Origin of the sequence: Aliivibrio sp. S2TY2 (assembly GCF_028765525.1) — a bacterium.
Lineage (GTDB): Bacteria > Pseudomonadota > Gammaproteobacteria > Enterobacterales > Vibrionaceae > Aliivibrio > Aliivibrio finisterrensis_A.
Genome location: NZ_JARACS010000002.1, coordinates 346,029 through 403,699 on the forward strand (window position 1 = coordinate 346,029; position 57,671 = coordinate 403,699).

The following is a 57,671-nucleotide window of genomic DNA, read 5'->3' on the forward strand; positions in this document are numbered from 1 at the left end:
CTTGCTCAAATCGCACAAGGTCAAGATGTAAAAGCGGTACTAGATGCAGCCGTTGATACTATCGAAATTGATATCGAAGACATGTAATCCCCTCTCCTTCGATTTCAATCTATCTGCACGATGTCGAGAATATTCGGCATCGTGTAATACAAAGACATGACATATCTACACAACACGAATAAATAAGTAGGTTATTTACATGAGTCAACAGTTTGTATTCTGGCTCTCTATGCTGATTCCTGGTAGTGGACATCTTGCACTACATCGAATGCGAGAGGCTTTATTTGGATTCTCTATATTGGCTTTAGAGATATTGGTTTTTATTCAATTCACCCTTCCTAATTTCCGTCTATTAGCCGTCGAACAACCGAATGGAAAAATCACTATTGGTGCAGAGCGCTTTGTGGATGATTCTTTTCTTATCATGGTGGGTTCAACCGTTGGCGCAATGATGATCTTAGTTTTTTTCGCATTGCACTACGCCTTTGCTCGCGATGCAAAAGACGTAAAACGACAAATAGATGAATCTGGTTTTGCGATTACTTTTACAGAAAAAGTACGCGGATTATCACACGAAATCGTACCGAATCTAATTACCGCACCTAAGTTTATATTGCTGTTTGTTTTTGCTTTATTACCAGCGATTGTTTCTATCGTTGTTGCTTTTACTAACTTCAAACGCCCTGTTTTACCACCTGCATTTCTTATTGAATGGAAAGGCTTTACCAACTTTGAACGTTTGTTTACTAATGAGCGTACTGCTGCTGCATTCCAAGAAACGTTGTCATGGACACTAACTTGGACCTTCTGTGCTTCCGCCCTGACTATTGTTCTAGGTACCGTTCTTGCGGTTGTAGCAAACAATAAACACATCAGAGGGAAGAAGTTCTTCCGAACTGTGTACATCTTACCTTGGGCTGTTCCTGCTTTCTTAACCATTCTTGTTTTCCAACTGTTCTTCTCAAAAGTTGGTGGCATGAACACCATGGTTATCCCATTCTTCACTGGTAACGAATACGACGTAAGTACAGCCATTGGCTTCTTCCTAAATGCAGATTACGCCAAGATCACCATCATCTTAATTCAAGCGTGGTTAGGCTTCCCTTACGTATTTATCTTAGTTACGGGTGTATTACAAACCATTCCTGATGACTTATATGAAGCCAGTGCAATTGATGGTGGCAACGCATGGACCAACTTCTTCGACATCACTTTACCCCTGATATTGATAAGTGTTGCTCCGGTATTTATTACCCAATTTACCTTCAACTTTAACAACGTCACCATCGTATACATGTTGGGTGAAGCGACGGTTCAAACGGTAGGGTCTATCTACAAACCGCTCGATACTATTTCATCTCTAGGCTTCCGATTAATGATGGATGCTAAATACAACGAAGCGGCGGTATACACCTTAATCACCAGTACTGTTGTCGGTGCCGTGGTCTTGTATTCATGGCTAAAAGCGGGTGCCTTTAAAAATGAGGAAGTTATGTAATGGACAGAGCAATTCCTTTAGAACGCCAAATTAAAAAGAAACGTTTAAATCGTCACGTTATCACTAAAAACATGGGTGTCATCTTTAGTTACGCGTTTCTAATTTCAATGTCAGTGATCATTCTATACCCGATATTAGTGACATTAATGAGTGCGTTTAACGTCAGTAACTCACTGTACTCTACGTCGTTCTTCCCTGAAAATTTCAGTTTAACGGAGAACTTTGTTCAACTTTTTAATGATACGCCTTATTTAAGCTGGTACCGAAATACCTTCTTAGTGTCGATAATCACTATGATCCTTTCTACGTTTATCGTAACAATTTCGGGGTTTGTTTACTCTCGTTATCGTTACCAATCTCGTAAGAGTGCATTAATGTCATTATTGATCATTCAAATCATCCCATCAGGCAGTGGCTTAATTGCTCTGTATGCGATTGCGAACTCTATCGGTATTTACAGCTCTGCCAACGCCACACTTTATACGTATATCTTTATGATCCTCATCTACACCACAGGTGGCATCACAATGAATACGATTTTAATGAAAGGCTATTACGATTCGATTCCTCGTGCATTAGATGAATCAGCAAAAATTGATGGTGCAACTCAAATGCAGATCTTCAAAGAAATACTGCTGCCATTAGTTAAGCCGATGATCATGGTTATCGCTATCTTCTGTTTCTTAGGTCCAATTGGCGACATCATCATGCCTAAGTTTCTAATTGCAAGTATGGATTCAGAAGCAAAAACGCTGGCAGTTGGCCTTATGGGTCTTATCAATAACATCAAAGAATCAAGCTACAACGTATTCGCAGCAGGCGCGGTCTTAGCAGCAATTCCGCCTATTATCGTTTTCTATAAATTTCAAGATTATATCGTGGGCGGCTTAACGTCTGGTGGAGTAAAAGGCTAATGAGCAAAATTTCATTAAGAAACATCAATAAAAAATACCCTAATTCTGATACCTGCTCGGTACGTGATTTCAATCTCGATATTGAAGAAGGAGAATTCATTGTTCTTGTCGGCCCATCGGGCTGTGGTAAATCCACCACGCTACGCATGATTGCAGGCTTAGAAGATATTACTGATGGCGAATTCATCATCGATGGTGAAGTGGTAAACGATGTTAGCTCAAAAGATCGTGATATTGCGATGGTATTCCAAAGCTACGCGCTGTACCCACACATGTCGGTACGTGACAACATTGGTTACGGATTAAAATTACGTAATTACCCAAGTGATGACATCAAAAACTCGGTTGATAATATTTCTGACGATTTATTTTTAAAAGAGTACCTAGAGCGTAAACCAAAAGAGTTGTCAGGCGGACAGCGTCAACGTGTGGCTTTAGGCCGTGCCATGGTTCGTACACCTAAATTGTATCTAATGGATGAGCCGTTAAGTAACTTGGATGCGAAATTACGTACCACAACCCGTACTGAAATTTCTCGCATGCACAGAGCTAAGGGCGCAATCACCATTTACGTAACCCATGACCAAGTAGAAGCAATGACCATGGCTGATCGAATCGTACTAATGTCGATGGGTGAAGTTCAGCAAATTGGTTCACCAAAAGAATTATTTACCAACCCTAAAAACTGTTTTGTAGCGACTTTCATGGGCATGCCATCAATGAACCTTATTGAAGGAACCTACGAAGGTGGCCAGTTCATGTGTCACTCTTTCACGATTACCTTGAATGAAAGTGACCAACAGATCCTAAACGATGCAGGCTACAACGGAAAATCAGTGACGTTAGGCGCGCGCTCTAGTGCCATTCGTTCTGGAAAAAAATACCGCGATGCATTCCCTGATTGTTGCTTTGAAGTCACCGCACTTAACAGCGAATACTTAGGCGATGCAATTAACGTGTTCTTTAATGCCGCACCAATGAACATGTTTGTAGGTACATTGGGCACCGGCGAACCAGACGTTGATATCGACGAGAAAATCACTTTAGTTATCGATAACACCAAGCTGCATTTCTTTGACACTGAGACGGAAGAGTCCATCAAGTACTCAATCAAATCGGCTGAATTTAAGAAGTAGAACACAGCCATCTTTATTGCCCTCACCTCATTGAGGGCAATAAACCATGCCTTATAGAGCCTATTTACACCGTAGAGAAAGGAGTCACATTTTGAATTTTCGCGGCCAACTTCAACGCATTCACGACTATATGCTTCATATTGCTGTCGCTGTCGTTATTTTCATTACCGGCTTTATCATTGCTTACAGCAGTCTTCCTAAACCATCGTTTGACTACTCAACCTTTACTGAGCAGCAGCAAAATTTTAAACAATGTGTGAATAATGATGAGCTATTTTCTTCTGCACAACAGTTTGAAAATGACTATTTAAGCCTGTCGCTAGAAACCATTAATACCCAATACAAAGCACTGCGTGATCAGATCCCAAGTGATTGTGGCTCGTTTCATGTAGAAAGCAGTTACGAACAACTGCAAGAAATGGCACTGCCTGTATTAGCGGAAGCGCAACGCTTTTATGGCACAAAAAACGTCAAAGCCGTGAATGCCGTATATACCACGCCTTCTCAATACAACGCGCTGCTTACACAGCCTCAGCCTTATCTGTTTTTCATTTCTGATAATGAGCAAGAACGCATTGCAGCATTCAAAGTAACACCGACGAAAGATGACGTCCAAATTACGTCGCTGTGGGGATACGAAAAGAGCCAAGATCTCGCGTACACCCAAGGCGAAGTGCAAAAACTGTTACTCGTTTATAACGAAATTAAAAGCTAACTATAAACTCCCTCGTTAATTTAACACCTATAGTGTGAATAAAATAAACACGGGATAACATTTGATATTTAATTGTAAGGTTCACATGAAAATCTCTCTTTCTAAAGCAAATTTTCGCGATATGGATCGCCTTGAAGAATCGAACTACCTGCTAACGAATGGATTAGGTGGTTATTCTTCTCTTACCCTTGCAGGCTCTTGCAGTCGAAGTGATCATGCGTTGTTTATGGCAAGCCTTGTTGCACCAAACAATCGCTTTAATTTTGTTCGTCATTTGGATGACCGCATTACATTACCAAGTGGCGAACCTTATCCACTTTCTTCACAAGCCAATGTCAATCCGTATGACACCGTAGACTCAACCCTACTGTTTGATAATTTTACCCAAACTCATCTTCCAGAGTTTACGTATCGTATCCGTGGTATTGAAATCACCAAAACCATTGTGATGGCTCAAGGGGTAAACCGTCTTGCGGTTAACTATCAAATATTCAACCCATTGAAGCAAGCATTCACACTGAATGTAACACCAAAATATCACTTCTGTGCAAAAGGACAGAACCTATCAAGACAACAAGAATTTACGCATCAAGAAGGCAAAATAACCAGTAACGGTCAAACACTTACTTATCGTCACAATGGGGCTGATTCAGCATTGGATACCCCTCGTTATGAGTCAGGTCTGTACTTTTCTTATGATGCACGCGATGGCCGTCCTGCAACAGATGCTCAAATAGCGCTTCATACCATTGCTTTTGTTGGGACTGAAACGCACGAGCAGTTCTCGATAGTGTTTGAAGCACAAGAAGATCGCGCCATTTCTCTAGAAGCACAGACTGCCGATGAAATGATTAACACAGAAATTAAGCGCCAACAAGAGTACATCAAGCACGCTAATCTAAAGAGCTTATTTGGAAAACAACTGGTCCGTGCCAGTGAGCAGTTTGTGGTAGATCGCGACTCAACAGAATCCAAATCAATCATTGCAGGCTACCCATTCTTTGCCGATTGGGGCCGTGACACCATGATTGCCTTATGGGGTTGTAATTTATCAACCAATCAATTTGAAGATGCAAGACAGATCTTCCGTACCTTTATCCGTTATGAGCGCCGTGGTGTACTGCCAAACCTTTTCCCTGAAGCTGGGGTTGAGCCAATGTATAACACCATTGATGCATCGCTACTCTTCATTGTTAGTTTATATGAATATTACCAAGCGAGTGGCGATCTAGAGTTTATCCGTGATGAAGCATACGAGTGCATGACTAACATTTATCAGCATTACCGTAACGGTACTGACTTTGAGATTAAGATGCTTGATAACGGTTTGATCAGCGGCGGCAGCGGTTTTGATCAACTTACTTGGATGGATATTCGTTACGGCGATATCGTACCAACCCCAAGACACGGTTGTGCAGTAGAAATTAACGCCCTTTGGTTTAATGCGCTCTCTATTCTTGATTTCTTTAATCAAAAACTGAATAAGCCGATGCCGGAATTGCCAGCCCTTGTAGAGCAAGTAAAAACCACCTTTAACGATGAGTTTTACAATGATGCAGGGTACTTAAATGATTGGATTAAAGGAGGGGAAGTAAACCAACAAATTCGCCCAAATCAAGCTTATGCCGTTGGCCTTCCTTTCCCAATATTAAGTCAAGAAAGAGCACGTTCGGTCATTCTTACCATTTATAAAGAGTTGTATTCACCCTTGGGTTTACGCTCACTAGCAATGAGTGATCCTGAATTTAAAGCAGTATGTACAGGCTCGCATTTTGATCGTGACATGGCCTACCACCAGGGCACAGTTTGGGGCTTTATGATTGGTCAATTCTTAATGGGGATCTTACGTCAGTTCCCACAGGATAAAGACTTACTTCGTATTGTTGAACAGTTTATTGAGCATAACCAAGATGGCCTATATGAAGGTTGTATTGGTCAATTGGCTGAAATCTATGATGGTTACGCACCAAGTCAATCTCGTGGTTGTTTTGCTCAAGCGTGGAGCGTCAGTGAAGTATTACGCGTCGTGAAATATTACGAACAAACGCACCAAAAATAGAATTTCATAATTATACCAACCTGGGTGACTATTACGTCAGATAGTTATTCGGGTTGGTACTTTCATTAAACGGTATTAATCATGATTACAAAAGCAGCGATCTATCATAGATCCCACTCAAGTTATTCTTATACTTATAATAAAGAAACGCTTCATTTACGCATTCGCACAGCAAAAGGCGAAGTCGATAACGCCACGCTAAGAATTGGGGATCCATACGATTGGACATCGGGTGGCGGTGGCGGCAACCTAAATGCAGAAGATGCGATGGGTTGGAGTGGCGGCGAGAACTTTGTCATGGAAAAAGAGTGTGAAACAGAATTGTTTGATTACTGGTTCTGCGAAGCACAGCCACGATTTTTCCGTGCTCGTTATGCTTTTATTCTTGAAGGTAAAGAAGATGAAACACTGCTCGTAACTGAAAAACAAATTTTTACCATCACCGATGATGCAGACCCTGTATTAAGCCAATTACTCAATTTTTATTGCTTCCCATACATGAACCCTATTGATGTATTTAGCCCGCCACAGTGGGTAAAAGAGACGGTTTGGTATCAAATATTTCCTGAGCGTTTTGCCAATGGTGATCCCTCAATCTCACCAAGCAATGTACTTCCTTGGGGCTCTGAAGATCCAAAAACCAACAGCTTCTTTGGTGGTGATTTACAAGGCGTCATTGACCATCTGGATTACTTGCAAGATCTTGGTATTACTGGTTTATATTTCACCCCAATTACTGAAGGCAAAACGAATCATAAATACGACACCATTGATTATCTAAACGTTGACCCTGCTTTTGGTGACGAGGACACGGTAAGAACGCTAATTACAGAAGCTCATAAACGTGGCATGAAAGTCATGTTAGATGCCGTATTCAATCATATTGGAGCCGATTCTCTTCAATGGCAAGATGTCATCAAACACGGCAAAGACTCAAAATACATTGATTGGTTCTATGTTGAGCAATTCCCACTGATAGACGAGTCTAAAAAAGATCAGCATAGCAAAGAGTATCTCAACTATCGCGCCTTTGCCTTTGCGCAAAACATGCCAAAGTTAAATACCGAAAACCCTGAAGTGATGGAATACTTACTTGACGTTGGTCGCTACTGGGTGCGTAATTTCAATATCGATGCGTGGCGTTTAGATGTCGCCAACGAAGTTGATCAACGCTTCTGGCGACGCTTCCGTGATGAATTAAAAGCAATCAAGCCTGAGATCTATATTTTGGGTGAAGCGTGGCATGACTCGATGAACTGGCTTGCTGGAGATCAATTTGATGCCGTAATGAATTACCCATTATCCGATGCAATGATAGGATTTTTTGCTCACGGCAACCTCAATGCAAATCAGTTCAAATATGCGGTAAATGATGTCAATACAAGCTACCCGATTGCGGTTAATGAAGTGGCGTTTTCCTTGTTAGATAGCCATGATACGGCTCGTATCCTTCACCGTTGTGATGGCAATAAAGAGAAAGTGAAACTGGCCTATTTATTCCAATTTACCCACAGTGGTACACCGTGTATTTATTATGGTAGTGAAATTGGTTTAGATGGCGGTGCCGATCCATTAAATCGTAAGTGCATGATTTGGGATGAGAGCAAACATGATATGGACATGAAACATCATATTATGCAGATCATCAAATTACGTAAGCAGCACCCGGCACTGCGTGCTCATCGCATTAATTGGTTAATGAGTGATGATGAAAAACAATGTCTTATCTACCAAAAAGTCTTAAAAAATGAGTGCATTACCGTGGTTATGAATAACAGCGCCAACACGGTTGATATTAGACTTCCTGATGCATTGTCTAATCATAATGTCACTGATATTTATAACGATACTGCTTGCAAATTAGAAGAAACGTTAACATTGGCACCCTTTAGCTTCGCCATGTATCAAAACGAGAAGTAATCGCTAGATATCAAATAGTAAGCCACATAAAATAGCTCTTTCTTATTCAAGCAAAGAGCTATTATGTTTAAATTAATGATTCAATTCATTCAAGTAGCTAAAACTCAAAACGTCACCCAAGCCGCTAATAACCTCTGTTTAAGTCAACCGACATTGAGCCACAATATGCAGAAGTTAGAAGAGAAGCTGGGCAGCAAATTGTTTAATCGTAACTCAAAAGGGATCACCCTAACCTCCAGTGGTGAGTTACTTTACGAACAAGCAAAAATGATGCAAAACCTCTATGAAAACACCCTCAATAAATTAGAGAAGAATAAACTCAGACATCAAACCGAACTCAAAATTGGTTGTGGTGATGCGTGGTGGCAGCTGTTTATTCGAGATTGCGTACAAGATTTTAGAGAAACTTACCCTCACAGTAATATCTCTGTTGATGTAGGGAATCACCTGCAATTAATGAACTTATTGCTCAGTGATGAAATCAGTATTTTTGTCGGCCATGAGATATTAGGCTTAGCGCAATATGAAGACATACTGTTTCATCCTCTTTTTCAATGCAGTGAAGAAGTCTATGTAAGAAAAGGCCATCCTTTACTAGAAATCACCTGTAGCAATGAAGATATTGCTCGCTTTCCATCGGTTGATTTAGGAGCGGCAAAAAAACGATTTACGCATTTAGTTCAGCAGCAAAATGAAGAGTTAACGACCTTTCAAAAACGCCACTATTTGCAAGAAAAGGTTATCTACAATACCAATTCTCTGTTAACTGCGATTGATTTATTACAAAACAGTGATGCGATTTTGCCTTACCCAATGACGATGAGAGATTACTTTGGTGGTTTTGATATTGTGCCTTTACAGATGAAAGAGTGTTTCAGTAAAGCAACGATTGGGGCTTACTTACATAAAGATGGTCAGCAAAATAAACAAAGTACTGCGCTGTTAGAAAAGTTTAAAGAACTGATTAATAATAACCCTAAAATTATACCAAGTTAATATGCTTACCAGTCATTCTTAATGGTATAAAAAAAGGAGATCATATGATCTCCTTTTTAGTACAAACTAGCTCAACTCATTAGCTCGTCAATTATACTTTAAAGCGTGATAAAGACGATTGAAGCGTCGTAGCTAATTGCGCTAGCTCAACACTTGATTGTGCTGTTTGCTCTGCACCTAATGCCACTTCACTTGCTGATAAACTCATGCTTTGAATGTTACGACCAAGCTCTTCTGTTACTGAATCTTGCTGGCTACACGCACTCGCAATTTGAATACTTGTATCCGTCACCTTCATCATAGTCTCTTCAATCATTTGGATTGATTGACCCGTTTGAACGCTTTGCTCTACACAAACACGGATTTTAGAACAACTTTGATCTGTTGCTGCTTTTGCATGTGTTGCACTTGCTTGCAGTTTCTCAATAATTTCAACAATCTCAGTAGTAGATGATTGAGTACGACCCGCAAGAGAGCGAACTTCATCAGCAACTACCGCAAAACCACGACCTTGCTCACCAGCACGCGCCGCTTCAATTGCCGCGTTTAATGCAAGTAAGTTGGTTTGGTCAGCAATACCGCGAATAACTTCAACCACAACACTGATGTTGTTTGACTCACGTTCTAACTCTTCAACTAGTTCACCCGCTTGCTCAATATCGCGAGATACCGTTTGGATTTGGTCAATATTCGATTGAACGTCACGGTTACCTTGTTTTGCTTCTTCAGATGCTTCTAAAGCAGACGTAGACGCAGTTTCAGTATTATTTGCTACTTCTGCTACCGTTGCTTTCATTTCTTCCATTGCAGCGGCTACCGTTGTAATGTCAGATTGTTGCTGTTGCATGCCACGAGCAGATTGCTCAGAAATCGCGCTCATCTCTTCTACCGCAGCAGATAATTGAGTTACCGCTGAAATCGTATCTTCGATCAATGTGCGTAGCTGATCTTGCATTTCGATATTAGTATCGGCTAATTCACCTAGCTCATCATTACCAATTTCGTTACGTGCAAGATTGAACGTTAGATCACCCGCAGCAATCGCTTTAGACTGTTCTACAACTAAATTTAATGGGCGACAAATTTGGCGAGCTAAAAAGAAAGTAATAAAAATCATAAAGCCAATAAGCGCAGTAAACGACACTTGAGTCGCTGTTGTTACATTATCAACACTACCCATAATTCTAATGCGGTTATTAGCAACAAAACCTAAGTTAATATCAACCAATGCATCCATTGCTGAACCAACAGTATTAAAAGCATCTAATGATCCTGATAAAACTTGTTGAGCTTTACGTAAATCTCGATCTTTTACTGATTGATTAAAACCAGAAAGGATATTTGAATAGTTCTTCCAAGAGTTCAATACGTTATCGAACACTCGACGCTCATCACCGCTGCCTACTGTCGCATCATAACGATCAAGCATTACTTGAATTTCTTGTTTCGTCTTTTCTTGGCGACCAAATAGTGCTTTTAAACTTTCATCATATTCAGGATACGTTAACGATGCGTATTGGCTACGACGCAATACAGACATCTCAAAATATAAGTTCTCAACAGAAATTACACTTGGAACCGTTGAATCAGTAAAGTTAATTACTTCTGACTCTACTTTATTTAATTCTTGTAATAGAAAAATAGCAAACGCTATCATCACTAAACCAATCGCCGAAAACACAACGGCAATTTTATTTCTCACTGCTAGATTTTTATAATTCATGATCTTTATAATCCTGGCATACTGTAATGGTTCATCCATGAATAAATCTTGTTATTAAACTAAATAACTACACGCCCTTGTTAACGGCGGAATGACGGAAAAATAAAGTAAAAAATTATAAATGTCACTAATTTTCATTACCGCCCAAAAGGTTAACAAATATAACTATTTGTAATAAAACTAAAATAGCAAACCATTGCACCTCTGCAAATGTAAAAAAAGTGAATCATACGCTGCAATTACACACAACATACAACTCACCAATATTAATATAATGTAAAATTACTTCTTAAAAGGCTCAATAGTCAAAATAATACCGTCAACAGAGACGACATGAACCAGTGTTCCCTTTGGAATATCTTGAAAACTTTTTGCCGACCATGTTGTGTCTCCGATAATAATACGACAAGGACCGGCAATAACATCCTCGTCTAAACGAGAAGTTTGACCGATTAATTGCTTCTCCTTTTGATTTAGCTGCCGATTAGAGTCTGAACTTTCATCTTTTTTATGTTGATAACGCCACCAAAGCCACGTCGTAAAAAGAGAAAATACAGCAAAGCTTAGCCACTGCATTTGCCAACTCATTGGTATTACTGCATACAACACACCAACAACAACAGCTGATAACCCAATCCAAAGAAAGTACCCTGCAGTACCAAGTAACTCACCTGCTAGCAATAGCAAACCAAGCGTTAGCCAATGCCAATGATTCATCTGTTCAAAAAATTCCATTATGAACTCCTATTTAGAACCCTCTTTATCTACTTTAAACATCTCAGCGATGCCAGCAACCGATCCCATTAGGCCTGTAGCTTCTAACGGCAACATAATAATCTTACCGTTTTCAGCTTGGCCAATAGACTTAATTGCCTCAGTATAACCCTGCGCAATAAAGTAATTAACCGCTTGCATATCACCTTGAGCGATTGCATTTGATACCATTTCAGTCGCTTTTGCTTCTGCCTCTGCCGCGCGCTCACGAGCTTCAGCTTGAAGAATTGCAGCTTGCTTATCACCCTCTGCTTTTAGGATCTCCGCTTGCTTGTGACCTTCAGCTTTCAGGATCTCGGCTTGACGAACCCCTTCAGCTTCTAAAACATCGGCACGCTTATTACGTTCGGCTTTCATTTGAGCATTCATCGCAGCGGTTAGATCTGCTGGTGGCTGAACGTCTTTAATCTCAATACGAGTGACTTTAACTCCCCACGGATTGGTTGCTGAATCAACGATAGCTAATAATTTCACGTTAATCATATCTCGCTGGCTTAGCATTTCATCTAATTCCATCGAGCCTAACACCGTACGCATATTCGTTAGTGTTAAATTACGAATCGCATGTTGAAGATCACTCACTTCATAAGCGGCTTTTGCTGCATCAACAACTTGCACAAAACAGACGGCATCTATGGTTACATTCGCGTTATCTTTCGAAATGACTTCTTGAGCGGGGATATCTAATACTTGTTCCATCATATTGATTTTTTGACCAATACTATCAATAAATGGAATGATTAAGTTTAATCCGGGTTTTAATGTGTGTGTGTAACGGCCAAATCGCTCTACCGTCCAATTGAAACCTTGGGGAACCGTCTTAACACCTAGTGCTATTAATACTAGTACTAAGAAAACCAGAACACCAATTGTTATTAATGTATCGTATGCCATTATTTGTCATCCTTTTCTAATTGATAATTATCTAAATATATCTATGCCTTACAAACAAACGTTCATTTTTTAATCATACCTAAATTTATCATAAATGTATGGACACATTCGGCAGTATTTATGAAAAATAAGACTACCTCTTACGAAATAGTCTTATTTTATTGCTGTAAAAAATGCAGAAGTAACTAAATATTAATATTTAACTTGGTAATTAAGTGTATAAGTCCGTCCGCGACCTTTATAATCATAAGCTGCTGCATCATAGTGGCTAGAATATAAGATTTGAGCACGTTGACCCCATGCGGTTGTGTAATCTTTATTAAATAAATTCTGAATACCAAAACCTAAACTACCTACAGGCAACTCATAACTACCGACTAAGTCAAAGACGGTGTAACCAGATAACTCATTATCATCCGCATCTTTATAGTCAAACATCGTTTGGCTCTGAACTTTAACCGCAAGATCCGACTCGTACCATCCTATCCACGAGCTTGCTTTTGATGTACTTGCCTCACCCGCACTTAAATCATCCCACTTACCGTCAGTTTGAAGCTCTGAAATGACGTAATGGCCTGAAGCACCCAGCTGAATATTATCCATAACCCAATAAGAAACTAACGCTTCAGCACCATAAACACGTTTTTCATTATCAACGTCTTCAATTAACAATGTCTGCTTATTGTATTTAACTGATTTATCCGATTGTGAGAAATACGCCGCGGCCTGAAAACTTAATGCATCTTGTTCAGTTCTAAAGCCAATTTCATAACTGTTAGTTTTAATCCCTGACATTTTAGAATCAGAAACATTAATACTGTCTTGCAGAGCATAATGTCCATTAGCATCAACCGCTGAATAACTTCCTTGCCCATAATATTTCGCAGGATCAGCAAGATCGAAACCTTGCGAGAAACTAGCCCATACTTGTGAATCAGACGTAAGTTTATAAATAGTCCCTAAATTAAATAAACCGACAGAATAATTAGTTTCGCCTCCAGGAACCGCATCAGCAGAAGAGCCATTCCCTGCAGCAATTTTCTTTTGAATTTTATAATCAACAAAATCATCGATCTTATTGTTCATATATTGATAGCGGTAGCCCCCTTGAACTGACCAATCATCCGTAATGTCCATATCCGCTTGAATAAACCCAGCAACCGAACCAACTTCAACCCCAGGATAACGCCCAATCTCAGCATAGGTTTTATTCACTAGATTACCTGAGTTATTAGCAATCGTTGGATCAAATAACGCTTGGTTACTGTCGAACTTATCCATGTAAGCGTCTACACCGTAAACCAAATTCACTTTACCAAACGATTTAGCTAAAGCGGTTTTTAAAGAGATTACATCGGTCGTTTGCTGTGAAGCACTTTGGTAATACGGTGTATAAGTTTGATCTTCTTTTCGATAAGAGGCTTCAACAACTAATTGATGGCTTAGAAATTCAGAATCACTATAAGCCGCACTTAGCATGATACGTTCTGTACCATGTTGACGATCTGATTCGAAGCCTTTACGTACATCAATAAACTTATAATTTTTAATGTAAAGACCGTATGGCGAGTCTTGTTGACTATCGTAATATTGCGCTAAAAAGTTAATATTTTTAGTATCAGAAATAGAGACATCAATCGTACTTTGTAAATCTATCGTTTTATTATATTGCAGTGAACCTTGAGAAATGTCAGGCGTAACAATATCACCTTCACCATCATAATATCCTTGAGTTTCGGTATAAACGGCAGATACTCGTGCTGCTACATTATCAGTACCACCAGAGATAGATTGTGCCACTTTGTAATCAAAGTCATCGCCACCATTTAATCCAGTAGTGCCACTCACATAACTTTCAAACTGCAGTTCATCACTGTCTGATTTTTTGGTTATGATGTTTATCACACCACCAGTTGCACCAGCCCCATAAATAGAGGTGGCACCAGAAAGTACCTCAATACGTTCAATATTAAATGGGTCAATCGCATCTAGTTGGCGACTAATCGGACGCGATGATTGAAGCGATACCCCATCAATCATAACTAGCATTGCACGACCACGTAAGTTCTGACCATAGTTGGTCCTTGCACCACTACTTACATCTAATGATGGAATGGTTGCTGATAAAATTTCACCTAATGTTTTACCACCACGATACTCTTGTTCAATTTGTTCGGAGTCAACGAACCAAACCGTTCCTGGGATCTCACTAATGGCTTTAGGTGTACGGCTTGATACCACAACCATGGTTTCTTCTGTATTTTTATACGCTTCTGCTTGAGCTGCTACAGAGACAAAAGTAGTCGCTGTTGCAACGGAAATAGCGACTAAGGTGAGCGGATAATTCCCTTTTTTAACGTTCATTTATGTTCTCTTTTTTATATTGATGTTGCACTAAAATGAATACAAATGATAAAAATCCGTATTCAACTATTTATTACTTAAAAAATAATATTAATTAAAAAAGTAAGTGTCGGTTTGCTAACAAAGCTAAGCATTTACTAATTCATCAACAACCGACTCTGAGATCCAATCAATCATTCCTTTATCAGAAGCAATGTCGTATATCTCTTTTTCTGATAATCGATTGATAATACTGGCACTTCGCCACGCCATTAAGCTGAGTTGAGGTTCCGCAATACCATGACTATGCATGCCTGCATTCACCGCAAATATCTTATTATTCTTGCTGCCTTTCCATTTCAGTTCAAAGTCAGGCGTAAGTTGGTAACGTCCCTCTTTATCTAAATCCAATAGAGGAAGAATTGAGTTTAAACAAGCAGGATAAGGAGACTTAAATCCCGTAGCTAAAATCACAATATCTGCTTGATGCATTTCTGATTTTTGGCTTAACGCATTCTGCACTTCCAAAGAAAAGCCTGATGCTGTTTGTTCTAATTTATCCATCGTTCGATGCGGTAATAAACGCACCCATTTGTCTTCTTTCATCACATCAAAACGATGATATAGCTCTCGATAAATATCCAATAACGCTAGTTGAGTAATGCCGTCTGATGTCAATTTTTGAGCTGTAATTTCTGAGTGCTTTACTTCAGGGTTAAGCTGAACAAATGCATTTACATAATCAGGGGTGAAGAACTCATTAGTAAATGATGCTTCATCAAGAGGTTGGAAATTAGAGCGACGAGACACCCAATCTAATGAGGCAGCCTTACCCCATTTCTCACGTAATACGTTTAAGAAAATATCAGCGCCACTTTGTCCACCACCAACAATCATGACCCTTTTATCTGTGAAATCACGATCACGCAGGCCCATTTCAGCGGCATGAAAAACGGTTGGTCCGATATGAGGAATTGCACATTCTGGAATAAAAGGGACTTTACCTGTTCCTATGCAAAGATTTTGCGCTTCATATATTCCATCACTGGTTTGAATTTCAAAACTATCACCATTAAATTCGACATTCTTAACTTCGGTTGAAAACTGAACATTACTAAGTTGCTGAGCAACCCAAGACAGGTAATCAGAAAATTCATGGCGACTGATGCAACTCAACTCTGCGGATAAAAAGCGATAAAACTTTTTATTTTTCACTAAGTAAGATAAGAAGGAATAAGGACTTTCAGGGCATACTGCGCTGACTAAATCCTTTAAAAACATGGTTTGCATATTGGTGTTATCAAGCAACAAGCCAGGATGCCAAGCAAAAGAATCTCTACTTTCAAAAAACGTAGCTTTAATTTTCTTTTTAGGCTCTAAAAGAGAAGCAACACTCAAGTTAAACGGGCCAACTCCGATACCTGCCAAATCCAATCTGGTATTCATACTATTATTCTCCATTTAATATTATTGTTATTTAATTAATGCCATATATAAGGGGTTATCTAATTGTTCATCCATATCTGGAAGCATACGAGATGCACTAGAATCCGTACTGTGCCTAAACTTAACGAGATTAAGTCCAATTCGTAATATTCTTGGTTTAAACAAATCTAAACGGTCAAACCTATCTTGATAGTCAGGATGCGCTTCCACATACGCGTTAATTCGTAATCCAAGTAATTGATAAAACTTCATTTCAGATAATCCTAGTGTTTCAACTAATGGTGAAATAAAACGAAGCACCGTAACAAAATGTCCAGTTTGTAAATCATGAATAATCAGATCTTCAGGTAAAGAGACGGTGACCTCTTTTATCAAAGAAGCCAACTCTTCTTGCTCTGGAATATCTCGGTCAATTAAACGCATATCGCCTTGAAAATCTTTTAATAAAATCCGTTTTGGTTGAGCATTTTCCATCACTAACGTCACATTTTGACCGTGAGCAATTAAAGAAACTCCGTATTTACAAAGCAAGTGGTAATAAGGAATGACTACTGCCTCAAAGAGCTTATTTAACCACTCTTCTATTGATAACCCTGAAGCGCTAATGTATTCAGAAATCAATGGTGTTCCTTCTTCATCCGACTCCATCAATGCCGCCATTAAAATTGCCGTTTCATTATGCGAAAGCTTAGATTGAGCGGATTCTCGCCATATCACACCAAGTAACTCATGGTAACGATATGGAGCATCAACCAATAACTTATAATCAGATTGAGCCACAAAACCAGCCGCAGGTTCTTGCAGTATTTCGGCTTGCTTACCAATAAACAACTCGTCTGACTTAAAGATGGAATCAAGCCAATCAGACGCCATTGGGCCAGCTAAAATATAGCGCCCAGGAATACCTCGATAACAAGAGGTATTCATAATCGTTAAAGGTAACTTAATGTCATAACTGCTTGGTCTTGTGATGTTACTCAATGTTCGAATTGACAACTGAGGCAGAAATTCATCACCAAACTCACCTAAATAAACCAGCATTTTCTCAGCCATTTCTCGGGCGAATAATATCGATAATTTTTGACGCCACTGCCAAGGGTGAACAGGGACATAAATATAATGACTAATACCCACATTAAATGACGAAAGTAATGCATCCATCTCATGCCGTTCAGTTTCATTAACAGCGGATTCGATTAACTGTTCCCACTCGACTTTATGATTTGTTGCTTTCTGTAAAATAGAGTGATGCACTGCAACCCAGCTTAATTGAAAAGCACGCTCAGATTCTGGCGCATATAATGCGAGATCATCACTCCCCCATCCTCTTCGTCCTTTATTAAAAGCAAATTTAGGATGCCCATCAAATAAAAGCTGTTGCTGCTCACACGACAAAAAAGCAAGTTCTTTCGCCGACATATTTGCTTTACGTAATGCAAGTTTGCAATCGCCAAGTAACGTAGCATTCAGGTCTTCAAAGTGCTCTGCTAATACATCATCATCGATACCAATTAAGCATTGAATATCACGCATAAATTGCGTTGCTGTTATCTCTGACGGACTCCCATTCGTTCTACGCTCTAATGACGTAGGAATGATTACAATTTGCCCCCAAATGTTGCGTTTACCAGAGAAGTAATACCCAACACCTTGAGAGAGAGTGAACGAAAACTCGTTATTATTTTCTTCAATTTTAAACGCTTGCTCATACGCTAATTCACTGATCAACTTTGCTACCATTTTCCGGTTTGCTATAGGCCAGTGAGCATGTAATGCTATTTGGTCCATCAGTATTGCTCCGTAAAAAAGGCTTTTCGTTCAAGCATCATTAATGCAGAGCGTTTGTGAGGAAAATTAAACTCGAAACACTTTTTATAGCCAACTTCTTGAATACGATTGAATAAACGCTGGTTATCCGCTCTTGGCTCTAAAACAATGCGTTCAGTTCTTACGTCATCCACAAATAAATAATGACTAATTGCCCTCATCCAACAGTTAAAATAATCTGGCCCTCGGAAAGCTTGCTCTCCGACTAAAAGATGGATACCACGATCATAAGGTTGAACATCATAATATGGACTTAATCTATCCTCACTAACCCAATAGGCTTCAACATAGCCAAAAGGTTCACCATTAAATTCACCAATTAACGGAATGATATGATCATCACTTAAACGTTCTTTAATAAACTCGGCAAGTTTTTCATAACTCCACGCTTGCTCCCAGAAATTTGCCACTCTAGGATCATTCATCCAAGCAGTAAAACGCTCAATGTCTTTGTCGAGATCGAACAACCTAAAGCTAATTTCCGCATTAATATTATGATCATAGCGTTGATATATCTTCCCTGTTGGCATTTCAGGACGAACAGGATGATGTCTATATTGCAACAATGATTGCACTTCTACCCAAGGAAATAGGGTAGAAGGCGTATGTAAATGCCATGGTCGCACTTGTTGATAAAAACCTTGGCGTGACAAACTATTCTTGTAAAGTGATGGTAACGATTGTGCTAGCAGATTCGGGACTTCTGACTCAATCATAAGCTCATTAATGGCTTTATTCGTACTGAATATATGATCAATTTCTTTTAGGCATTGAGTGATAAGCGATGCGTCCTCAACATCCTGTTTTGATAGTGTAATCGCAATTGTTGGATTAGCATTTAAGCTTAATAGTAACGTCCTGTAATTAAACATTCATAGCATCCTTTATATAAACCAATGGGTTAGGTAGATCAAAATAAATAACGGCAGGATCAAGAATTGAGTTCTCGTTCATGTTCTGTAAATAACAATAGAAATTGCCTTTACAACACAGAGCGTCACTGTCTAATACATAGTTTAAACATTGCTGATCTCTAACGCCTTTATCTCTCAAGACTTCTAATTGTTTACGCAGTTCTTTCACTAATGTCTTTTCACTGACATCACAATAAGCAGCGATAGAGGCAATAGTATTAAACGTAGAATTGATAATAAGGTAATAGGCAAAATAACGACGAACTTTGTCATGATTCCAATAGTTTTCAATATCTTGCTTAGTTTGATTTAATGCTTCAGGAAAACGTTCAAAAGCCAAGTCTGTATAGCCGGTTCCTTGGCAATCACGGTAGTACATACCAATTGGAAACCCTCTCTTTAATTGCATAACAATATTCTGCTGATGAGCTAAAAAGACAACACCATAATTTGCTTGAAGAGTAAATAATGGAACAACAGCATATTGGCAATACGCACTAAACCATTGTTGAGCAACTTGAGATAACGACAATGAACTTGAATCAGCGTAATCTTTGATTCTTTTAGCTAACAAACTCTCGCCACCATAAGGATTTTGCTGGGTGAGTGTTGCAAGAACAACAGCTTCTTCATCAGGTTTAAAGCTTAATGGGTTTTCTCGAAATGCCACAAGACTCTCATCTATCACCTTGTTATTCTTATCCATTAACCCAAGGTAGCTGGGCTCTTGTATTACTTGAAAACCTTGCTGATGACCTAACTCATTACTAATGTTTGTATCGGTGAACAATTGATTTAATCTGGTTCCTCTGATCACCTCTTTAAGTGATAGATTACGAATAGAATTCGTTAGTTTTACACTGAGTGAAAACTTCAACATATAAGGTAATGTCGGAGAATAAAGCGAGCGAGTTGATGATGTTGGGTACCATATTGCACCTAATGAGCCCAGTTCTCTTATTAACCCTGTCGTTAAATAACGTTGAATATCTTCTTTCTCTTGTAAGACTTTCCATTGCCATGGATGCACAGGAAATACACTTTCATTTTCATTCACAATTCCATTGCTCGCTAAAGTCAGCATCTGATCTGCAAAAACCAATTCATCCAATCGCTCTGCTGCGGTTTTCTCTCCTGAAGAGCCTGACATAAGAATAGAATGATTAACCGCTAACCAAAATAGAGGAAACTCACCTCCTAGCTCTGGGGAATACGTTTTGGCATCTTCAGCACTGAATTGCTCTCTGCTTTTCGGAGCAGGATGGAAAGAGTGACCAATCAATAGCCCTTGTTCTGCTTGTTGAAAATTAAGCGCCTCTGAAAATAGCCTCTCTGCATAAGGGCTTCTACTTATTCCGGTATAGGTATTTGTATAGCTCTCTATCACTCGCTCTAAAAAGATATTTCTTTGCTCTTCTGAGATAACCCCAACTAAGGTAGGTTGGTCTAAAACTCGACATAATATTTGTTCAAAACCGACAGTAACTGCTTCTTCTGTGTATAACACAGCAGGAAAACGATATTCATGTAAACCAACCGATGAGACATAGCTTAATGGAATTTGAATCTCACCCTCGTCACCCAGAGGGATCAAATAATAGGCCCCGTACTGATTTTCAACAATTCGGATTGCAGAACATTCTCTTGCTAAAGAATTAAGAAAACAGGCTGCAGGAACGTCATTACCGCCGTTTATTATGTAGTCTAATTGATCATTCGTTTTCATAACACTTCCATTGTTTTTAATTAACAGATGCGAATGCTAATGATTCTCATTAAAATGATCAACTACTTTTTATTAAATTTATAAAATATATGATTTTCTTGAACTCATACTTTATATTTATGTGACCTCATAGGTAACAATATAATAAATTACTTACTTATCAATAGTTAAAGTAGGGCATTACTTCCTCATTAAATATAAAAAGTACATTCCACCAAGTAAAGACGCTAATAAGCCTGCAGGGAATTGCCATGGGAACCATACTGTTCTGCCCACCCAATCGGCAACAATCATTAAACATCCGCCCAACAAGCAAGCCGTTAATAACTGGTGAGACGCTCGATATTGATGAAGAGAACGAGCCATGTGTGGTGCTAATAAGCCAATAAAACTGAGCGGGCCAATAACAATAGTACAAAGGGTCGTTACTGCAGCAACAAGAAGCAATAAACACACTCTTATCTTACGACAATGTAATCCGATACTGGCCGACGTTGTTTCACCTAAACCAATAATATCCAACCACCGATGACTGCTCATTGCGAGAATAAAAAATACCGTAACGCCTATAGCTAACAGATAGACGTCACTCATGTTAACTAAGTAGGTGGAACCAGAAAGCCATGTTAATAACGCCCTTACATTATCTTGGCCTGAAGACATAGCAATACGTAAAAAAGCATCCAGACCTGCACTCAAGGCAATTCCGGTTAAAAGCATTTGAGCAGGAGCAAAGTTTTGTTTGCGTCCCATCAACCAAATAATACCCGTGACGAATAATGCACCGGCAGTACCTAGTAGCATCTGTTCATGTCTTTCCGTTGCAATACCAAACATAGCGCCGAGTACCAGAGCCAACGCTGCTCCTGAGCTAATACCTAAAATTTCAGGGCTTGCCATTGGGTTGGTTGAGACTCGTTGAATAACGGCACCTGCAATAGCGAGTCCTACTCCAGCCAGAAAAGAAACAAGCACCCGAGGAACACGTAATTCCACTATCGATGGGTTTAGCGAAAGCAACCATCCAGTTTGTCCTTTACCAACAAACACTGCGATAATAAACAAAACAACAATCAGAACAAACAGAGGCAAGACCACCCTCTGTAAAGGCGTATATTTATAAGTGACTTGAGTGGTTTCTCGGGCTTTCATATCCGATTGAAATACTTTTCGATTTAGTAACCAAAGAAGAAATGGAGCACCCAATAACGCAGTCATTGCGCCCGTTGGTAATAACTCACCTCCAACACCTGAAAATGGTTGAATAATCAAATCAGCAAGCAATAACATCACGCTGCCAACCGTGCCACTGACGATGATCTGTGGTACTAACTTCCTCGCTCCACACATACGAGCAATCACAGGGGCAACAATCCCGACAAAGCCAATTAAACCGACTTCACTCACAACCGCAGCAGTCATAAATATCGCTAACGTCAGTGAAATGACTTTAATTTGCTTAATATTTACACCAATAGAAGCTGATACATTATCTCCTAATTGAAGGGCAGATAAGGGTCTTGATAGTAATAAAAGAGCAAGAACAGGGAGTATAATTAATGGAAGAAGTGTTTCCACACTTGACCAATCATTTTGATTCAATGTCCCAGCCCCCCAGACAAACACACTTGCTAATTGTTGCTCATTTAATAGTAATAACATGGTATTTAGTGAACCAAAAAACAAACTAATAACCATGCCAGACAGCACCATGTGAACCGGGGAAAAACCACGCTTAGCTGACAGTAAAAAGACCAGTCCTGTTGCAAAACCACCCCCTAAAAATGCAGGAATAAATCCATTAATCATGCTGTTTAAAGGTAAGAATAAGATCCCAAGAACCATGCCTAATTCAGCTCCTGCCGCAACACCAAGAGTGGTCGGGGATGCAATGGGGTTACGTAATACAAATTGCATCACACAACCAGCAACAGCAAGCGCAAAACCACACAACACAGCAATAATAAGACGAGAGAGGTACGTAAGATGTGTGATTAAATGCTGATAATTACTTGAATCATAATCAAACACCGTTTGCCACAATAAGCTCACCCCTTGAGAATAGGGCGCAGTCCATTGTAATAGCCCTAAAATAATCATGAGTAGTAATATCACAAGACCAATACGTATTTTGGCGGTTTGAAGCGGTAAAGTAGAGTGATGATTTGATGTCAACATAACGGCTATTTTCACAATTATTGAGTAAGTTGTTGAGCTATATTGTCACTAAAGCGTTGTGCTGAGATTAATCCACCAAATGTCCAAATAGCAGGAAGTTCATATACTGAATCGGTTCGAGAAAAAGTCATTGCTTGCCATAACGCAGATTGAGTTAATTGCTTCTTTTCTGTCTCTTTTAATGGACCGAAGATCAGTACGTTTGATTCCTGATGCTGTGCTAATGCTTCAAACCCTGCGGTTGTAAACCCCCACATATTCGTCGCTTCATGCCATTCGTTTACTAGTCCCATTTGACTGATCGTCGCTTGAGCTAATGAACCATCACTATGAACTCGTACGGTTTTATCATTAATAAAACGAATAAAAAGAAGAGGTTTATTATTTGGTTGAAGACGACGAATTTTATCACCATTCTCTTTTAATCTTTGATCTGTCTTTGCTATCACATCTTGGGCTTGTTGCTTTTTATTCAATAAATTACCAAGCTGAATCGTGATTTCTTTTGCTGAAACCAAAGGCGCTTTTTTATTACTGTAAACTGTGTAAACCAATGTAGGTGCAATCGCATTCAGTTTGCCGTATATCGGTGACATATGCTGGCTAATAAAAATAACGTCTGGTTTCAACTCTGTAATTAACTCTAAATTAGGCTCTCTTCTTGAGCCTACATCCATCACAGAATCATTCAATTCTGGTTTTTTTACCCATGATTGATAACCTTGTACATCTGCAACACCGATTGGATTTACGCCTAAACTCAATACCGTTTCTGTTAATGCCCAATCAAGGGCTATTACTTTTTTCGGTGGTTTGTCTAACTGGACCTGGCCTAGCTCATGTTTAATATCCATTGCTTGTGCTGATGAGATACAAACCATCATTATCAAACCAAACATCTTATTCATCTTTCTTCCTTGTCGTTTTTATTTAATCAATTACTGAGGTTTACGGGATATAGCTGATCGCTTGACCGGTTTCAGGATGAGAAAATAACGCTAATTCCATTCCATAAATTTGTTGTAATGTGTCTTTATTCATTAAGATCTCAGGCGCACCTTGAGCAATAACTTCACCTGAATGTAATGCGATGAGATGGTCACTGAACTTGGCCGCCATGTTGACATCATGTAATACCATAATGACCGTCAGTCCTAAGGTTTTATTTAATTCTCGAATTAACGTTAATAACTCATATTGATGAGCGACATCCAATGCTGAGGTTGGTTCATCAAGTAAAATACACTGACTTTGTTGAGCTAATAACATCGCAACCCAAGCTCTTTGACGCTCTCCACCTGATAATGTAGCGACAAAGCGATCACTAAATAGCGTTAAACCCACTTTTTCTATTGCCTCATCAACTAATTGATAATCTTGCTTACGGTATCGCCCAAATGCCCCTTTCCATGGATAACGACCAAAACAGACAAGTTCACGAACAGTAACACCATCAGTTATTGGTGGGTGCTGGGGAAGATAAGCAACATTAAGAGCAAATTCTTGATGGGATAAGAGATTAACGGCTTTATCATTAAACAGAACCTTCCCTGCCGTGGGGGGATTTTGACGACTAAGTAATTTAACTAATGTAGATTTCCCACACCCATTGTGCCCAAGTAACGTCGTCACTTTTCCTTTTGGAAAAAATAAATTAGTCGCATGGAGGATTTTCTTTCCGTCAATTTCAAACGACGCATCAACAAGTTGGTACATAAAGTAAGCTAATTATCCAGTCCGTAAGTAATGCGCAAAACTTTAACACAAAGAAATAGCAATGATAATTGTTTTTATTCTCATGAAATGAAGGTACGATACGTGAGATTCATAAATTCAAACAGGAAGTTCGAATGCCTTTCAACACCAGAATACACGATTCAAAAATTCAATTAACGATCATAGGGTTAATTGCTGCATTAATGGGAATTGGGCAAAATGGGTTATTAGTCTCTTTACCCTTCTTAGTAAACCGCTCAGCCTTCTCTCTTCCAACTTGGTCTATTGTTATTGCGATCGGTAGCTTTCTGTTCTTACCCGCTGCGCCATTTTGGGGAAGGTACAGTGATAAAAAAGGGCCTAAAAATGTCGTACTTCAGGCGCTATGCGGCATGAGTATCAGTTTCTTACTTTTACTTTCTTTTGCATTTTTAAGTGGTCAGCACCCAGAAGAAGCACACTATTGGTTAATTGGTTTAATACTAGCAAGAATAATTTATGGTTGTACCGTCGCAGGAATGGTTCCCGCAAGCCAGCACTGGGCGATTCTTATTTGTGGTGAAAACAACAGATTGAAAGCCATCACCTCTGTCAGTGTTGGACTTAGTCTAGGTCGTCTTCTTGGTCCTGTATTATCGATTGTTTTATTAAAGCTGGGACCTTTCTCCCCATTAGTTATGATGGTAATTTTTCCTTTTCTAGCTCTGCTAATCGCGACTTTCTTACCAAGCCCTGCAGTGATAGAGAAAACAATATCCACTACCGCCACTACGCCTTCTTTTATTCCAAATCTAAATTTGATGCCTTATTTACTAACTGGTTTATCTCTTTGTTTAACCATCGCATTATTGCAGTACAGTTTCTATCCATTAATTGAAAGTATTACTCACTGGAATACAGATAGAATAAGTGATGCAATAGGATTATTACTCACTATCAGTGCAGCAGTCACACTCACAACTCAAATTGCAATCGTTAAAAAGAAGAAGCTTCAATTGTTGGCCATGTACCAACTCGGATCTCTGTTATTACTGGCTGGTTTTCTTTGTTTTCTAATTGGCAATATTTGGACTACAGGTATCGCAATGGCAATCAGTGCGTGTGGGGCTGCTTTACTTGTACCAGCTTATACTTCAAAGGCCACGGCGATGAACCCTAACAACCCTGGAATTGTTGCCGGTTATATTTCTATGTCGCACACATTAGGGTATGGCATTGCTTCATTATTGGCTTATGCGTCTACACTCTCGCCTATTTATCCTATCTATATTTGTATCCTATTTTCTAGTGTAATTATGGCAATTGCTTTTATGAAACCTCAAATAGTAGAGATAATTGAAATGAAAAAATAGTGCTATAAGCCTTTGTTATCTGGATGACGCGGGCAGTCATCACACAACTTTCTGCCATTGCATTTATACACCAAACAACAACTGGTACGAACGAGTTTCAACTGGTTACTGACAAGATCCACCTTTAAGCTTGATAAATGCTTATTAGGTAGATTAAAAGCGTTTAACCATAACTCAGCCTGCGCCATTAAATATCCATTGGATAATTCCGGTTGAAGCATCTGTAGTTTAAGAATGCAATTTAATAAGCCATCAGCAAGTAAGTGATTCGTAAACCCCGGACGAATACGAGTCCAAGGAGAGATCTCTTCTCGGTATGAATCAAACAATCTCATTAATTGTGAAGCAGCAACGGGAACAATCTCTTCAGGTGAACCAAACGTCAATTCGGAATGATGAAATATAAATCCTGAAATAAAGTTGGATTGAACCAATTGGCTCATGTTTTGAATATCAGGAATGGCGTGAAGTTGATAAACAGAAATAAAACTAATATAGATTGGCTGCCAACAAAGTAAATCCCATGTTCGAGTTAGCCAATATGCATTACCGCCTTCTTCTGAATCTAGAGATAAACGCTCATAAAGCGCTTGAATAACGTTACTATTATCACGAGAAATATGGATACTATATTCATCATCCATAGTAGCTAGTGGTGAAAGTTGCCCAGATAAATAGGGAGTTATTTGTTTAGACAACGAAAAAAGCAACTCAAAGGCATCATTATTCGGCATAAAAACGGCACGTTGTCCTACAGTAAAAAGAGTAGTGAGAGTAACGAACCAAATTTGCAAATGCAAATAATTATCAATAACAACATCCTCGTTAACTCATTTTCAAACAAGTAAAATAACAAACATAATAGAACCACAATCTAGGATGTTCTTTTTCTCAAAATTAGAGAGAGGCAGATGCTTTACTTGCTGTTTTTTTAAACAGAAAAAGTGTGATCTTCCTTGCTTTTTAGGCCTCTTCTCTTTACTCTGCTTGCCATTAGGCAAATCTTATTTTGCTTCTACTTGTTTATAGGAAATCACCTTGAGCCAAACATCTTTCTCATCATTAGATCTGAACCCATCTCTTCTTCAAAACCTAGAAACTTTAGGCTACAACGAGATGACTCCAATTCAAGCTCAAAGCTTACCATTCATGCTGAAAGGGAAAGATGTCATTGCCCAAGGAAAAACGGGCTCAGGTAAAACAGCTGCGTTTGGTTTAGGCTTATTGGCTAACCTAGATGTAAAACGTTTTCGCGTTCAATCACTAGTATTGTGTCCAACACGTGAACTTGCTGACCAAGTTGCGGTAGAAATTCGTAAGCTTGCTCGCTCTATCCACAACATCAAAGTTCTAACGTTATGTGGTGGTGTTCCATTTGGTCCACAAATTGGCTCACTTGAGCACGGTGCACACATCATCGTTGGTACACCTGGTCGTGTTGAAGAGCACCTACGTAAAGGTTACTTAAACCTAGACAACCTAAATACATTTGTTCTTGATGAAGCTGACCGTATGTTAGAAATGGGCTTCCAAGACGCGATTGATATGGTATTGGATCACGCACCTGCTAAGCGTCAAAACTTACTGTTCAGTGCAACGTTCCCACCACAAATCAAATCAATTGCTGATCGCATCATGAACGATCCAATCATGGCAAAAGCAGAAGACAAAGTAGAAAATACCTCTATCGAGCAGCATTTCTACAAAGTAGATGATTTTGAAGATCGCCTACGTGCACTTCAAATTCTGCTTCTTAAACACCGTCCAGAATCAACCGTTATCTTCTGTAATACAAAACGTGTTACTCAAGAAGTAGCTGATGAATTACGTCACTTTGATTTCAGCGTAACCGCTCTTCATGGTGATTTAGAACAACGTGACCGTGATAAAGCGTTAGTTCGTTTTGCTAATAAGAGTACATCTATCCTAGTTGCTACTGATGTTGCAGCTCGTGGTCTTGATATCGAATCTCTAGATGCAGTGATCAACTTTGAATTATCTCGTGATCCTGAAGTGCATGTTCACCGTATTGGTCGTACTGGCCGTGCTGGTAATAAAGGCATCGCATTAAGCCTATTTAGCAACAAAGAAACCAATAACATTGCTCAAATCGAAGATTACATGAGCATCGAAATTAACGATGAAACAATGCCAAGTGAAGATTACCTAAATGAGCGTCCTCACTACCCAGAAATGGTAACGCTTTGGATTGATGGCGGTAAGAAAAACAAACTACGCCCTGGCGATATTCTTGGTGCATTAACTGGTAAAGACGGCGTTGACGGTAAAAAAGTAGGTAAAATCAACGTGTTTGATTTCCACGCTTACGTTGCCGTTCATAGCTCAATTGCTAAAGCAGCACTGGATAAGATCGCAACAGGTAAAATGAAAGGCCGTACATTCCGCGTAAGCCGTATGCGCGGTTAATAGCGAATACAAAACAAGTAACGTCAACTAATGTTATATATCGCTTAGTTGACGTCACATACAAAAAAGGCCGAGTAGATGATTTCTACTCGGCCTTTTTAATTGCTATAAGTTCTTTTACACCGCTAATGGCATTTCGCTTGATGGTGGAATTGAGTGCACTTTACGTAAACCATACACCGCAAGTAACGCCATTAAGAACATAATTAACCCTACTGGCATTTGGCTATTAGCTGGGATCATCGATGCCACCATTGTTGCTAAACCTGCGCCCAAGTTTTGCATGCCGCCCAGTAATGCACCGGCTGTTCCTGCGTGTTGCGGAAATGGTGATAGCGCCCCTGTTGTTGCTGCAGGAAATAAAATGCCCGCGCCTAAGAAGTACAATACGGCACCACCAATCAGAGTTGGCGCTGTAGTTAATCCCATAACACCAGGAACCAATACAATCGCCGCACCTAAAACAATAGACACAAGACCGACATCTAACGATTTCTTCTCAGACCAACGCTTTGCAATCACACTTGATAAACCAGCACCCGCTAAATAGCCAGGGATAGGTAAAATAAACAGAATACTTACTGTTGTTGCTGCTAATTTAAGTTTACCACCCAGTAATACCCCAGCCGCCGCTTCAAATACGGCAACCCCTGCAAATGTAGCAACCAAGCAAATCAAATAACCTTGAAAACGGTGCTCAGATAACACGTGACGGTAACTCTTCAATACTGGCTCTTTACGACGCACTTCTAATGGCAAAGTCTCTTTCATTGACGTTGTCATGATGATCAATACCGCAATACTGAACAAAGCCAAGAATAAATAGCTTGAACGCCAACCAAATGCTTCTGTTAAATAACCACCTAACACTGGAGCCAAAAGTGGTGAAAACATCATACACATACTAATGATACTGTTGGTTCTGTGTAGTTCATCACCAGAGAAGCAATCACGTGGAATAGTACGGCACATCACACCTGCAGCACCAATACCTAAACCTTGCACAAAACAGCCCGCTAAAAATAACGAATAATCATGAGCAAATAACGCTAGGATTGTGCCAGCAATATATAAAGTAAGACCTGATAAGATCACCACACGACGGCCAATACGATCAGAAATTGGGCCGTAGAAAAATTGTGATAAACCATAAGGGATCAAATACACAGCCATAACCGCTTGTAATGATGCAGGGCTTACTTTGAATTCACTTGCCATGTAGCCAATAGATGGCACATACATAGTTTGGCTCATTTGACCAACAGCAACTAAAATAACGATCAGGAAACTGAACGTCGCAAGTGAATACGACTTTTGCATGACTGCTCTCCGAAAAACAGCAAAGTATTAATAAGATATGTTAAGGGAATTAACGTTTGTTAATATTTAACAATAAAATTGATTAAGCTAACTATGAATATAGCCAAGCCTTTATAGGGCGAGATAATAAGGCGATTATATAAATCAGGCAATCTAATTTACGCCTATTTCAGGAGAGATTTTTTATACGCTTTGGATTAGTTTTTCTAATCCAAATTCGATAATTTTACTTTCATTCCGTTTGGGGTAATATCAATGTTCTGTCTCTATAACAGAAATAGACACTTGGTTTCGCCCTAGCCGTTTTGCTTCATATAAAGCTTCATCTGCTTTATTAAGCAATTTGCATGAATCAAATATCCTATTATTTACCTCTGTAACACCAATGCTACTGGTCACTTTTACAGATTGTTTATTAATACTAATTTCAATATTTCGTATCGTGTTTAATAGGCAATTAAGCCGTAACTCCGCATCTACTGCATTTGTATTGGCTAATAGCATCACAAACTCATCACCACCTAAACGGGCAAAGTGATCATCTGGTGTGCATACCGTCTCACAAGCTTGGCTAAATAAACGTAACACTTCATCACCAGTATCATGTCCATAGGTATCATTGATTTTCTTAAAGTAATCAATATCAAACAATGCAATGGAGAATACCTTTTTTCTTGAGTGATATTCTTCAATAAACCCACTCATTTTATTTTCAAAACAACGGCGATTACATGATCCCGTTAGTTCATCAAATAACGCTAATTTAGAATAGTGCTCGGCTTTGATATTTAATTTATGAAAATAAACCGCATTTTTCATCAAAAAAACAATAATGCTAAAATCAAAGAAAACACGGTAGCTATGGTGATATAAAGAGGGGTAAACCAATAATTTTTCGCTTTAGTAACCAAAATAATAAAAGGCAAATCAGACACTTTTTTAACAAAAACACCTTGATAAGCACCATTATACTTTTTGTTTGAATCAAACAACAACTCTTGATTATATTTCAACCCATTGATTTTTTGATAAGGAACATAATCAAAATCCATCATTTCACCGACAGGAAAATACCTAGGTACACTCGTTGCAAGCACCGTAAAATCACGGCTGAGTATCGTGATTGTTGATCCTTCCGATAAATGCGCGCTACGTAATGCTCTAGTAAAAAAGGTAAAGTCCGTTAACAGGCCAACAATACCGGCAAACGCCCCTTTCTTATCCGTAATTTTTACCCCTTGAACCACCACATTTCGATTAAGAATATCTTTAAAAGGTCCCGTAATTACTGATGTTATCTCTTCATTATTATTCTGTAATCGCTGACAATACTCTCGCGACGACAGATCAACCCCACCAATTGTTTTAGTTTTTAGTAATACGCACTCTTTATCTACCGCAAATACATGAATAGCATTCATTAAGGTTTGATAGTGCAACTCAAAAACTTCCGCTTGCTCCTGATAATGATTGTCAGAAAGGGCTAACTGAGCAAAGCCATCTTGAGTTAAATCTTTAGATAGTTGGGTTAATACAAAATTTGAATGGTTAAATGCCGTTTGAAGCCAAATCGAGACAAAATTTGCATTGAACTTTAATTCACTTTCAATAAGTCGACTTTGCTTTTGATGATTTTTCACTACATAAAAAACAGCACACGTTAAAGCGATACTCAACAATAACAATGAGCCACTCAAAATAATTCGTTTTACCCTCATTTTTCCCCAATACATTCATAGTAGTGATCAATAATGACACAGTACATGAATACATTTTGTATAAAAATAAATCACTGTTAATTTTAGTAACAGTATTATCAATGAGGCAGCGTCTTTAAATTAATACTTTTATCATCTAAAAAATAGGACAGTGCAAATACAACAAAGCCAGCTAACTTAGCTGGCTTCTTAATAATTTCTAATGGAGGCTAACAATAAAGACTATGATTGTACCTGAGGCTTACGCGCTGGGCGTGGGCCTTGACGACGTGGCTTTGTGTTACTTGCTGTAGATGAACCACCTGTCTTTGGTTTTCCTGCCGCTTTTGGTTTACCACCACCAAAATTGCTGCCATTACCACGGTTTTCACCATTGCCTTTCGTCTTTGGTTTACCGCCTTCCACAGGACGTTTTTTATTATTACCGCCCTCTTTCTTTGCGCCGCCTGCACTGTGTTCCGTGTTGCGTCTTTGGCTTGGTTTTGCACCTTGCTTATGACCATTACGGTTCTCACCAGAACGTTGACCATCTTTATGATCCACACGTGGTGCTTTTGCTTTCTTTGGTTTCTTCGCTTTGATTGGGCGAGTATCCAATTTAGACTCAGGCACTTTTAGTGTTGGTTCAAAACCTTCAAGCGTATGACGAGGTAATACTTTTTGAATTAGACGTTCAATCGCGAATAACTCTTTTGCTTCATCTTCACTCACAAAAGAAACCGCTTTACCCGTTGCACCAGCACGACCAGTACGACCAATACGGTGAACGTAATCTTCTGGCACTTTTGGTAAATCAACGTTAATCACTTGAGGCAATTGCTCAATATCTAGACCACGAGCAGCAATGTCTGTCGCCACTAACACACGAACTTGACCAGACTTAAAGTTAGCTAACGCTTTAGTACGTGCGCCTTGGCTCTTATTGCCATGAATAGCTGCCGCACTAACGCCTTTCTCTTCTAGCGTTTTAGCTAAACGGTTTGCACCATGCTTAGTCTTACTAAATACTAGTACTTGCTTCCAATCGTTATCTTTAATTAACTTAGTTAGCACGCGTGCTTTCTTCGTCTTATCAACAACGTAAACAGATTGCTCAACCGTCTCTGCTGTTGTATTACGTTGTGCAACCGAGATCTCAACTGGGTTATTCACCAAGCCTTTTGCTAATTGGCGGATCTCATCAGAAAACGTTGCAGAGAACAGTAAGTTTTGACGGTTCTTAGGTAATTTGTTTAAGATTTTTTTAATGTCATGAATAAAGCCCATATCTAACATACGGTCCGCTTCATCCAATACTAGAATTTCTAATTGGTCGAATTTAATCGCGTTTTGGTTCGCAAGATCCAATAAACGACCTGGGGTTGCCACTAAAACATCAACACCTTTACGCAGACGCTGCATTTGTGGGTTAGCTTTAACGCCACCAAAAACCACATCAGAAGTAAGAGGAAGGTTTACACTGTACTTTTCAACACTCTCATGAACTTGTGCTGCAAGCTCACGTGTCGGAGTTAATACCAAAGCACGCACTTGGTTAAACTTACGCTTAGGACCATTTGATAAACGCTCAAGAAGAGGCAGTGTAAAGCCTGCTGTTTTACCTGTACCTGTTTGAGCCGCAGCCATAACATCCTTCCCTTCAATTACCGCAGGGATCGCTTGTAATTGGATAGGTGAAGGTGTGCTGTAACCTTGTGCTTCTACAGCTTTTAAAATAGGGGCAGATAAGCCCAAAGAGGTAAAACCCATACTAAAATGTTCTCTATATTGTTCATTAAGCGCAAAACTGCGAGCGCTGTAGCATACAGTAACTTCTAGATTACTCAATCCTAAAGCGCAGTTTAAAACGAAAAAGCCGAGCAACTAAGGCTCGGCTTTGATTCATTCTGTAAAATTAGGACTCTATTAGTCTTCTAATTCTGCGTTGTGATAAACCTGTTGTACGTCATCACAATCGTCTAGTAGATCTAAGAATTTTTGGAATTTCTCAGCATCTTCGCCTGTAACCGCCATTGGGTTTTGAGGTACAAACGTAATTTCTTCCACATCTACAACTAGATCTGGGAACTCAGCAGCCAGTGCTGTTTTCACTTTAAAGAACTCAGTGTGTGGTGCGAATACTGTGATCACGCCATCTTCAAGTTCGATATCAGAAACATCAGCATCTTGCATCATAAGCGCTTCAAGTACAGCTTCTTCGTCGTCGCCTTTAAACTGGAATACAGCTTGGTGATCGAACATGTGAGCACTTGTGCCTGGGCTACCAATTTTAGCGCCAGTTTTAACGAAACATTGGCGAACGTCTTGGAAAGTACGGTTACCATTATCAGTTAAACAGTCAACGATTACGCTTGCGCCGCCTGGTGCAAAGCCTTCGTAACGTGCGTGTTGGTAATCTTCACCGCCGCCGCCAGTCGCTTTATCAATTGCTTTATCAATGATGTGTGTAGGCACCTGATCTTTTTTCGCTTTCGAAATAAGATGCTTTAGAGACAAGTTCATGTCTGGATCAGGACCGCCATTCTTAGCACACATGTAAATTTCTTTACCGTATTTAGAATAAACTTTGATTTTTGCGCCTTGTGTTTTAGCCATTGAGGCCTTGCGCACTTCAAAACTTCTTCCCATCGGGATTCTCTCTTATGTTTGTGGACTTTAAAATTATCGGCAGATTCTACCAAATTACTTAGGGAATAGGCTAGTAAAGATCAAGGAACCTTACGCTACGCCCATTTTTGACTTGTATTTTTCAATAGATTGCTGAAAAAAGAGACGTTCCGCCTCATCTTCTATCTTCTCAGCCTCTACGATCCAAAGATCGGGACCTGCTTTTGCGTTTTTCACCTTCCACACAAAGAATGCCGCTTGTTTATCAAGTTCAATTTTATTTTTTTCTTTCGGAGGTAATAGGGACAGGTTTTGCATAACAAGCTCATTTAATTAATCACAACGAAAGTCTACTTCGTCACTGAGTTATTTTCTAGCACTGTTTAACAATAGCGAGCAAAGTATAGGATGCAGAAACAAAAATGCGCCAAACTGCTGTCTTTAGCAATGGCGCATTAGTAAAACACTTGAAGGTATGAAGGTAGAAATCAAAAATTAATGAATAAGACCCAGGTCTTTCGCTTCTTCTAGGGTGAGACCACTTTCTCTGATCTCACGCATCGCTTCAATACGACGACGCGCTGCTGCTTTTTTCTGACACTCCGTAATGTTTGTTATCACTTCATCGTTTATTTCGTACTTGCCTTTCATGTCGGTGATTTCACCGTGATCAATAGAATTAATAGACATAATAACCTCCTAAATCCATACCCTTCAGACGTATGTTTAGCAAAGCCAATTGAGCTTGTTAAATCTATTTATTCCAGAGTGTGAGCTAAGTTAGATTTGTGATTTATTTTCTCAAAAATACTATCTTTAATAGTATCAATTAACTACATTTAAACGTTCAGCTTCAGAGAAAAATCCTGCGTAACATCACTTTTTTATCTCCCTATTTTCTTGCCTCTACGCTTTATTGTTCGTGCTATCTGTTAATGTGCGCTATGCTAGCCTTAAATTATATTGATATAAATAATGATAACTATGACCATCAACAAAATCGACATTACGGTTCATACCGACTCGCCATCATCAGAGTCCCTGTTAACGAGTGCTTCATTAACCAAAGATTCAGGTATAACCTGTGATACCTGCCGAGCTTGTTGCTGTCGATTAGAAGTCATGCTTATTACCGATACCGGCGTACCTGAAGAGTTTATCGATACTGATGACTGGGGAAGTGAAGTAATGCTGCGTTTGGATGATGGTTGGTGTGCCGCCGTAGATCGCGACACACTAATGTGCACTATTTATGAAAATCGTCCGTGGATCTGCCGTGAATTTGAAATGGCCTCTTACGAATGTGAAGTCGAGCGCAAAGAAAACGGCATCGATAAATAAAACATTAAGACGACAGTGTCTCCAAGTAAGTCAAATACAAACGCGCATCAAACTCAAGCTGATGGTAGTCTGGCTCCATGTGACAGCACAACGCATAAAACGCCTTGTTGTGCTCTTTCTCTTTGATGTGCGCCAACTCATGCACCACGAGCATACGCAGCAAGGGCTCTGGTGCCTTCCGAAACACACTCGAAATCCTAATCTCATTTTTAGCTTTTAATTTATTGCCATGAATGCGTGACACAAACGTATGAAGGCCAAGCGCATTATTCACAATGTGTATTTTAGGATCATACACGACCTTACTAAGAGGAGATGATTTCTTAATGTACTTGTTCTTTAATGCTTGAGTGTAATCAAACAACGCCTTTTCAGACGTAATATCATGCATGGTCGGGTATTTATTCTTTACCCATTCCGCCAACTTTCCATTGGTTACCATTGGCTCAACTTGTGCCAAAATATGCTCAGGATAGCCTTTTAAATAACGTAACTTAGTCATGCTTTATACTCATGATCTCATTTTACTCATAATGCGCTATTGTACCCTACTTTCTTTATCGCTACTCTACTCTCTCTTCCTTCTTCACTTTTCTATTTTTAACCAAAGAGATTTTATGAACTTTCGTCACTCATTTTCTAGCACCATTAATCAAATAAAAATAGCAATTGGTGAAGTCATCGAGTTCCAATCTCGTATCTGGGTGATCAATATCCATGAAGGTACGCTTAACGACGAATCGTTCATTATTAATGAAGATAGTTTCCAAGAACCAATGCAGTGGATGGTAAAAAGGCAATACACGACAGAGATGATAGAAAGAGTTGACGCAATGAAACGATCACAAGTACTCGTTTTAACATTCAATAATACAGAGCATCGTCTTATTCGTGTAAAGTAATTTTAAGCACGCAATATAGCTTATGTACATGAAATAAATTTAGATATAAAAAGGTAATACTATAAAATTATTTCATTCGGCATGGGGAAATACGACAAAATAATAATAAAAAAGCAATAAATACAACAACTTACCACTGCTCTCACCCCTAAATACTTAGCAGCAAAAATTAAATAAATAAAATTACTTTCAGTATTGAATATTAATTAGTTTATTACACAGTAATTAAAGAATAAATATTCATATTATAAAATAAATCCATTTTAGCCCTTATATTACTTGGAGTTTATTATTAGACTCATTTTTAATTGATATCTACAACCTACTTAAATAATAATTCCATAAAGGAAAATATAAACATGAGTAATATCATAATTAAAAATTCAAGAAATACTAAAAATGCACCACAAGATACTCTGTCTACGCAAAGCGTCGCTTTCTCTCACTACAATAATATCTCGGCACAATTACCAATAAACCCAGTAACTGGTGCTCTTGTTCATGGTGATATCACAGCTCAAGCGCAACAATGTCTAGAAAACATCGCAGCGATAATCAAAAGTATCGGTCATGTCATGAGTGATGTCGTTAAAATAAACATCTTCCTAAAAGATATTTCAAACATGGTGGCTGTAAACACCGTATATGCCGACTTCTTTGAAAACGATTTCCCTACTCGTGTTGTCGTTGCTGTTGCTGCCTTACCAATGGATGGCGCATTAGTACAAATGGATGCCTTAATTTCTAACGGTGAAGGCACACACCCACAAGCGCCTTGCGAACTCATCAAAATGGCAAGAAATACTGAAAATGCCCCACAAGATACACTATCAACACAAACCGTCGCTTTCTCGCATTACAATAATGTCTCTGCTCAATTACCAATAGATCCGGTAACAGGCAAGATAACAACTAGCGATATAAAAGAACAAGCGAAACAATGCTTAAAAAACATTAAAGCCATTTTAGAAAGTATTGATGTTCCTCTTGATGACATTGTTAAAATCAATGTTTATCTTAAAGATCTTGCCGATATTGATGCTGTAAACGAAATGTACACAACCTTCTTCCCTGACTCAGCTATCGCTAGAGCTGTCGCTTACGTCCCTGCCCGTACCGTTATTGTTGCTTCAGATTTACCAATGAATGCCTTAGTTCAGATGGATGCGGTGGTATCACATGGCGATGGTACTCCACCACAAGAAGTTGAAGATCGCCACGGTATTGTAATTAACGCAAACAATACAGAAGATGCCCCACTAAATGCACTTTCTACACAAACAGTGGCTTTCTCTCACTACAATCATATTTCAGCGCAGTTACCTATTAATTCAAAAACAGGAACCATTGACGCTAGTAATATAAAAGAACAAACAGAGCAGTGTTTAAATAACATCAAAGCTATTGTAGAGAGCATTAACCATGTGATGGATGATATCGTAAAAGTTAATATCCAACTTAAAGACATTACCGATCTTAACGCCGTAAATGACATTTACAAAACCTTCTTTAATAGCGACCTACCTGCACGTACCGTTATTGGTGTTTCTGCAATCCCAATGAATGCCCTTATCCAAATTGATGCTGTAGTTTCTAACGCTGAAGGTACACCTCCACAAAAGTAACCTTAATTTGGTTTATCGTATAAATACAAAAAAATCAGGCCTACTCATTACTGAATAGGCCTGATTATTATTTAAGTGATACTGATAATGACAGTGAGGTAATTACTTCACTTTATCCCATGCCATTGACCAATCAGAGCCAACGCCAGGTGCAAAACTTGTTGCTGTTTCAGTCCATTGAACACAGTAACCAGAATAAGGGAATGGCTTACATTGGTAGATAGCGCCATCTTCAGCCAGTACTTTTGTGCCTGCTGTGTAGTTTTTTACGTTCTCTGGGAACACGAAATCATAATCACCTGCTGGTGGCGGTGTTTGCTCTTCCATCAAATGGAAATCAGATGTGGTTTGCTCAATTAACTCACCCTCTGTATTTTTGATACGAGAAACAAGCATATGATGACCTTTTTCTGATTTAGATAATGTCATTAATACTGGCTTAACATCACCATCTTTTAGATCAACAACCGCGTTCGATAACGCTTCTTTTGCATGGTTATAAACCGTTAGCTCTACATTCATATCGCCCACAGCGTATAAGCTAAGATCTAACTCTGTCGCCGTATCACCAATGGTATACATAGACGCTAGGCCTTGAATATCTAACTCATAGCTTGGCTCTGGTGTTTCGATTTGGTAGCCAATCTCAACACTCTTTAGACCGCTGCCTGCTTTTAAATACACAGGATTTGAACCAAAGGCTGGAACAAACTCACCTTTCTCATTTAGCTGACCCGCAGCAATATTAGCTTGCTCTTGGTTAATCTTCGTTGCTAATGCATGCGTCCAGTTATTTGCTTGGCCTTGAGTTGCATTTTCAATCGTCACGCTTGTCGACAAACGGCTGTTTTCGCCAGAAGCATCGAACACGCGAGTAAAGACACGGTCACCCACATTAAGATCACGCGTAGGGTTAATTTGACCACCTTGAGTCCAAGTTGGGTCAACCACACCACCGTCACCTTCAAATTTCACATCAATAACGTTATAGAATGCCGCAGCCGTATCGCCCACATCCCAAACAGCCAAAATCACTTGGTAACCTTCACGCTCTGGAACCACGCACTCATGAGAGAATGTTTGTGGGTATAGCGGCGGTTTTTCCATGTTGTATTCAAGCTCACAGAACGGCGTCAAATCAAAAGAGTCACGCGTTAATACTGCGTTTTGATTCCAGTTCTGTTTTGTCATGTAGTACTTCCACGTTCTTGTTACGTGGTTAGCCGTAAACGTCCATTCAAACGTTTGTGCGCCAGCAGTCATTGGACGCTTAACCCAACGATCAGACGTTTGTTCGTTTAACTCAGAGAACTGAACTAAACCTGCACCTGCGATTTGACCATCTGCTGGGCCATTTTCAGGAAAACCTTCAGGGCCTTCAACACTCTGAGGCTCCCACTGCACAGAGCCACAGTTGGTATTTTTTTCTTGAGTATCAGAGGTTGGGAATTTACATAAAGCAGCACGAGAGCCAGCGATGCCACCGTTTGTTTCAGAAACATAACCGTGGGCAGACACACCAACACTAGTAGCCATTAGCGATAATGCTAATATTGTTTTTGTTGAGCAGTTGTTCATCATTTTTCCTTTAGGATTATAATTTTATTAGCACACAGACTGAAGGTTTACGTCCTATTTTCTCGAATGGTTTATCGATACAATTGTGCGCGCAGGAATGTAGTTGAAAATAAACATCTAAACGAGAAATATAACGCTGTACTGGAAGTCAAATCACGAAATAAAAAGCGGATACAAACTTGCTTACAATTGGTTCATATCACCATTCATAAATCCATTTTATTTACTTTATAAAACCAACCAGATTATAAAAAACAATATCAAAATACATAGCTAAAAAATCGAAAACACAAATAACAATTAACATAAAAACAACAACTTTACACTCAATTCTGTTTAAAAAGTGAGTATCCGCATAGTTATGAAATCGTCCAAATGATCAAAACGACACTCTTGATAACCTTTTATTTACTGAGGTTAATATTCTGTAACAATAGTGCTTAGAAAAATCAATAACTATAAAGTTAAGTCTGAAATTCATCGTTAGAATGGAGCTCATCATGCACAAAAATGAAATAGACAAAAACGAACATATTCCATTACCCACCAACACCAAGGAATGGTTCTTAAGTAAAAACAGTTTTATTATTCTCGCCGATATTGTTCTTTTTGCTCTGCTATACAAATTTTTACCCTTTGAGCAAAACGTCGTTCTCGGTTTAAGTATCTTAGCCTTTGTTGCTATTTTATGGTTAACCGAAGCCTTACACGTCAGTGTTACCGCCTTATTGGTTCCCATTTTAGCCGTGGGCTTTGAGATTTTTGATACCACCAAAGCACTGAGTAATTTTGCAAACCCAATCATCTTCTTATTTTTGGGAGGATTTGCCTTAGCCGCCGCGTTACACAGACAAGAGCTTGATAAAGTCATTGCAGATAAAGTATTAATCTTAGCCAACGGCAAAATGAGCACCGCAGTCTATATGCTATTTGGTGTTACCGCAGGTTTATCCATGTGGATCAGTAACACAGCAACCACTGCCATGATGTTACCGTTAGTATTGGGTGTCCTTAGTAAAGTCAACGCGAAAACAGGCCACAACACCTATGTCTTTGTGCTACTTGGTATCGCTTATTGTGCCAGTATTGGCGGGATCTCAACCATTGTTGGTAGCCCACCAAACGCCATTGCAGCAGCAGAAGTGGGGTTAAGTTTTACAGAGTGGATGTCGTTTGGTGTACCAATAACCCTCATTCTTTTACCTGTCACAGTTGGCCTATTATATGTGATGCTAAAACCCAATCTTAACGAGCTATTTGAGCTGAACCACGAGCCTGTTACTTGGGATAAAGGCAAAGTCGTAACCTTAATGATCTTTGGTCTCACCGTTACGCTATGGATTTTCAGTAAACCAATCAATGCCATGTTAGGTGGGTTTTCTAAATTTGATACCTTAGTGGCGCTAATGGCCATTGTGCTGCTTGGTTTTGCTCGCGTAGTACAGTGGAAAGACATTGAAAAAACCACCGATTGGGGCGTACTGCTGCTGTTTGGTGGTGGTATCTGTCTAAGTAACATCCTAAAAGCAACAGGCACAAGTAGCTTCTTAGCATACAGCCTGAGTGATATTTTATCGCAAGCAGGGATTATATTTACCATTTTAACGGTTGCGGCGTTCGTTGTGTTTTTAACCGAATTTGCCAGTAATACCGCCAGTGCGGCACTGCTTATTCCGGTATTTGCCAGTGTCGCCGAGGCATTAGGGATCTCCCCTGTGGTGCTTTCAGCTATGATTGCCATCTCAGCCTCTTGTGCCTTTATGTTGCCAGTTGCAACACCACCCAATGCAATTGTGTTTGGCTCAGGCCACATCAAACAATCTGAGATGATGCGCGTCGGTATTTATCTAAACCTAGTGTGTATTGTTATTTTAACGGCGTTTGCTTCCATCTTCTGGGCGTAAAACGCTATATAAAAAATACGGCCTCTGTAATTACAGGGGCCGTATCATATCGTTAAATATCAATTGATGATGCAGAGCTAAACTTAACGCCAAAACTCATCATTAGGATCACTCTCTTCACACCATGCAGCATCTCGGCGCGCCGCTAAATACCACTGTAAACCATCGAACAAAGCAAAGGCCGTAGGCCCACCTAAATGCTCGAACGCATCAAAAAACGCATCTTCTTGCTCAATTAAACTCTCTAATGTCGTGCATGAATGGGTAATTGCCCACTCGATAGCTTCTGGCTGAGCGGTTGCCTCATCCATAACAACAGCCACAAGAGGAAGCGTTGCACTTAGTTTTTCAGCCTCGTTCAATTCACGAAGATCGTCCTTATCTTGCTCTTGGTTTTTTATCTCATCAATAATGGCCAAACGCTCTTTATAAGACACATCGCGGTTTAACTCCGCAATACGCAGCGCATAAGCAAAACGCTCAGAGCCCACTATCTCGATCAACGTCTCAAGCAACACCAAATCTAATGACATCGCTTTTACATGGTACTCAATACACGCCTGAATACTTAAATAACGCACCCCATTAAATTCATAACCACAGCTTTCGTCATAGCCATCTAAAGGCTCGCCATCTACCGCTAAATCCCACCCTGTGTATTCAACACGTTCTTTGGCAATTTCATACATAGGCCATGCACTTTTACCAAAGCCTTCAAGTATTGCTCCATGAAACTCAGACGCCTCTAACTCTTCTTTGGTCCACTGCAAACCAATGCCCAGATGCTTAGCGTACTTGTTCATTAACGCGTGCTTAATTTGGTCACGGAACGACCAGATAGATTCAGATACCCCAGCCGATGGCAACGCCAAGCACTCTTTACATGCAGGCAGCTCAATAGGTTGATGGGTTATTTGACGAACTTGATGCGACGATTTAGGAAAAGAGAGGAGATCGAACGAAGGCTCACCACAAAACCAACAGGTGTGTCTGAGGTTAAAAGGAATATCGATAAGTGAATAGTGAGACATTAGGGCTTCCGATCTAAAAAAGAAAACCCTAGTTTAACTGATACTGCGTATTAAGAAATTACTCTTTTTCTCTTAATATACGAAACGTGTGTATTGCCATTGGAATGATGATAACCGCCAACCCTACGATTAAAAACCCCATAAATATCATGAATGAACTCTGCCCACTCAAATTAAGCATTCTGCTACCCTTTCTATTTAATTAAGCCATTTTATACCAGTCTACATAAGTATTTGATCATTCTTGCTTGTTAAAATCGATTATACCTGCGTTATAAACTTTGAAATTAGATCCACTAGTTACTGCAATTTATGCCTTGCTCTAATCGATTTTTCCTACGCAATTATCTGAACAACGACTTATCTAGAATGGTATTACCTAGCCCAGCAATACTATGTTGTATTTTTTCTGGGTTATTATTATTATTTTTAAAGTATTGACTCTACCTTCTTTACAAACGGCATTATGCTGTATCACTTTTCAAAATTAAATATTTTACTTACAAATACGCGAACTCAGATCACAAACCCAACTATTTTTTTAACCTACTGATATTTATAACAATAAAAACAAAGGAAGAACTCTTAAAAATAAGACAATTACACGTTTTATTTCCCTTCAATTAATACTCATTCGCAACTTTTTGTGACCAGACTATCTTGATGAAAGAAAACACCTATTCTATCACTCCCGATAGAATGCAATAAGGATGTTAAGTGATATTCATATTAAGTACGCGACACATTGAAACCACCCCCTCCCTAAAGCGCCATACCAACGAGCCCGGCGATGCTCATTATTTGATCTTGCCTGATGATGCCCAAACTCCCGACATTAACAGCCATCAATATTCACAAGCAGAGTGGATAACCAAGCTAACCCAAAACGCCACCAATGGACACCACCCAAGTGAACACCCACTTGCAGACTTTAAAACTGGCAATATTTTGTTCTTTGCACATGGTTACAACAACAGCCAAGAAGAGGTTATTCAACGTCATAAATTGTTGGATATGCACCTTAAACAGCATGGGTTTACAGGCACTATTGTCAGCTTTGATTGGCCCTGCGCTACTTATACGCTTAACTACCTTGAAGACAGAATGGACGCCTACCAAAGCGCACTGAAATTGGTAACGGCTGGTATTACCCCACTGGCGATAAATCAACTTAAAGAGCACCAAAACCAATGTGATATTGATGTGCATTTACTGGGTCACTCGACAGGGGCTTATGTGATACGAGAGGCCTTTTACCAAGCCAGTAAAAACCGCAGCCTACAGCGCATTCACTGGAACGTAAGCCAAGTGTGCTTTATAGGTGGAGACATTGCCAGACAATCACTCAGCCATGATGATAACAAATCAAAACCTCTGTTTGCCCAAGCCAGTCGCATAACCAATTACCAAAGCCCTTTTGATAACGCCTTAAAAATATCAAACATAAAACGAGCAGGCCTAGCCCCACGCTGCGGACGCGTTGGCCTACCCGATGATGCACCAAGTAATGTGGTTAACGTAAACTGTGGCGACCATTGGCAAGCGTTAATACAACCGAATGAAGATAAGCACATAGGTAACTGGACACACTCTTGGCACTTTCACTGCACACATTTTGCCGAAGATTTAGCCCACACCCTACAAGGTGATATTGATAGATTAGCCATACCGACAAGAGAGCGAGTAGATGGAGAGCTAAGATTAACAGTAAAAAAGACAGGTATACCCAAGAAGGAAAGACGTAGGATTAAAGAGTGGGAGTGAGTTGCTCCCACTGAGTATTACCATTCTCTAACTAATAAGCGACTCTGAACCCCTTTGATTTGAAATCCCATTGCATCAAATACCTCCTCAAAATCTCTGCATTGAGGGGGGATATTTGGTAATGACAGCGAGGCTTCATTGAAGAATCGTTGCTGATCACTAGGCTCATCCCACGCTTGTTGCCACCATTCTATAATTGCTGGTTTGGCTTTATCTAATCTCGATAACGAAGGGACTCTATCTCGCTTCTCTAAATTTGACTTACTGCATGTCGGTAATAAATTCCAATGATCGTTATTCGGCCAATGAGCAAAAGGCAAACAGTGATCAACATGATACTCACCTTTCAACGCTTGATGACTCCAAACGCAATTAATTACCTGGTTATTATTTCTCAGTTTTTCAACCTTAGTGCGCACCCTATTGGTATCATGCTTTTTATCTATCCAAACCAAGCAATCATGATATGTTTGTAAGGTTATATTATTCTCTCTATTTGCCTCAAAGCGCTGCATTTCAGATATCCATTGATTAACCACTAATGGTTCAATCCAAGAATAATAAAGGCGGAAACACTCCCAAAGGTTTTGCTTTAACACAAACGAACCAAAGCTTTCAAAGAAGGTAGAATCAAGCACAATACTGGATTCTATTTGACGTCTTTTAGGTGGCGCAACAGTTAAAAATTCATGCTTTTTGTCTTTTGAAGAGCCCGAATAAATAAAATTAATTGGCCCATCTTTCATGGTTTTTATCGTTGCTTGCATTGCTTTTTGTAAGGCTTTTGCTTCTTCACCACAAAATACAGCGCCAATAGCTAAATCATCAGCGGATAAATGAGTAAGTTGATCCCATCCATCTTCCGTGATAAACGCTAAGCCTTTTTTGGTATTACTGTTTTGTTGAATATTACCGACATCAATTAATCGCTTATATGCTTTAATCCAATACAGTGCGACTAACCCTAATGGAATAGAGACTTCACCATCAGTGCGATCCAACACACAGCCTGAATGAGCATCTGCAATACGCAATAACACACGCAGTAGCGCTAGTTTATAGGTTGAGCTTTTGCTGTCATTAACAATGATACGACGAACTTTATTAAGATCACCAAAACCATCATCAGGTAAACTCATCACAACCGTTTGCCATTTAACCTCGCTACGCTTTAATGCATCAGGCTCAGCTTCAGTAACTAATCGCGTGTGTAAACAAGCATCTTTTGAAAATTGAGCTAATTCATCAATTGAACATGAATACGAACTTCTACCATCAGTGAAATCACCATGACGTAAACTGATCACCAAGCGCCCATTTGGAGCAAGGAGGTTTGAGAGTTTTCTAAAAGCGCGAGCACGTGAACTTGGTGGAATGTGCATCCAAACAGCACTAACCAAAATGACATCAAAGCGTATGCCTAATCCGATGGTGTGACTCAATTCAGGTAATGAATCATCCAACCATTGCACTTGTTCACCTGTGTGTTTTTTGCCTAAATCTCGCATTTCCTTTGCGGGCTCTAAAGCAATAACCGTACACTTTTGATCTAAAAACCATTTGGAATCTCGACCAATACCGGCCCCGACATCCAGAATTTTCTCACCAGAAAATGGCCAAAATAACTTCCAACTGGCATGAACTTTCTCAAACGTTACTAATGTGTAATTTTTAAGTAGTTCTTCTGAATGTTGATTATAAAATTGAATGTTTTTCATAAGTGCTATGTACTGCCTTGTTAGCCTATTGAGAGTTTCAATTTGAAAATATTTCTAGTATAGACTCTATTATCGCCCTTTAAATAAAGTCATTCGATGATGCTTTAAATATTTTTCATGTTCTCGATTTACATGAAAAGACATTCCGTCAGTAATACCTAATATTTCTGGTTTTTCCAAGTGACTAGAAACCATTACTTTTCCTGAATTTTCAAACGAAATAAATCCAAGATCAAAAGCTTTATCTAAATTAGCAAGCAATAACAAACCGTTAAATTTATCTAGCCGTTCATCATTATTAGCGTCTCGCCAAGGTTTAATATGCGACGCAACCAACATCTGTGTATTTTTATATCCAGTTACTGAGCATCCTTTCCACATCTCTATAAGTTGTTTTCTAAATGTTCCCTGTCCCATTCTGGTGTTGACCATTATTGATTTTTCAGTTTGGGTTAATTTTGTATTCTCAAAAATCTCTTGAATATCTGCTTTTACATCTATTTGGGATAAATCAGAAAGAAAATGTTGATATGAGTTTAATGCTGCACTGTACATACTGTTCCCTCTCGCATTAAATTCTTTAAATTTTTCAAGCGAACGAGCACTTTCTGAAAGACGACAAAACTCTCGAAAAGACTTCACCTCAGTTAATGGCGCATCTATAAGCCCCTCTTGTACCATCCAATTAGAAATAGACCCACGAATCGCTTGAGAGTAATTCTTCGCTGTTTTCTCAGATTTACCAATATCAATAAGCCATTGAATATAAAGCTCAGTTAAGTCTGATAAATTTTCTACTAACGCATCTTTAAAATCATTAACTACTATTGAACTTTTTAAGTAATCAAAAAGCTCACAATCCAAATAAGCATAATCAACTGCTTTATTTGAATACCCTTTAATCAGGGAAACATCAATACCTTCTTGGTAAGATAAATGCCAAAAACCTTCACTTTTTAAATGATAAAAAGGGTTTTCTGGAGTATCTCTATCTTGACCTTGTTTGCGTTCATTAAAAAAATATGTGAACCGATTTTTCAAAGTAGCATCAAGTTTAATTTTATTCTCATAGATATAGCCCGCTTGTATTAAATCCATAACAGCAAGTAACATGCATACTTTATGAGGGCTTTTCTTTCCCTTACTACTATTCATGTTTAAATTACGGAATTTGTCTACATAATACTCAACAGACATACTTCATCCTATAAAGAGATTTAAGTTAGATTAAAAGCATAAGATTAATAATCCTATACATTCTAAAACTTATTAATAATGTATTGATTTTATCGTAAATAAACAAAAAAAACATGAAAAGCATCACTAAATCAAAAAGTTACTTTATTTGGTTATTCATCACTTTTCTTAATAGAATATTACCCTATAATCAGGCCAAAATTCTTATTCTGAGTAGTACATGGCTGAGTTAATACCAACATTAAATACCTGTTTACCAAAAATGACATCAGGCGAAAAACGTTTAGCACAACGGCTAGAGAGCTTGTTAGAGGATGATTATATATGTTGGTATGATATTCCTGTTGGGCGTCTGCGTCGCTACCCAGACTTTATCATTTTGCATCCTGCTCGTGGGTTACTATTTCTTGAAGTTAAAGACTGGAAGATCGATACCATAAAAAGTATTGATGCGGCTCGGGTTGAATTGCTGACCCCTAAAGGCATTGAAACAACCAGTAATCCTATTGAACAAGTTCGTCAATGCAGCTACCAAGTAATTGATAAACTTAAACGTGATAAATTACTTATTAACCAAGAAGGAAAATACAAAGGCAACTTATGCCTTCCTTACGGTTATGGTGTTGTACTTACCAATATTACTCGAATGCAATTAGACAGAGCAATTCCATTAGAGGCACAAGACTCAATACTCCCTCACCATTTAGTTATCTGTAAAGATGAAATGATAAGCACAATAGATCCTGAGCATTTTCAATCGAAGCTGTGGCACATGTTTAATTATCAGTTTGGGAACAAATTAACATTACCTCAAATAGATCGAATCCGTTGGCACCTTTTCCCTGAAATTCGCATTTCAAGTTCTGAGCAGCAAACTCTATTACCTTTAGAGAATGATGATGAATCAGTAAATACCAATGCCTATATTCCCGACATCATAAAAATTATGGATATTCAACAAGAGCAATTGGCTCGAAGTTTAGGCGACGGGCACCGTGTTATTCATGGTGTGGCAGGATCTGGAAAAACGCTGATCTTAGGCTACCGCTGTTTACATTTAGCTGAACAGTTAAAAAAGCCAATTCTTGTCCTCTGTTTTAATATTACGTTAGCGGCAAGATTACGCAGTTTCATTGATGAAAAGGGCATTTCAGGACAAGTTCAGGTTTATCATTTCCACGATTGGTGTGGGCAACAGATCAAAACCTATCATTTAGATGTCATTAAAGGTGATGCACCTTATTGGGAACGACAAGTAGAGACCGTTATTAATGGTGTTGAAAAAGGAGATATTCCAAAAGGACAATACGGAGCATTATTAATTGATGAGGGGCATGATTTTGAAGCTGAATGGCTTACGTTAGTTACTCAAATGATTGATCCTGATACTAATTCTCTATTGCTGCTTTATGATGATGCTCAATCAATCTATAAAAAGAAAAATAATTTAGATTTTAGTCTAGCAAGCGTTGGTATTCAGGCTCAAGGCCGAACAACTGTACTACGTTTAAATTATCGTAATACAAGAGAGATCCTGTCTTTCTCATATAATTTTGCTAAGCAATATTTTGAAAATTCAGACGCTAAAGAAATCCCATTAATTCACCCCGAATCAGCTGGAATTACTGGTACGCATCCTGTTGTTAAAAAGTTTTCAACAATGGATCAAGAAGTTGAATATGCAATAAAATGTTTAGTCCATTGGCAGAAAAATGGTTATGCGTGGAGTGATATTGCCATTATTTATCCTTGTAAACACATTGGACAAAAAGTATCTGAAGCATTACAAGCTAAAGATATTCCTTATATTTTGCTCGCTAAATCTGAATATAAGAAAAAATACAACCCAAGCACAAATGTTGTTAATGTTCTGCCGATACCAAGTAGTAAAGGGCTTGAGTTTAAAACAGTTGTCATTCTAAACTCATCAAATATTCCTAAAAAAAGCAGCGATAGATCAGAAGATATTCGTCGGCTATACGTAGGTATGACCCGCGCAACTCATAATTTATTAGCTACTTATCATAAAGAAAATGAGTTAAGTGAAAGTCTTGAGGCTGCCGCTACTATAAATGCATAACCCCTAGCCCTGATTGTGACCCGTAGGGACAAGACACAGCGAAGCGTTTTGTGGCTTGGTTGAGCCATTGGTGTGTAGCGAAGAATGAGCGTAATGCCAATTCGCGAGATAAAGCAGGTTGCCCGAAGGGTGCTTCTTTGCAAGATGCTTAGATTGAGATAAGAGTTGTGATGATTAATTTAATGACTAAGAACGAGAGATTGTTTCTTAGTCATTAAGATTAGGCAATATTGTTTAGCGCTCGCTGTTGATCCATGTAAACTTTTAATCGGTTCGCTCTTGATTCGATTTCTTTCTCTCTTAATTCTCCGCGCTTCATGGCGAAGTTGATGGCTTGTTGGTCGTACACGCCTTCGTTCTGCATTTTCATGTTACTTATGCTGTTTTTTAGCTCTTCTTGGCTTCTGTCTCTTTCTATTGATTCAGTTTGAATTTTACCAATTGCTTCTACTTTCATATCGCCTCTGACCCCGTATTTATACCAGATGGGCTTTCCTTTTTTCTAAATTTAGTTGTAAGCGCTAATCTGGTCAAGCAATAGTGAAGCAACTTTCACAACTTTATGGCAAAGATCAATGCTTCGTGCTCTATCTCTTATATCTATCACGCTTATCCTGCTCTTTTTGGCTTTTTAACTATACTGGTGGTGGGATTGAAAAATTAAAAGGATTTGTATGAACTACCAGCATCTTCAGGTTGAACAAGAGGATAATATTCTGATTGTTCGCTTGCACCGCCCTGAGAAACTAAATGCTGTCAATTATCTTATGTTTGAGGAGTTAATTGATGTTAGCCGCAAAGTTAAGCGTGATCACACCATTAGGGTGGTAATTTTAACCGGCAGTGGTGATAATTTTAGCTCGGGTTTGGATTTTAAGTCGATCATGAAACAAAAATCTCAAGCGATTAAATTGCTGTTAAAAATCTGGCCGGGCAATGCGAATAAGGCACAGCAAGTGAGTGCCAATTGGCGTGGGCTTTCAGTGCCTGTGATTGCGGCGATTGATGGGTATTGTTGGGGCGCTGGGCTTCAAATTGCACTTGGGGCTGATTTTAGAATTGCGTCTTCTCGCGCTAACTTGTCGATTATGGAGTCAAAAATGGGCCTAACCTCTGATATGGCAGGGTCTTTAACGCTTAGGGAGATTATGCCTAAAGACCAAGCAATGAGGCTCAGTATGTGTGCGACGCAGTTAGATGCAAAAACGGCGTTGCATCATGGGCTTATTACTGAGATTAACGACAAACCATTAGAGGCGGCAATTGAGTTAAGTAAACAGCTGTCGCAAACGTCGCCTGATGCGATTGCGGCAACTAAGCATATTTATAATCGTTATTGGACGGCGCCTAAATGGAAGCTTTTGGCTTATGAGAGTTATAGCCAAGTGCGTATTTTAGTGGGTAAGAATTTTATGCAGGCACAATATGCATTAAAGAAAAAAGCGCTGCCTATGTTTAAAAACAGACAACGCTTTTGGTGAGTTAACGGGTTGATTTTATGGCTTGGTCGATAACATTTCTTCTAAACCACCACCATTATGTACTTGGGTATAGCCTTCTTGTTGTAAGTAGCTCATCGCTCTACCTGAGCGCGCACCACTGCGGCAATACACCACAATAGGCGTATTTTTATCGATATTAGCAAAGGCGGTTTCAACGGTACTTAATGGCAAGTTTGCGGCGTCGGTTAGGTGTCCTTGGCTAAACTCACCTGGGGTGCGTACGTCTATTAATAGTGCGCCTTGCTCGACAAGAGCCCACGCTTGCTCACTGCGCTCTGATGCCCAACTGGTAAAAGACAGCATTGATAGTAGTAGACATAATCCCGCTTTAATTTTCATTCATTGTCCTTTTAAAATGCTCAGTAAAATTTGCCTTTATTTTAATCTGGATTGTGTGTTTTCACATAGGTTGCTCATCGTATTTATAGGCTAGATCAAAAAAGCCAGCGTATTCTCTTTAATAAAAAGGAATATCACTGGCTTTTATATCCGCCAAGTTAAATTGGCTATCTGTTACATTGCTGCTTGTTTGCGGTGTTTGAAATCCACAATCAAACCTAATACAAATACACCGACAGTCACAAATAGGATACTTTGGAATACGTGATGGTATTGCGTTGCAGAGACGATTAAATCTAAGGCTCCTGCATTTTCTCCAGTATTTGTTGAGGTAAACTGCGCGATATCTGCTGCTAAGTAGTTGGCCACAGAGCCCCCTGCAAGCATATAAATACCCGCTAATGTGCCTGTTGCGCCTTGTGGGTTTAAGCGTGTAATGGCAGCAAGGGCGACTGGGTCAATAAACAGTTCAGCAACACCAATGCACAACAAACCAACCATTAACCAAATGAAGGTTGTCTCGCCGCTTGCCATTGCTAGTTTTGATGACAAGGTAATTAAGCTAAAGCCTGCGGTTAATAATAAAAGGCCCATATTCAATTTAGTGAGCGTTCTTACTGAGATGCTTTTTGAGTCTAATATTTTCCATAACCATGCGACGGCGGCACCACCAACAATGACTGCGACAGGGTTAATGGCTTGGAAGAACGCGGTTGGAATGGTGAAACCACCAATATTGGTGTTGATGTTGCGCTCGATGAATAAGCTGATTGAGCTACCACCTTGTTGGTCAAAGGCCCAAAACACGGTACCAAAGAGCATGAAGTACATAATGGAGTTTAGTTTTTGGCGATCTTCTGCATCACTTTTACGATACAGACCAATGATATGCAGCACTGACATAAAACAAATCACGAACAAGATGTAGCCTGCCCATAGATTTTTAAGTACAAATACTAAACCTAATGTGGCGACGGCAATGGCGATGATCAGTAAAGACCAATGCGGAATGCCTGCGCTTTTTTGTTGTAATGCACTAAAGTTTGGTTGGCTTACATGAGCAAAGTTTTTGCGCCCTGAGATAAATACGCCCAAACCAATAAGCATCCCTACCCCTGCCAATGAAAAGCCGATGTGCCATCCCCATTTCATGGCGGCAAAACCACATAAGATAGGCGCAATCATTGAGCCGATGTTGCCACCAATATAAGAGATAGAGAAGCCTGCTTCACGTCCGTGCTCTTGTTCTTTAGTTTGGTATAGCTCGCCCAATAAGCAGCTTGAGTTGGTTTTAAAGAAGCCATAGCCACAGATAATTAATGATAGTGCGATATAAAGTGTGGTGTGATCGCTACTTGGGATACTGAGAACAAAGTGCCCTCCTACCATTAATAAGCCACCTAAAATCACTGACCAATAGTTACCTAAATATTTATCTGCTAAATAGCCCCCAATAATTGGCGTTACGTATACCAGTGAGGTATAGGCTCCATATAAGGCGTAAGCATGTTGATCTGACATTAATAGCTTTTCAGTTAAGAAAAGGATCAATAAAGAGCGCATGCCGTAATAGCTGAAAAACTCCCACATTTGTATCGCAATAATGTGGAATAGCCCTTTAGGTTGTTTGATCGTGTTCATCTGCTGCCCTATGACGGTTGCCCAAATAAGTGTCAATTATTTTTCTATTGGTACTTATTCACTAATATTGGCTAAACATACACAGCAACGATAAAAACACCAAGATATTTGCGGCAAATCCCGTGTAACATAAGTTTTCAAAAATGGAGGTAAGAAAACAGACTGATTTTGACAATAACTCAGCCCAGTCCCATTACTAAAAACATCGCTTTTTTTTGCCTTTTTAGCGACTGATATGCCTACTTCTTAATGTAGATTAAGGTTTTGCTCTTTTCTTAGCGCTACTATTGCCGCCCTTTTATCCCAACGACATGACAGAACACTTCGAGAGGATTACACTTGAGCACTTTGTTTACACAAACCAAAATTGGCAACATGACACTAAAGAACCGCTTTGTTCGAAGTGCAACGTGGGAAAATATGGCGACTGAAGATGGCCATATGACAGACAAACTTTACGATATCTACGAAGAGTTAGCTCAAGGTGAAGTTGGTTTAATAGTGACAGGTTATGCAAACATCGTTGAGGAAGAAAAACCCAATGCCGGCATGATGGGTATGTACAACGACTCTTTTATTGCTGAGTACCAAAAGCTGACTGAGTTAGTGCACAAGTATGATTCTAAGATTGCGATGCAACTGGCGTATGGTGGTACTAAGACCACGTATAACGTCGGCGAGCGTGTGATCTTTGCACCAAGTGACGTATGCGAAAGAGGCACGCAAACTCTTGGTAAAGCGATGACTAAAGATGAGATTGATTACATTGTTGATGCCTTTGCTCAAGCAAGCCGTCGAGCGCAAGAGTCTGGTTTTGATGGTGTTGAAATTCATGCGGCGCACACTTATTTAATCAATCAATTTTTAAGCCCATATTACAACCGTCGTGAAGATGAATACGGCGGTAGCTTAGAAAACCGCATGAGATTCTTAATTGAGATTTATGCCAAGATCAGAGAATTAGTGGGTAATGATTTCCCTATCTTAGTTAAGCTAACGGCCACGGAGTTTTTTGATGGCGGCTTAACCTTTGATGACACTCGCCTTATCTGTAAAAAACTGGAAGAGATTGGGGTTGATGCCATTATCGTTTCAGGCAATATTCACGGCAATGCGAGCACCATGATTGGCGAATCGTTCGATGGTTATACGCTGCAAGATGAAGGCTATTTCCGTGAGTATGGTGCGGTAATCAGTGAAGATATTTCTATCCCTGTTATTACGGTGGGTGGTCTTAACGATATTGGTGCAATTGAAGCCATTGCTGAGAACACCAACATTCAATATTTTGCTTTATCACGCCCTTTGCTTGCTGAGCCTCAGTTAATTAAGCGCTGGAAAGAAGGCAGCAGAGCAGAAGTGGATTGTGAGCGTTGCTCTAAGTGTCGCACCAAACGCGGTAATTTCTGCGTGGTGTATAAAAAGAGAAAGCCAAAGAAAGCACAAGCATAAATTTACTTTCTTTAGAGTGACAAATATAAAAAACGCCGCAGGTATTAACTGCGGCGTTTTAGTTTTAGTTTTAGTTTGATTTACTAGAGGGGGAATTCTAGTATTTCTTTAGGATCTCAACGATGTCGCTTTGGTTATCTGAATTAATGATAGCCTCGATATCTTCATCGTTTTGGAACAACTCGGATAACGCCATAATCGTATTGATATGACTGTCTGAATCCATTGCTGCTAATGTCACTGAAAAGTACACATCGCCATTGTCTTCTGACTCTAGGTTCACACCATTCTTAAACACGGTGATTTGAAGCGCCGCTTCGTTTACACCATCTTCAGGTCTTGCGTGTGGCATTGCAATTTTAGGAGCAAGCACATAGTAAGCACCAATTTCATTGTGTTTCTGTTTGATGGCTTCTAAGTAACTTGGTTCAATCTTTCCGTTTTTTAGCAATACTGAACATGTTAACGCTAACGCTGAATCGACACTTAAATTGCTTTCAGATGTGATAACAATACCGTCGTCACCAATTAATTCTAATAAACTCATGATACAAACCATCCAAGTAGTAGGCCAACCACACCAAAGTCAAAATCAGAGAAGGTTGTTGCTTCTAGCCCTAAACCACCAAGCACAGGAAGCAGTAACATTGGCAAGATTGAGATACAGATACCTTGTGTAAATGAACCTAAGATAGCGCCACGTAAACCACCCGTTGCATTACCATACACACCAGAAGCGCCACCCACGAAGAAGTGAGGAACAACACCAGCAACAATAATTGTCCATCCCATCATGCCTTGTACACCCATCATTAATAGGCCGGCAGAGAATGAAGATAAGAAGCCAATTAATACCGCGTTAGGAGCAACAGGGAATACCATTGGGCAATCTAGCGCAGGTTTAGCACCGGGTACTAATGTGTCCGAAATACCTTTAAATGCAGGAACAATCTCAGCAATCAACATTTTTACACCTTGAAGTACGATGTAAACACCGCCAGCAAAAGTAAGTGATTGCATAAAGGTGAATACCACCCAGTTTTGTCCACCAGATACGCTCTCAACAAACTCACCACCAGCAAAGCTAGAAGCCAATAAGAAGAACAGTGCCATAGTTACAGCAACCGCCACTGGCGTATCACGTAAAAACATTAGGCTTTTTGGTACGTTAATGTCTTCTGTTGATTTTGATGTGTCACCAAACTTGCTGCCAATATAGCCTGAAACCACATAAGAAAGTGTTGAGAAGTGACCCATTGCAAGTTGGTCTGTGCCCATTACTTTTTCAGTATATTTTTGAGCAATCGCTGGCATGATAACCATTAGCGAACCAACAATGATAGAGCCTACTGCAACTAATGTTGTACCGGTAATGTCTGCTGTTGATAAAATCACCGCAACAAGCATCGACATAAACATGGTGTGGTGACCCGTTAAAAATATATATTTTAAAGGAGTAATTCGAGCCAGTACGATATTCACAATAAATGAGAAGAACATAATTAATGCCATCTCATAACCAAACGCTTCTTGTGCTAATGCCACAATCGCTTCGTTATTTGGAATAACACCACTCACACCAAACGCTTCTGTAAATACGGTTGAGAAGTTATTTAATGCGCCAACCAAAGCGCCAGCACCAAAACCTAGAATTAAAAATCCCATTACGGTTTTAATAGTGCCTTTTAAAATGGTGGATATATCTGACTTTTGAGCAACAAGGCCAATAAAGGCAATTAAACCTACCATTATTGCTGGCTCTTTTAATAAGCCAAGCATAAATTCAAAGAAATTAACCATAATAATCAGACCTTACATGAATGCTTTTAGTTGCTCTTCAATAGACACTTTATCAAAAATATTTTTAAGACTAATGATATTTTGCTTACCAGCAGCTTCTAATTGAGTGGCTACATCTGTTGCTGCAACCCAAATATCAGCAGTGCTTGATGCTGCTGATGATAAATCTTCATGATCAACTTCGGCTTCAAAACCAATTTTTTTAGCCACTTCTTTAACTGCCATTTCCATCATTAATGAAGTGCCTAAACCGTTACCACATACAACTAAGATCTTTTTCATTTTATATACTCTCTGTAGGATTAAGTGGAATGTATATTTCATTCCCTAGTAATTATGTTGAGAATCTTAATAGGTAAATTGAAGATTTAAATAGATCTAAATCACAAAGCCAAAATGAGATTGTGATGTAGATCTACTTAATGCAGTCTTATTAACAAAAAGCTTTGTTAATTTTTTCTGAGGAATTTGAAACTGTGATGGGGGTTGTATTTATAAATAGATGAGCTTTATTAATTCGACCTGTAAAAATAATCAATAAGTATTAGTTTATTACTTCCCGTAATCTGTCAGCATTTTTTTCAATAGATTATTTACGTCTTTGGTCTTTTTATTTCGTTTTGTTAGCGCGCTTAATGACATTGGCATTTTCGGCTCTTCTTTTTGTATTTCGCCTTCGCCTGCTTTGAGCTTCATTTTTTGTACGGCGGGCAATAACATTCGTACTTCTTCACCTTTTTCATCGGTTAAGAGGACAATATTTTCTGACTCCACTTGAACAATGGTTAATAAGCCATGTTTTACTGACTCTACTTTCTCACCCACCATAATGGACTCAGGCGGCACGGAACGATCAGCCAGTTGTCCACTTCTTAATTTTGCGGCACTAATCGCTCGGATATTCCCTGTATTCTCAAACGCTACAATCACGGTATGCGTATTGTAGTATTCGATCACGGTAACATAGCCGTGCTTTTTGGTTTTAAATTTTGCACCATTTTGCATATCGTGTGGCGCATCCATTTTCTTTGCTAACATCTGTCCTTCCTATCTCACACACTTTAACGAATCAAAGCACACTCTTTTGTACCTAGCTCGGTTTAGCCCGCAGAGAGTATATACATATAAAACATCAAGATAAATCTATCATTTAGGTTACAACTCACGCTTATATATAAAGCATAATCTAAAATATTGTATTTATCCTATTCTTAAAAACAGCTCGAATCTTATAGAAAAACACGAGTCCTGATGAACAAGAAACATTACTCTCCCGTTATCATTATGGAACTTTTCTTCCATAGTTATTGGGTAATTACGCTATTTCCCTCTTAGCGAGTTTTGTTTATCTTACTCACATCAACAGCGCGTAGGTCGGATGTTCCCTCTTACGCTTTTGTTCACCGAATTTAGGAAGTAGATATGACTCACCCAATTATTGCCGATTTAAACTCTCGTTACACAGCTAAAAAATACGATGCAACAAAACGCATCTCAGCAGAAGATATGGATGTGATTAAAGAAGCAATCCGCTTATCTGCTTCTTCAATCAACTCTCAACCATGGAAATTCATTGTTCTTGAAAGTGATGAAG

General features: G+C 39.2%; 50 protein-coding genes (2 of these 50 cut by a window edge). 19 read left to right on the forward strand and 31 right to left on the reverse strand.

Translation table 11 applies throughout. The annotated features are described in order from the left end of the window. From PVK63_RS05385 to PVK63_RS05420, 8 genes are all read left to right on the forward strand, one after another. Positions 1–87, forward strand: the end of a protein-coding gene (locus PVK63_RS05385) for a sugar ABC transporter substrate-binding protein (protein WP_130086204.1). 1,047 nt of this gene lie to the left of the window's left edge; 87 of the gene's 1,134 nt are visible here — the last part of the coding sequence; the start codon falls outside the window, past its left edge; its stop codon occupies positions 85–87. Between the two features lie 112 nt (positions 88–199). Continuing rightward, complete coding sequence (locus PVK63_RS05390) at positions 200–1,498, forward strand: ABC transporter permease subunit (protein WP_130086203.1); 1,299 nt, start codon at positions 200–202, stop codon at positions 1,496–1,498. Continuing rightward, positions 1,498–2,412, forward strand: coding sequence for a sugar ABC transporter permease (locus PVK63_RS05395; protein WP_130086202.1), 915 nt, complete (start codon positions 1,498–1,500; stop codon positions 2,410–2,412). Before PVK63_RS05390 ends, PVK63_RS05395 begins: the two co-directional genes overlap by 1 nt. Beyond that, positions 2,412–3,548, forward strand: a complete 1,137-nt coding sequence (locus PVK63_RS05400) for an ABC transporter ATP-binding protein (RefSeq protein WP_130086201.1) — start codon at positions 2,412–2,414, stop codon at positions 3,546–3,548. Before PVK63_RS05395 ends, PVK63_RS05400 begins: the two co-directional genes overlap by 1 nt. 91 nt (positions 3,549–3,639) lie before the next feature. Beyond that, the gene (locus PVK63_RS05405) at positions 3,640–4,263 is read left to right on the forward strand and encodes a hypothetical protein (protein WP_165371150.1); all 624 of its coding nucleotides are present in this window, start codon (positions 3,640–3,642) and stop codon (positions 4,261–4,263) included. Between the two features lie 85 nt (positions 4,264–4,348). Further along, positions 4,349–6,322, forward strand: a complete 1,974-nt coding sequence (locus PVK63_RS05410; RefSeq protein ID WP_130086200.1) for an amylo-alpha-1,6-glucosidase — start codon at positions 4,349–4,351, stop codon at positions 6,320–6,322. Positions 6,323–6,403: 81 nt separating this feature from the next. Further along, positions 6,404–8,242: a glycoside hydrolase family 13 protein gene (locus tag PVK63_RS05415; protein ID WP_130086199.1), complete on the forward strand. Its 1,839-nt coding sequence runs from the start codon at positions 6,404–6,406 to the stop codon at positions 8,240–8,242. Between the two features lie 63 nt (positions 8,243–8,305). Further along, positions 8,306–9,238 (forward strand): LysR family transcriptional regulator, encoded by a 933-nt coding sequence (locus PVK63_RS05420; RefSeq protein ID WP_274449243.1) that lies wholly within the window; start codon positions 8,306–8,308, stop codon positions 9,236–9,238. 91 nt (positions 9,239–9,329) lie between these two features. On the opposite strand, the gene PVK63_RS05425 is transcribed toward PVK63_RS05420, so the two are convergent. From PVK63_RS05425 to PVK63_RS05475, 11 genes are all read right to left on the reverse strand, one after another. Further along, positions 9,330–10,961, reverse strand: a complete 1,632-nt coding sequence (locus tag PVK63_RS05425; protein WP_274439988.1) for a methyl-accepting chemotaxis protein — start codon at positions 10,959–10,961, stop codon at positions 9,330–9,332. Between the two features lie 282 nt (positions 10,962–11,243). Next, the gene (locus PVK63_RS05430; RefSeq protein WP_130086195.1) at positions 11,244–11,696 is read right to left on the reverse strand and encodes an NfeD family protein; all 453 of its coding nucleotides are present in this window, start codon (positions 11,694–11,696) and stop codon (positions 11,244–11,246) included. 9 nt (positions 11,697–11,705) lie between these two features. Next, entirely contained in the window at positions 11,706–12,629 is a 924-nt protein-coding gene (locus tag PVK63_RS05435) for an SPFH domain-containing protein (RefSeq protein ID WP_130046712.1), read from the reverse strand. A 192-nt stretch (positions 12,630–12,821) separates the two neighbouring features. After that, positions 12,822–14,993 (reverse strand): TonB-dependent receptor, encoded by a 2,172-nt coding sequence (locus tag PVK63_RS05440; protein WP_274439990.1) that lies wholly within the window; start codon positions 14,991–14,993, stop codon positions 12,822–12,824. Positions 14,994–15,119: 126 nt separating this feature from the next. Further along, positions 15,120–16,433: a lysine N(6)-hydroxylase/L-ornithine N(5)-oxygenase family protein gene (locus PVK63_RS05445; protein WP_274439991.1), complete on the reverse strand. Its 1,314-nt coding sequence runs from the start codon at positions 16,431–16,433 to the stop codon at positions 15,120–15,122. Between the two features lie 12 nt (positions 16,434–16,445). After that, the gene (locus PVK63_RS05450) at positions 16,446–18,206 is read right to left on the reverse strand and encodes an IucA/IucC family protein (protein WP_274439992.1); all 1,761 of its coding nucleotides are present in this window, start codon (positions 18,204–18,206) and stop codon (positions 16,446–16,448) included. Beyond that, positions 18,206–19,117 carry a GNAT family N-acetyltransferase gene (locus PVK63_RS05455; protein WP_274449244.1) on the reverse strand — a complete coding sequence of 304 codons (912 nt, stop codon included), beginning with the start codon at positions 19,115–19,117 and terminating at the stop codon, positions 18,206–18,208. The genes PVK63_RS05450 and PVK63_RS05455 overlap by 1 nt, the downstream gene beginning before the upstream one ends. Beyond that, a complete protein-coding gene (locus PVK63_RS05460; RefSeq protein WP_274439993.1) occupies positions 19,110–20,885 on the reverse strand; it encodes an IucA/IucC family protein in 1,776 nt (591 codons plus the stop codon). The genes PVK63_RS05455 and PVK63_RS05460 overlap by 8 nt, the downstream gene beginning before the upstream one ends. A gap of 180 nt (positions 20,886–21,065) precedes the next feature. Beyond that, the gene (fhuB, locus tag PVK63_RS05465; RefSeq protein ID WP_274439994.1) at positions 21,066–23,063 is read right to left on the reverse strand and encodes a Fe(3+)-hydroxamate ABC transporter permease FhuB; all 1,998 of its coding nucleotides are present in this window, start codon (positions 23,061–23,063) and stop codon (positions 21,066–21,068) included. 17 nt (positions 23,064–23,080) lie between these two features. Beyond that, the gene (locus PVK63_RS05470; RefSeq protein ID WP_274439995.1) at positions 23,081–23,971 is read right to left on the reverse strand and encodes an iron-siderophore ABC transporter substrate-binding protein; all 891 of its coding nucleotides are present in this window, start codon (positions 23,969–23,971) and stop codon (positions 23,081–23,083) included. 40 nt (positions 23,972–24,011) lie between these two features. Then, positions 24,012–24,779, reverse strand: coding sequence for an ABC transporter ATP-binding protein (locus PVK63_RS05475; protein ID WP_130046716.1), 768 nt, complete (start codon positions 24,777–24,779; stop codon positions 24,012–24,014). Positions 24,780–24,913: 134 nt separating this feature from the next. Between PVK63_RS05475 and PVK63_RS05480 the strand changes: the two genes are divergently transcribed. Further along, positions 24,914–26,131: an MFS transporter gene (locus PVK63_RS05480; RefSeq protein WP_130046717.1), complete on the forward strand. Its 1,218-nt coding sequence runs from the start codon at positions 24,914–24,916 to the stop codon at positions 26,129–26,131. Positions 26,132–26,133: 2 nt separating this feature from the next. Here the strand turns inward: PVK63_RS05480 and PVK63_RS05485 are convergent, their stop codons facing one another. After that, positions 26,134–26,865, reverse strand: coding sequence for a siderophore ferric iron reductase (locus PVK63_RS05485; RefSeq protein ID WP_274439996.1), 732 nt, complete (start codon positions 26,863–26,865; stop codon positions 26,134–26,136). A 304-nt stretch (positions 26,866–27,169) separates the two neighbouring features. Between PVK63_RS05485 and dbpA the strand changes: the two genes are divergently transcribed. Then, a complete protein-coding gene (dbpA, locus tag PVK63_RS05490; protein ID WP_130086194.1) occupies positions 27,170–28,558 on the forward strand; it encodes an ATP-dependent RNA helicase DbpA in 1,389 nt (462 codons plus the stop codon). A 117-nt stretch (positions 28,559–28,675) separates the two neighbouring features. On the opposite strand, the gene emrD is transcribed toward dbpA, so the two are convergent. From emrD to PVK63_RS05525, 7 genes are all read right to left on the reverse strand, one after another. Continuing rightward, positions 28,676–29,878: a multidrug efflux MFS transporter EmrD gene (emrD, locus tag PVK63_RS05495; RefSeq protein WP_130043503.1), complete on the reverse strand. Its 1,203-nt coding sequence runs from the start codon at positions 29,876–29,878 to the stop codon at positions 28,676–28,678. 252 nt (positions 29,879–30,130) lie between these two features. Next, entirely contained in the window at positions 30,131–30,697 is a 567-nt protein-coding gene (locus PVK63_RS05500; protein WP_274439997.1) for a GGDEF domain-containing protein, read from the reverse strand. Further along, complete coding sequence (locus PVK63_RS05505) at positions 30,697–31,596, reverse strand: PDC sensor domain-containing protein (protein ID WP_274439999.1); 900 nt, start codon at positions 31,594–31,596, stop codon at positions 30,697–30,699. Before PVK63_RS05505 ends, PVK63_RS05500 begins: the two co-directional genes overlap by 1 nt. A gap of 222 nt (positions 31,597–31,818) precedes the next feature. Then, entirely contained in the window at positions 31,819–33,345 is a 1,527-nt protein-coding gene (locus PVK63_RS05510; RefSeq protein WP_274440000.1) for a DEAD/DEAH box helicase, read from the reverse strand. Between the two features lie 156 nt (positions 33,346–33,501). Further along, positions 33,502–34,224 (reverse strand): YebC/PmpR family DNA-binding transcriptional regulator, encoded by a 723-nt coding sequence (locus PVK63_RS05515; RefSeq protein ID WP_130043500.1) that lies wholly within the window; start codon positions 34,222–34,224, stop codon positions 33,502–33,504. A gap of 90 nt (positions 34,225–34,314) precedes the next feature. Further along, entirely contained in the window at positions 34,315–34,521 is a 207-nt protein-coding gene (locus PVK63_RS05520) for a DUF3283 family protein (protein ID WP_130043499.1), read from the reverse strand. A 177-nt stretch (positions 34,522–34,698) separates the two neighbouring features. Next, positions 34,699–34,893 (reverse strand): PA3496 family putative envelope integrity protein, encoded by a 195-nt coding sequence (locus tag PVK63_RS05525; protein ID WP_130043498.1) that lies wholly within the window; start codon positions 34,891–34,893, stop codon positions 34,699–34,701. Positions 34,894–35,187: 294 nt separating this feature from the next. Here PVK63_RS05525 and PVK63_RS05530 point away from each other — a divergent pair, with 294 nt between their 5' ends. Beyond that, a complete protein-coding gene (locus PVK63_RS05530) occupies positions 35,188–35,544 on the forward strand; it encodes a YkgJ family cysteine cluster protein (RefSeq protein WP_130043497.1) in 357 nt (118 codons plus the stop codon). A gap of 4 nt (positions 35,545–35,548) precedes the next feature. Here the strand turns inward: PVK63_RS05530 and PVK63_RS05535 are convergent, their stop codons facing one another. Next, positions 35,549–36,046 (reverse strand): M48 metallopeptidase family protein, encoded by a 498-nt coding sequence (locus PVK63_RS05535; RefSeq protein WP_130043496.1) that lies wholly within the window; start codon positions 36,044–36,046, stop codon positions 35,549–35,551. A gap of 115 nt (positions 36,047–36,161) precedes the next feature. Here PVK63_RS05535 and PVK63_RS05540 point away from each other — a divergent pair, with 115 nt between their 5' ends. Then, complete coding sequence (locus tag PVK63_RS05540) at positions 36,162–36,446, forward strand: hypothetical protein (protein WP_130046723.1); 285 nt, start codon at positions 36,162–36,164, stop codon at positions 36,444–36,446. A 359-nt stretch (positions 36,447–36,805) separates the two neighbouring features. Beyond that, positions 36,806–38,071 (forward strand): RidA family protein, encoded by a 1,266-nt coding sequence (locus PVK63_RS05545; RefSeq protein WP_274440002.1) that lies wholly within the window; start codon positions 36,806–36,808, stop codon positions 38,069–38,071. A 102-nt stretch (positions 38,072–38,173) separates the two neighbouring features. On the opposite strand, the gene gbpA is transcribed toward PVK63_RS05545, so the two are convergent. Then, on the reverse strand, positions 38,174–39,649 hold the full coding sequence (gene gbpA / locus PVK63_RS05550; protein WP_274440045.1) for an N-acetylglucosamine-binding protein GbpA: 1,476 nt from the start codon (positions 39,647–39,649) through the stop codon (positions 38,174–38,176). Between the two features lie 515 nt (positions 39,650–40,164). Here gbpA and PVK63_RS05555 point away from each other — a divergent pair. Further along, complete coding sequence (locus tag PVK63_RS05555) at positions 40,165–41,553, forward strand: SLC13 family permease (RefSeq protein ID WP_130046813.1); 1,389 nt, start codon at positions 40,165–40,167, stop codon at positions 41,551–41,553. An 83-nt stretch (positions 41,554–41,636) separates the two neighbouring features. Here the strand turns inward: PVK63_RS05555 and PVK63_RS05560 are convergent, their stop codons facing one another. Next, positions 41,637–42,584: a hypothetical protein gene (locus PVK63_RS05560; RefSeq protein WP_130086191.1), complete on the reverse strand. Its 948-nt coding sequence runs from the start codon at positions 42,582–42,584 to the stop codon at positions 41,637–41,639. A 717-nt stretch (positions 42,585–43,301) separates the two neighbouring features. On the opposite strand from PVK63_RS05560, the gene PVK63_RS05565 reads away from it, so the two are divergent. Further along, complete coding sequence (locus PVK63_RS05565; protein ID WP_130086190.1) at positions 43,302–44,348, forward strand: alpha/beta hydrolase; 1,047 nt, start codon at positions 43,302–43,304, stop codon at positions 44,346–44,348. Between the two features lie 17 nt (positions 44,349–44,365). Here PVK63_RS05565 and PVK63_RS05570 read toward each other — a convergent pair whose 3' ends face one another. After that, entirely contained in the window at positions 44,366–46,066 is a 1,701-nt protein-coding gene (locus tag PVK63_RS05570) for a class I SAM-dependent methyltransferase (protein WP_130086189.1), read from the reverse strand. Positions 46,067–46,135: 69 nt separating this feature from the next. After that, entirely contained in the window at positions 46,136–47,263 is a 1,128-nt protein-coding gene (locus PVK63_RS05575) for an HNH endonuclease (RefSeq protein ID WP_130043489.1), read from the reverse strand. A 220-nt stretch (positions 47,264–47,483) separates the two neighbouring features. Here PVK63_RS05575 and PVK63_RS05580 point away from each other — a divergent pair, with 220 nt between their 5' ends. Beyond that, complete coding sequence (locus tag PVK63_RS05580; protein ID WP_130086188.1) at positions 47,484–49,343, forward strand: 3'-5' exonuclease; 1,860 nt, start codon at positions 47,484–47,486, stop codon at positions 49,341–49,343. Between the two features lie 220 nt (positions 49,344–49,563). On the opposite strand, the gene PVK63_RS05585 is transcribed toward PVK63_RS05580, so the two are convergent. Then, complete coding sequence (locus PVK63_RS05585; protein WP_130043487.1) at positions 49,564–49,800, reverse strand: hypothetical protein; 237 nt, start codon at positions 49,798–49,800, stop codon at positions 49,564–49,566. A 217-nt stretch (positions 49,801–50,017) separates the two neighbouring features. Here PVK63_RS05585 and PVK63_RS05590 point away from each other — a divergent pair, with 217 nt between their 5' ends. Beyond that, on the forward strand, positions 50,018–50,824 hold the full coding sequence (locus PVK63_RS05590) for a crotonase/enoyl-CoA hydratase family protein (protein ID WP_130086187.1): 807 nt from the start codon (positions 50,018–50,020) through the stop codon (positions 50,822–50,824). Positions 50,825–50,839: 15 nt separating this feature from the next. Here PVK63_RS05590 and PVK63_RS05595 read toward each other — a convergent pair whose 3' ends face one another. Then, positions 50,840–51,184 carry a rhodanese-like domain-containing protein gene (locus tag PVK63_RS05595; protein WP_130086186.1) on the reverse strand — a complete coding sequence of 115 codons (345 nt, stop codon included), beginning with the start codon at positions 51,182–51,184 and terminating at the stop codon, positions 50,840–50,842. Positions 51,185–51,358: 174 nt separating this feature from the next. Continuing rightward, complete coding sequence (locus PVK63_RS05600; RefSeq protein ID WP_130086185.1) at positions 51,359–52,825, reverse strand: peptide MFS transporter; 1,467 nt, start codon at positions 52,823–52,825, stop codon at positions 51,359–51,361. A gap of 339 nt (positions 52,826–53,164) precedes the next feature. Between PVK63_RS05600 and PVK63_RS05605 the strand changes: the two genes are divergently transcribed. Next, positions 53,165–54,277 (forward strand): NADH:flavin oxidoreductase, encoded by a 1,113-nt coding sequence (locus PVK63_RS05605; protein ID WP_130086184.1) that lies wholly within the window; start codon positions 53,165–53,167, stop codon positions 54,275–54,277. 97 nt (positions 54,278–54,374) lie between these two features. Here the strand turns inward: PVK63_RS05605 and PVK63_RS05610 are convergent, their stop codons facing one another. The 4 genes from PVK63_RS05610 to PVK63_RS05625 all read right to left on the reverse strand — a co-directional run bounded on the left by PVK63_RS05610 (position 54,375) and on the right by PVK63_RS05625 (position 57,100). Continuing rightward, a complete protein-coding gene (locus PVK63_RS05610) occupies positions 54,375–54,824 on the reverse strand; it encodes a PTS sugar transporter subunit IIA (protein WP_165367110.1) in 450 nt (149 codons plus the stop codon). Beyond that, entirely contained in the window at positions 54,821–56,077 is a 1,257-nt protein-coding gene (locus tag PVK63_RS05615; protein WP_130086183.1) for a PTS ascorbate transporter subunit IIC, read from the reverse strand. Before PVK63_RS05615 ends, PVK63_RS05610 begins: the two co-directional genes overlap by 4 nt. Positions 56,078–56,089: 12 nt before the next feature. Next, positions 56,090–56,359: a PTS sugar transporter subunit IIB gene (locus PVK63_RS05620; RefSeq protein WP_130043479.1), complete on the reverse strand. Its 270-nt coding sequence runs from the start codon at positions 56,357–56,359 to the stop codon at positions 56,090–56,092. A gap of 270 nt (positions 56,360–56,629) precedes the next feature. Next, a complete protein-coding gene (locus PVK63_RS05625; RefSeq protein ID WP_207215650.1) occupies positions 56,630–57,100 on the reverse strand; it encodes a hypothetical protein in 471 nt (156 codons plus the stop codon). Between the two features lie 399 nt (positions 57,101–57,499). Here PVK63_RS05625 and PVK63_RS05630 point away from each other — a divergent pair, with 399 nt between their 5' ends. Further along, on the forward strand, positions 57,500–57,671 hold the 5' end (the start) of the coding sequence (locus PVK63_RS05630) for a nitroreductase family protein (RefSeq protein WP_130043477.1). 488 nt of this gene lie beyond the right edge of the window; only the first 172 of its 660 coding nucleotides appear in the window; its start codon is at positions 57,500–57,502; its stop codon lies beyond the right edge, outside the window.

Coding starts and splice junctions, on each gene's coding strand:
- PVK63_RS05455 (WP_274449244.1), bottom strand. CDS start 19,117: ATGTTTAATTACAGGACGTTACTATTAAGCTTAAATGCTAATCCAACA.
- emrD (WP_130043503.1), bottom strand. CDS start 29,878: ATGCAAAAGTCGTATTCACTTGCGACGTTCAGTTTCCTGATCGTTATT.
- PVK63_RS05485 (WP_274439996.1), bottom strand. CDS start 26,865: ATGCCGAATAATGATGCCTTTGAGTTGCTTTTTTCGTTGTCTAAACAA.
- PVK63_RS05560 (WP_130086191.1), bottom strand. CDS start 42,584: ATGTCTCACTATTCACTTATCGATATTCCTTTTAACCTCAGACACACC.
- PVK63_RS05575 (WP_130043489.1), bottom strand. CDS start 47,263: ATGTCTGTTGAGTATTATGTAGACAAATTCCGTAATTTAAACATGAAT.
- PVK63_RS05480 (WP_130046717.1), top strand. CDS start 24,914: ATGCCTTTCAACACCAGAATACACGATTCAAAAATTCAATTAACGATC.
- PVK63_RS05585 (WP_130043487.1), bottom strand. CDS start 49,800: ATGAAAGTAGAAGCAATTGGTAAAATTCAAACTGAATCAATAGAAAGA.
- PVK63_RS05535 (WP_130043496.1), bottom strand. CDS start 36,046: ATGACTAAGTTACGTTATTTAAAAGGCTATCCTGAGCATATTTTGGCA.
- PVK63_RS05590 (WP_130086187.1), top strand. CDS start 50,018: ATGAACTACCAGCATCTTCAGGTTGAACAAGAGGATAATATTCTGATT.
- PVK63_RS05595 (WP_130086186.1), bottom strand. CDS start 51,184: ATGAAAATTAAAGCGGGATTATGTCTACTACTATCAATGCTGTCTTTT.
- PVK63_RS05625 (WP_207215650.1), bottom strand. CDS start 57,100: ATGGATGCGCCACACGATATGCAAAATGGTGCAAAATTTAAAACCAAA.
- gbpA (WP_274440045.1), bottom strand. CDS start 39,649: ATGAACAACTGCTCAACAAAAACAATATTAGCATTATCGCTAATGGCT.
- PVK63_RS05430 (WP_130086195.1), bottom strand. CDS start 11,696: ATGGAATTTTTTGAACAGATGAATCATTGGCATTGGCTAACGCTTGGT.
- PVK63_RS05620 (WP_130043479.1), bottom strand. CDS start 56,359: ATGAAAAAGATCTTAGTTGTATGTGGTAACGGTTTAGGCACTTCATTA.
- PVK63_RS05395 (WP_130086202.1), top strand. CDS start 1,498: ATGGACAGAGCAATTCCTTTAGAACGCCAAATTAAAAAGAAACGTTTA.
- PVK63_RS05440 (WP_274439990.1), bottom strand. CDS start 14,993: ATGAACGTTAAAAAAGGGAATTATCCGCTCACCTTAGTCGCTATTTCC.
- PVK63_RS05470 (WP_274439995.1), bottom strand. CDS start 23,971: ATGAATAAGATGTTTGGTTTGATAATGATGGTTTGTATCTCATCAGCA.
- PVK63_RS05420 (WP_274449243.1), top strand. CDS start 8,306: ATGTTTAAATTAATGATTCAATTCATTCAAGTAGCTAAAACTCAAAAC.
- PVK63_RS05545 (WP_274440002.1), top strand. CDS start 36,806: ATGAGTAATATCATAATTAAAAATTCAAGAAATACTAAAAATGCACCA.
- PVK63_RS05475 (WP_130046716.1), bottom strand. CDS start 24,779: ATGTACCAACTTGTTGATGCGTCGTTTGAAATTGACGGAAAGAAAATC.
- PVK63_RS05450 (WP_274439992.1), bottom strand. CDS start 18,206: ATGGACCAAATAGCATTACATGCTCACTGGCCTATAGCAAACCGGAAA.
- PVK63_RS05460 (WP_274439993.1), bottom strand. CDS start 20,885: ATGAAAACGAATGATCAATTAGACTACATAATAAACGGCGGTAATGAC.
- PVK63_RS05510 (WP_274440000.1), bottom strand. CDS start 33,345: ATGGGTTTTACCTCTTTGGGCTTATCTGCCCCTATTTTAAAAGCTGTA.
- PVK63_RS05410 (WP_130086200.1), top strand. CDS start 4,349: ATGAAAATCTCTCTTTCTAAAGCAAATTTTCGCGATATGGATCGCCTT.
- PVK63_RS05435 (WP_130046712.1), bottom strand. CDS start 12,629: ATGGCATACGATACATTAATAACAATTGGTGTTCTGGTTTTCTTAGTA.
- PVK63_RS05425 (WP_274439988.1), bottom strand. CDS start 10,961: ATGAATTATAAAAATCTAGCAGTGAGAAATAAAATTGCCGTTGTGTTT.
- PVK63_RS05505 (WP_274439999.1), bottom strand. CDS start 31,596: ATGAGGGTAAAACGAATTATTTTGAGTGGCTCATTGTTATTGTTGAGT.
- PVK63_RS05445 (WP_274439991.1), bottom strand. CDS start 16,433: ATGGAGAATAATAGTATGAATACCAGATTGGATTTGGCAGGTATCGGA.
- PVK63_RS05520 (WP_130043499.1), bottom strand. CDS start 34,521: ATGCAAAACCTGTCCCTATTACCTCCGAAAGAAAAAAATAAAATTGAA.
- PVK63_RS05600 (WP_130086185.1), bottom strand. CDS start 52,825: ATGAACACGATCAAACAACCTAAAGGGCTATTCCACATTATTGCGATA.
- PVK63_RS05400 (WP_130086201.1), top strand. CDS start 2,412: ATGAGCAAAATTTCATTAAGAAACATCAATAAAAAATACCCTAATTCT.
- PVK63_RS05610 (WP_165367110.1), bottom strand. CDS start 54,824: ATGAGTTTATTAGAATTAATTGGTGACGACGGTATTGTTATCACATCT.
- PVK63_RS05530 (WP_130043497.1), top strand. CDS start 35,188: ATGACCATCAACAAAATCGACATTACGGTTCATACCGACTCGCCATCA.
- PVK63_RS05525 (WP_130043498.1), bottom strand. CDS start 34,893: ATGTCTATTAATTCTATTGATCACGGTGAAATCACCGACATGAAAGGC.
- PVK63_RS05415 (WP_130086199.1), top strand. CDS start 6,404: ATGATTACAAAAGCAGCGATCTATCATAGATCCCACTCAAGTTATTCT.
- PVK63_RS05615 (WP_130086183.1), bottom strand. CDS start 56,077: ATGGTTAATTTCTTTGAATTTATGCTTGGCTTATTAAAAGAGCCAGCA.
- PVK63_RS05515 (WP_130043500.1), bottom strand. CDS start 34,224: ATGGGAAGAAGTTTTGAAGTGCGCAAGGCCTCAATGGCTAAAACACAA.
- PVK63_RS05570 (WP_130086189.1), bottom strand. CDS start 46,066: ATGAAAAACATTCAATTTTATAATCAACATTCAGAAGAACTACTTAAA.
- PVK63_RS05390 (WP_130086203.1), top strand. CDS start 200: ATGAGTCAACAGTTTGTATTCTGGCTCTCTATGCTGATTCCTGGTAGT.
- PVK63_RS05540 (WP_130046723.1), top strand. CDS start 36,162: ATGAACTTTCGTCACTCATTTTCTAGCACCATTAATCAAATAAAAATA.
- PVK63_RS05500 (WP_274439997.1), bottom strand. CDS start 30,697: ATGAAAAATGCGGTTTATTTTCATAAATTAAATATCAAAGCCGAGCAC.
- PVK63_RS05580 (WP_130086188.1), top strand. CDS start 47,484: ATGGCTGAGTTAATACCAACATTAAATACCTGTTTACCAAAAATGACA.
- fhuB (WP_274439994.1), bottom strand. CDS start 23,063: ATGTTGACATCAAATCATCACTCTACTTTACCGCTTCAAACCGCCAAA.